Origin of the sequence: Paraprevotella clara YIT 11840 (assembly GCF_000233955.1) — a bacterium.
Lineage (GTDB): Bacteria > Bacteroidota > Bacteroidia > Bacteroidales > Bacteroidaceae > Paraprevotella > Paraprevotella clara.
This window is the reverse complement of sequence record NZ_JH376607.1, coordinates 1-46,069: the sequence shown is the minus strand read 5'-3', so window position 1 is coordinate 46,069 and position 46,069 is coordinate 1. Positions and strand designations below refer to the sequence as shown.

32 protein-coding genes are annotated in these 46,069 nt (G+C 50.4%); 5 read left to right on the top strand and 27 right to left on the bottom strand.

Going from position 1 to position 46,069, the window contains the following annotated elements; genetic code table 11:
• Positions 1-206 (top strand): fibronectin type III-like domain-contianing protein (locus HMPREF9441_RS11065; RefSeq protein WP_244949736.1); only part of this gene is annotated, 206 nt, incomplete at its 5' end.
• 110 nt (positions 207-316) lie between these two features.
• Here HMPREF9441_RS11065 and HMPREF9441_RS11060 read toward each other — a convergent pair.
• The 4 genes from HMPREF9441_RS11060 to HMPREF9441_RS11045 form a co-directional block, all read right to left on the bottom strand.
• Complete coding sequence (locus HMPREF9441_RS11060) at positions 317-1,291, bottom strand: DUF4595 domain-containing protein (protein ID WP_008621155.1); 975 nt, start codon at positions 1,289-1,291, stop codon at positions 317-319.
• Positions 1,292-1,592: 301 nt separating this feature from the next.
• Positions 1,593-3,881 (bottom strand): S9 family peptidase, encoded by a 2,289-nt coding sequence (locus HMPREF9441_RS11055; protein ID WP_008621152.1) that lies wholly within the window; start codon positions 3,879-3,881, stop codon positions 1,593-1,595.
• 27 nt (positions 3,882-3,908) lie between these two features.
• On the bottom strand, positions 3,909-5,414 hold the full coding sequence (locus HMPREF9441_RS11050) for a TolB family protein (RefSeq protein WP_008621150.1): 1,506 nt from the start codon (positions 5,412-5,414) through the stop codon (positions 3,909-3,911).
• A 2-nt stretch (positions 5,415-5,416) separates the two neighbouring features.
• Positions 5,417-7,315: a DUF6057 family protein gene (locus HMPREF9441_RS11045; RefSeq protein WP_008621149.1), complete on the bottom strand. Its 1,899-nt coding sequence runs from the start codon at positions 7,313-7,315 to the stop codon at positions 5,417-5,419.
• Positions 7,316-7,506: 191 nt separating this feature from the next.
• On the opposite strand from HMPREF9441_RS11045, the gene HMPREF9441_RS11040 reads away from it, so the two are divergent.
• The gene (locus tag HMPREF9441_RS11040) at positions 7,507-10,626 is read left to right on the top strand and encodes a glycoside hydrolase family 2 TIM barrel-domain containing protein (protein WP_008621147.1); all 3,120 of its coding nucleotides are present in this window, start codon (positions 7,507-7,509) and stop codon (positions 10,624-10,626) included.
• On the opposite strand, the gene HMPREF9441_RS17875 is transcribed toward HMPREF9441_RS11040, so the two are convergent.
• The 23 genes from HMPREF9441_RS17875 to HMPREF9441_RS10925 form a co-directional block, all read right to left on the bottom strand.
• Positions 10,605-10,886, bottom strand: coding sequence for a hypothetical protein (locus HMPREF9441_RS17875; RefSeq protein WP_008621140.1), 282 nt, complete (start codon positions 10,884-10,886; stop codon positions 10,605-10,607). The genes HMPREF9441_RS11040 and HMPREF9441_RS17875 overlap by 22 nt on opposite strands.
• A 162-nt stretch (positions 10,887-11,048) precedes the next feature.
• Positions 11,049-13,853: a glycosyl hydrolase gene (locus HMPREF9441_RS11035; protein ID WP_008621139.1), complete on the bottom strand. Its 2,805-nt coding sequence runs from the start codon at positions 13,851-13,853 to the stop codon at positions 11,049-11,051.
• A 68-nt stretch (positions 13,854-13,921) separates the two neighbouring features.
• The gene (locus HMPREF9441_RS11030) at positions 13,922-14,920 is read right to left on the bottom strand and encodes a glycoside hydrolase family 43 protein (RefSeq protein ID WP_008621138.1); all 999 of its coding nucleotides are present in this window, start codon (positions 14,918-14,920) and stop codon (positions 13,922-13,924) included.
• Positions 14,921-15,005: 85 nt separating this feature from the next.
• Positions 15,006-17,006: a tetratricopeptide repeat protein gene (locus tag HMPREF9441_RS11025; RefSeq protein ID WP_172634946.1), complete on the bottom strand. Its 2,001-nt coding sequence runs from the start codon at positions 17,004-17,006 to the stop codon at positions 15,006-15,008.
• Positions 17,007-17,036: 30 nt separating this feature from the next.
• A complete protein-coding gene (locus HMPREF9441_RS11020; protein WP_008621136.1) occupies positions 17,037-19,541 on the bottom strand; it encodes a transglycosylase domain-containing protein in 2,505 nt (834 codons plus the stop codon).
• A 56-nt stretch (positions 19,542-19,597) separates the two neighbouring features.
• Positions 19,598-20,503 (bottom strand): tRNA (adenosine(37)-N6)-dimethylallyltransferase MiaA, encoded by a 906-nt coding sequence (gene miaA, locus HMPREF9441_RS11015; protein WP_008621135.1) that lies wholly within the window; start codon positions 20,501-20,503, stop codon positions 19,598-19,600.
• A 3-nt stretch (positions 20,504-20,506) separates the two neighbouring features.
• Positions 20,507-21,055, bottom strand: coding sequence for an IS1096 element passenger TnpR family protein (locus tag HMPREF9441_RS11010; protein ID WP_008621134.1), 549 nt, complete (start codon positions 21,053-21,055; stop codon positions 20,507-20,509).
• 15 nt (positions 21,056-21,070) lie between these two features.
• The gene (gene lpxA, locus HMPREF9441_RS11005; protein ID WP_008621133.1) at positions 21,071-21,844 is read right to left on the bottom strand and encodes an acyl-ACP--UDP-N-acetylglucosamine O-acyltransferase; all 774 of its coding nucleotides are present in this window, start codon (positions 21,842-21,844) and stop codon (positions 21,071-21,073) included.
• A gap of 10 nt (positions 21,845-21,854) precedes the next feature.
• Positions 21,855-23,240 (bottom strand): bifunctional UDP-3-O-[3-hydroxymyristoyl] N-acetylglucosamine deacetylase/3-hydroxyacyl-ACP dehydratase, encoded by a 1,386-nt coding sequence (locus HMPREF9441_RS11000; protein ID WP_008621132.1) that lies wholly within the window; start codon positions 23,238-23,240, stop codon positions 21,855-21,857.
• 6 nt (positions 23,241-23,246) lie between these two features.
• Positions 23,247-24,296 carry a UDP-3-O-(3-hydroxymyristoyl)glucosamine N-acyltransferase gene (lpxD, locus tag HMPREF9441_RS10995; protein ID WP_008621131.1) on the bottom strand — a complete coding sequence of 350 codons (1,050 nt, stop codon included), beginning with the start codon at positions 24,294-24,296 and terminating at the stop codon, positions 23,247-23,249.
• A 228-nt stretch (positions 24,297-24,524) separates the two neighbouring features.
• Complete coding sequence (gene pyrF, locus HMPREF9441_RS10990) at positions 24,525-25,346, bottom strand: orotidine-5'-phosphate decarboxylase (protein WP_008621130.1); 822 nt, start codon at positions 25,344-25,346, stop codon at positions 24,525-24,527.
• Positions 25,347-25,360: 14 nt separating this feature from the next.
• Positions 25,361-27,130 (bottom strand): DUF4153 domain-containing protein, encoded by a 1,770-nt coding sequence (locus tag HMPREF9441_RS10985; protein WP_008621129.1) that lies wholly within the window; start codon positions 27,128-27,130, stop codon positions 25,361-25,363.
• Positions 27,131-27,142: 12 nt separating this feature from the next.
• The gene (gene prfA, locus HMPREF9441_RS10980) at positions 27,143-28,255 is read right to left on the bottom strand and encodes a peptide chain release factor 1 (RefSeq protein WP_008621128.1); all 1,113 of its coding nucleotides are present in this window, start codon (positions 28,253-28,255) and stop codon (positions 27,143-27,145) included.
• Positions 28,256-28,349: 94 nt separating this feature from the next.
• Positions 28,350-29,282 carry an Rpn family recombination-promoting nuclease/putative transposase gene (locus HMPREF9441_RS10975; RefSeq protein ID WP_008621127.1) on the bottom strand — a complete coding sequence of 311 codons (933 nt, stop codon included), beginning with the start codon at positions 29,280-29,282 and terminating at the stop codon, positions 28,350-28,352.
• A 731-nt stretch (positions 29,283-30,013) separates the two neighbouring features.
• Positions 30,014-34,837, bottom strand: a complete 4,824-nt coding sequence (locus tag HMPREF9441_RS10965; protein WP_008621122.1) for an FG-GAP-like repeat-containing protein — start codon at positions 34,835-34,837, stop codon at positions 30,014-30,016.
• A 225-nt stretch (positions 34,838-35,062) separates the two neighbouring features.
• Positions 35,063-36,229 carry an AIR synthase-related protein gene (locus HMPREF9441_RS10960; RefSeq protein ID WP_039865219.1) on the bottom strand — a complete coding sequence of 389 codons (1,167 nt, stop codon included), beginning with the start codon at positions 36,227-36,229 and terminating at the stop codon, positions 35,063-35,065.
• A gap of 32 nt (positions 36,230-36,261) precedes the next feature.
• A complete protein-coding gene (locus HMPREF9441_RS10955; RefSeq protein ID WP_232038518.1) occupies positions 36,262-36,828 on the bottom strand; it encodes a LemA family protein in 567 nt (188 codons plus the stop codon).
• 67 nt (positions 36,829-36,895) lie between these two features.
• Positions 36,896-37,822, bottom strand: a complete 927-nt coding sequence (locus tag HMPREF9441_RS10950) for a TPM domain-containing protein (RefSeq protein WP_008621116.1) — start codon at positions 37,820-37,822, stop codon at positions 36,896-36,898.
• A gap of 12 nt (positions 37,823-37,834) precedes the next feature.
• Positions 37,835-38,836, bottom strand: coding sequence for an alpha/beta hydrolase (locus HMPREF9441_RS10945; protein WP_008621115.1), 1,002 nt, complete (start codon positions 38,834-38,836; stop codon positions 37,835-37,837).
• Between the two features lie 4 nt (positions 38,837-38,840).
• Complete coding sequence (locus HMPREF9441_RS10940) at positions 38,841-39,587, bottom strand: shikimate dehydrogenase family protein (RefSeq protein ID WP_008621114.1); 747 nt, start codon at positions 39,585-39,587, stop codon at positions 38,841-38,843.
• An 11-nt stretch (positions 39,588-39,598) separates the two neighbouring features.
• Positions 39,599-40,333, bottom strand: coding sequence for a bifunctional demethylmenaquinone methyltransferase/2-methoxy-6-polyprenyl-1,4-benzoquinol methylase UbiE (gene ubiE, locus HMPREF9441_RS10935; RefSeq protein ID WP_008621113.1), 735 nt, complete (start codon positions 40,331-40,333; stop codon positions 39,599-39,601).
• 10 nt (positions 40,334-40,343) lie between these two features.
• Positions 40,344-41,291 (bottom strand): phosphoribosylaminoimidazolesuccinocarboxamide synthase, encoded by a 948-nt coding sequence (locus HMPREF9441_RS10930; protein ID WP_008621112.1) that lies wholly within the window; start codon positions 41,289-41,291, stop codon positions 40,344-40,346.
• A 37-nt stretch (positions 41,292-41,328) separates the two neighbouring features.
• Positions 41,329-42,354, bottom strand: a complete 1,026-nt coding sequence (locus HMPREF9441_RS10925; RefSeq protein WP_008621105.1) for a PhoH family protein — start codon at positions 42,352-42,354, stop codon at positions 41,329-41,331.
• 118 nt (positions 42,355-42,472) lie between these two features.
• On the opposite strand from HMPREF9441_RS10925, the gene HMPREF9441_RS10920 reads away from it, so the two are divergent.
• From HMPREF9441_RS10920 to HMPREF9441_RS10910, 3 genes are all read left to right on the top strand, one after another.
• Positions 42,473-43,261, top strand: coding sequence for a DUF5715 family protein (locus HMPREF9441_RS10920; protein ID WP_008621101.1), 789 nt, complete (start codon positions 42,473-42,475; stop codon positions 43,259-43,261).
• Between the two features lie 72 nt (positions 43,262-43,333).
• A complete protein-coding gene (locus HMPREF9441_RS10915; protein WP_008621100.1) occupies positions 43,334-43,882 on the top strand; it encodes a hypothetical protein in 549 nt (182 codons plus the stop codon).
• 232 nt (positions 43,883-44,114) lie between these two features.
• The gene (locus HMPREF9441_RS10910; RefSeq protein ID WP_008621099.1) at positions 44,115-45,962 is read left to right on the top strand and encodes a DUF6359 domain-containing protein; all 1,848 of its coding nucleotides are present in this window, start codon (positions 44,115-44,117) and stop codon (positions 45,960-45,962) included.
• Positions 45,963-46,069 lie beyond the last annotated feature (107 nt).

Sequence of the window (46,069 nt, the reverse complement as noted above, 5' to 3'; positions counted from 1 at the left end):
CGTTGAAGAGCCTTCGAGGTTTCCGTCGTGTGGAACTGAAGTCAGGCGAGAGCCGTACGGTTACCATCGAACTGTCTCCCGATGCTTTCGAGTTCTTCGACACGTCCACGAACACAATGCGCGTGGTTCCCGGTGAGTACGAAATCATGTATGGCAACAGTTCGGACACGCCGGAGGCAAACAAACTGACGGTGGTTTTGCGCTGAGTCCGTATATTTTTGTAGATATTAAAAAAGTTGCGCCTTCACGGGAAACTCCCGGGGCGCAACTTTTTGGATATAAAGTCGGGCGGAAAATCCGTCCGACGGTATGCGGGTTAATACCGGATAGGTTTTGCTTTCCGGTGGATACGGTGTGCCCGTCTTGTTTCCAGGCTCTTTTGGGCCGGGTCCACGTAGGCTTCCACGGCTTGTCCGTTATATCCGAATGTATAGGTCCGTTCTACATACCCGGCTGCATTCCAATACTCCAGAGAAGCCAATGAGCCGTTTTCATTGTAATGCGGGACAAGCGTTTTTTCATATTCATAGTAGACTTGCCCGTCTTCTATTTCAGTATATTTTACGGAGGTGGGGATGTCCTTGGTGGTCTTTCCGAACAGTCCGGCATACCACATGAAGTCGTAAGTCATGTACCACATTCCATCAAAATAAATACCGGGGTTCGGTTGTCCTTCTCCATACGTGTATTTGTAAATGGTCGTCAGAACTCCTGATTCTTCATTGTCTGAATAGCGGTCTTCAACTTGTACGCTGAGCAGGTTGCCGTTGTTCCAAGTGTAAGTGATTTTATAGTTCTCCGTGTATCCAGGGCCTGTTGAGTTCACTTGTTTTTCAGTGATATGCCCATCCGCGTCGTATGCCATGGTGGCCTGTCCGTTTGTCTTTTCGGTCTCGCCATCGTACACGTCCGTGGATTGGTAAGTGGCCGACGTGGCAAATCCCTTGTCGTTTACCTTGATATTGGTGTAGGTTTCCACGGAACTTTCATCGCCGCTGTCTCCGTATTGCATTTCAACCTTGATGGTGAGCGGATTGTGGCTGATGGTGAAAGTACCGTTCGGGTTGGATAACGTACCGCTTGTTAGTTTGCCGTCAGTGTAATTGAATACTTCCCAACTTCCGTTGATGGAGGTCACCGGGAATTGTATGCCCAGATCCTGACTTACGTCCGGAGTTGTCGTGGCTTGGTCTCCCGGAGGAGTGGGGTCAGTCTTTTTTTCGTCGTCATCGCTACAGGAAGCGAATCCTACTGCCAAGAGGCAGCATGTCCATAACAAATGTTTCTTCATAAAGTTTGAATTTAAATGGTTGGTAATTGGGTTTGTCTCTCCGTAAGAGAGCGATCGCTCACACAAAGTTAGGATTTACCAAGGAACTAAGCAAACAAAAGTGAACAAAAATCAAACACTGCATACAAAATCCAGAAAACAAATTCCATATACTCCTTTGGTTATCAAGCAGTAAATACCCACTGTACGCTCTCTTACGGAGAGATAGATTTCCAATAGCCATAAAATGAGGCTAAGTATGGCTTTCATACGCAGACAGCCCGCCGGATTCCGGCGGGCTGTCTGCGTATGAAAGTTCTTTCTATTTTCGTTTCAATTCTTCCCATTTCGGTGGTTCCACTCCCATGAGCTCTTTTACGAAGAAATCGAAACGCTTGTGTTCCCCGTAGCTTTCACCCATGCTGTGCCTTACGCCCGGCAGGACCACCAACTCGAAATCCTTGTTGGCTTTGATGAGAGCATCGACCACTTGCATGGTGGAGGCCGGATCCACGTTGTCGTCCATTTCTCCTACCACGAGCATCAGCGGGCGTGTCAGCCGGTGGGCGTTTTCCACGTTGGAGCAAGCGATGTAGCTGCTGTCCACCGGATAGCCCATCCATTGTTCGTTCCACCAGATTTTGTCCATCCGGTTGTCGTGGCAACCGCAACTGGAGTAGGATGCCTTGTAGAATTCCGGGTGGAAAAGTACGGCGGCCAAAGCTTCCTGTCCTCCGGCAGAGCAACCGTATATCCCCACACGGGTACTGTCCATATAGGGGTACTTTTCCGCTGCCGCCTTGATCCACTGGATACGGTCGGGGAAACCGGCATCTTTCAGGTTCTTATAGCACACCTCTTCAAACTTCTTTCCGCGATAGGATGTCCCCATGGCGTCGAGCTGCACAACGATGAATCCCAATTCGGCCAGTGCCGTCGTATATCCGTTGTAGGGAAGGAAGCTTTTGGGCGTGTAAGCATCTCCGGGGCCGGAATAGATGTATTCGATGACCGGATATTTCTTTTGCGGGTCGAAATTGGTCGGACGTTGGATGATGCCCCACATAGGTGTCACGCCGTCCCGTCCGGGAGCGGTGAAGATTTCAGGGGCAGTCCATCCGGCCGATTTGATTTTGCTTAAATCCGCTTGTGCCAATGTCCGTCCCTCCGCTTTCTCGCCTTGTGTCGTGCGCAGGACGGTGACGGGAGCCTGTTCTGCTGTGGAATATTTGTCAATCCACAGGGTGTAATCTTCATTGAAGACGGCCGAGTGGTTTCCTTCTTCTGGCGTGAGGCAGGTCATTTGCTTGCCGTCCATGTTTATTTTATAGTAATGTACATGGTAAGGGTCTTCTTTGGGATTTACACCACTGGCCGTAAAGTAAATCACTTGGTTGTCTTCGTCCACTTTGAGTACGCGGCGCACCACCCAGTCGCCCTTTGTGATTTGCCGGGACACCTTGCCTTTCTCCATGTCGATCATGTAGAGGTGGTTCCAGTTGTCCCGTTCGCTCATCCATATCATTTCTTTCCCGCCTTTCAGGACATGGCGGAACATACGGCTGTAGTTGACAAAGGTGGGGCTGCTTTCCTCCACGAGTGTGCGTACCTTTCCGGTTTCCGCATCGAGTTCCAGCACGCGGTAGGTCTTATGGCCGCGTTCGTTATATTCAAAAGTCACCGCTTTCCCGTCTTCTTTCCATTCCGGACCGTATAAGTCGTACTGGCGGTCGAAGACTTCGGTAGACGGAATGACGGCCTGCCCTGTTTCCACGTTGAATATGCAAGGCACCTTGAAGCGCAATTCATCGCCCGGCTTGGCGTATTCCTGTTGGTGAAGGATGGGCTGAAGCTGGCTTTTGGGCGAGCTTTCCACGTAATATACATACCGTTTCTGGGCCGGACGTATCTTGTTGGCACATACGTACTTGCCGTCCGGGCTCCATTTGAGCCAACTAGAATAGTAATTGCCGGCCGTCCCGTCGTTGCTCAACGCCCGTTCGTGGCGGCCGTCCCGATCGCTGACGTACACATTGTCGTTCTTGATATAAGCTTGCCGTTTCCCGTCGGGTGACGCTACGGGAGCCGCCCCTTTCTCATCGTCCACTTCCATCCAGTGACGCGGTTTTTTCCATGGTCTTTTGGAGGCAGGCAGGGTTTCTTTGCTGCCTAACCGTAGTCCGGCGGTGCAAGCTTCTTCGACTTTCCATTTGTAACCGTCGAATTCGAAGGATACGGACGTGGGTTGGTTCTCGTCCACACTCAAGCGTGACAGTCTTAGCGTGTTTCGTGGGATGTCCTTTCCGGTCTCGCGGGAAAGCAGTTCTGCCAAGGCCTTCATGTGAATTGCTTTTACGTCAGCCGTTTTCACGTCTCCCGTTACTTTGCCTACGTAATAGTCTGTCCCTTCCGGCGTATAGACAGAGTAGTGGAATGTAGTTTTTCCGTCCCATCGTATGTCTGTCGGGTCGTTATACACCTGTGTGGCATTGAACTTTTCGTAGAGGGAATATGCCCTCCGGTAGTCTTCCAATGTGCCTTGTGCCTGTCCGTTTGCCGCTATGAAGCATAGCGCCGGGAGCAGCAGGCTTTTAATCGTTTTGTTTCTCATTACTTTTTGATAGGTTTTTTATCGTGTTTAGTTCTTTTGTCGTGCCGGTCGGGCTTCGGTGTCCCTGATAAGCGAGGCGAACGCCTGCGGGGTTATCTCGACCGGTCCGTTCATGAATTCAGGGATGTTGTAGCTTCGCATGAAGCGCCGGTGCATGTCGGGCACCTCCTGCGGCAACTCGAAAGGTTTGCGCCCTTTGCCGTTTTTGTCGATGTAGGCAATGAAAGGCCGTGTGTAGTTTCCGTCGTAACGTCGGCTACTGAAGACCACCCACCGTCCGTTACTGCTCCACGAGTGGTAGCTTTCCACATCGTCAGAGTTGATTTCCGTCATGGGACGTACTTGGCGTGTACGTAAGTCCATCAGGTAGAGGTCCGCGTCTTTGTGCCAGATGTGGAACACGCCGAACTCCCCGAGCGTAAACATCAGGTAGTGTCCGTCGGGCGATATGCGCGGCAACGTGGCACTCTTTCCGCGTGCGGCCGCGTCGAATACCAATTCGGGCGGACCTATCCGGCGGCTGGCCGGGTCGAAGCTTCTCCGGAAAAGATTGTATTTGATTTCCTTATAGCGCAGGATGGTTTCGTTGTCTAAGTTCTCTATCGTGTCCTTGCGTACGAAACGGGCTGAGGCATAATAAAGGTATTTGCCGTCCGGGCTCCACCACGGGAATACTTCCAATTCGTCGGTATCGCCCGGGATGCGCGTCACTTCGTTTTTCTCCACGTCGTAAAGTATCAGGTCGCTGAGCATGTCTTGTACTTCCACTTTCTGTAAGTCACGTGTGTGGAACGTCTGCCCGGTCTGGTTGACCGAGTAAGCGATGAGCTTTTCCGTCGGGTGCCAGGCGGGATATACTCCGCCCGAGATGAGCGAATCCGTTTTCAGGTTGGCTTTGACCAATGTACCGTCGTATGCAATGACCGTTCCGGCACGGTCTTCCCTCACGTGGAACTGCATACGCCGGGGATTGTAGTTCTGGTAGGAATGGCAGTTGATACATTGTGCATGTTCCACATCGGTGTTCATCATATTACCGTAAATGACGCTTTCATCGAAGCTGGTCAAATCGCGTTGGTTGAGGGTCAAGTCCCGGTAGGTGACATACGAAGGACTGATGAGGCGGTAGGAGAGGTAAGGGTCTATGTCCTCTTCGGCTACATGGATTTTAAATGGCCGGCGGCGCATCCATTGTCCGTCGTGTTCCACAAAGACTTCCACGTCGAGCGCACCACCTTTGGCCGAGGCCAGCATGTCGCGCCACTGCGAGACGGAGGGAGTCACTTCCCGTTCGTCCGTGGTCCATTCTCCTCCGGGATATTTGATGCGGGCTGCATAAGCGTCAGCCTTCTCGTCCACGATGAAACGCAACGGGGCTATGTTCGGCGGTACCGTCACGTCTGTATAGTCGGGATAAATGTCCGGTGCGTCCTGACTTTCTGTATAGGCATCAGGCATTTGGGGGCTGCAAGCAAAACAAAGGGCGGCCAGCCATCCGCCGGTCAGGGTCTTCAGAACGTGAGCAATTTTCATGGTTAGTAGGTTTGTAATCCGTTGACTAAAAAATAGAAATAATAGAAGGTGTTGCCGAACTGCGGCCGGAAAGCCTCCGCCATTTGTGCCTCCGTCATACCGGCGCATTGTTGGGTGAACTCCATAAAACGCTGGTAACTGTCTTTCACTTCCTGGTCGAAAGGCATGTGGCTGATGTCTACCTTGTTTTCCAGATGGCCGTACAAGTAGGCAGCTTCCTGGTAGTGGCGCGGCATGGGCTTCCCGTTATGCAGGGTGGCATATTGGAAGAAGCGAGGCCAGAAAATGTCGATGTCCTTCATCTGTAAGGCCGCTATCAAGGTCTGTTCCTGATAGAGTGGGTCGTCGCTCTCGCCGTAAGCAAAGGTTCGCAGCAGGAACATTTCGATGACGTTCAGGTCCGAGTTCAGTTTGTCTTCCCTGGGCAGTAGCCGGATAATCGGCGCAAACTCTTTGCTTTTCCGTATTTGTTCCGGATGGTCGAGGTAAGTCTCGTATTTCTCGGCCCACTCTTTGTGGAAAAGAGTGCGTTTGAGCATGTCGATGTATTTGCGTGCCACTTTGTAGTCGCCGCCCGCGATAGAAGTTTTGGCCATGTATTTCAGGTATTCCGTCCGCCATCCGAAAGTCACACCGTCTTCCATGCACCAACGATAGCAATAGTTTTCCTGTCCGTAATGGTAATACAAGGCTTTACCGCCTACGTGGGCCAACCGTACGAGGAACGGCGCGTTGGGGCGTGCGCCTCCTTCCCTGTATTGGAACATTTCGTCACCGGCCCGTCCGAGGCGGAACAAAGCCAGGTTCTTGTTCATGACCATCAGGCGGGTTGGCTCTGCCGTCCCGCTCAGGAAAATGGCCGGAATCTGTTCCCAGTCTTCTTCCTCTATGGCACGTGCCATCAGCAGTTCCTTGCGGAAATTCTCATCCACATACCACGCCTTTTTCAATCCCCATGCAGTGGCCGCCCATACGAGCAAGTGAGCCAGAAGGATGAGGGGATATTTCTTGATGGCCGGCACGTAATCATAGAGGACGGCACCCGCCAGTGGCAGGAAAAACAATATATAATAAGGTGTACGATAGTCTGCGAATACTTCTCCGCCTGCATCGAAACTCGGCAGGGCAGCCGTGTAGATTTCGCTGATGGCTGTTTGGCTATAAAAATGCCATGCCGCAAGGGGGACTCCGACGAGCAGCAACAGTCCCCATACCGTAGGGGTGACGCGGTTCTTATATAGCGTACCCGGCATACGCCAACAGAGCACTACCATGTAGCCCGTGCCGGCCAATGCGTATGCTCCGAATAAAGGATAACCGGCGAGAAGCCATACGGTCATCCACGCGTAGCCCCAATATGGGTTCCGGTTGGCTGTACGGCTGAAAATCCATACGGCCGACAGGGCCGCCAATATGCCAAGGGAGCCCGTGAAGAAATAACCTTGTAATTTGATATAATAAATGAAATAGCCCATCTCCACTATGCCGGCCAACAGGGCGGCCGGAACCAAGGCGGGAAGAAAACTCCATGAAGGGGAAAGCCGGAAGGCCGAGCGCATGACGAAGCAAATGCAGACCCAAACGGCTATGAGAAGGGCTGTCCCGGCAGCCGGGTAATAAAAAAACTGCGTGAGGAAACAGGCTGCCCATTGCAATGTGCCGCCCGGATATGCCGAGAGCGTATGATAGAAAGTACTGTCCGGCAAGAAGAGGTTGAGCTCTTGTATCCGGAAAAGCGTTTCTTTCTCATAAGTGTACAGGCAAAAGCCGAGAATGACAGGAAAGACGATGCCATAGAACCATGGCATCCCTTTCTCCACGTAACGTCGGAACCGTATGTCCGCCTTGCCGGACGGGGCGTAGGCTTCGGGATTGAACGGTTGTGAAAAGTCGGTATTCATGATATTTAAGTTATTTTTTCCACAAAGGATTAGGTTTTCCCCTTCAAAGTTAATAAATCTTGTGCGAACACGTAATATTTTAGCAAAAAACTTTGCATTTTAGAGAGAAAAAAGAACAAAAAACGTATCTTTGTATGCAGTTTCTAAATGATTAACTAACCGCGTCTATGACGCAATAAAACAAATGTACCATGTTTAGACAATTGATGTTTTCTTGTGCTTGTCTGGCCGTTCTTTCGGCTGAGGCGCAAAAAGACAAACCTTGGTGGTTGGACCCCGAGGTGAACGAAGTAAACACCATGGCTCCGCGTGCGGCGTTTTTCGCATACGAGACAGAGAATCTGGCAAAGGCAGACCAGAAAGCCCGGTCGGAACGTTATCTGTCATTGGAAGGCAAGTGGAAATTCAATTTTTCCAAGGACCACGACAAGGCCCCTCGCGACTTCTATTCCCTGAAGTACGACGATTCGCAATGGACGGACTTTCCCGTGCCCGGCATCCTGGAGTTGAATGGTTACGGAGATGCCATTTACAGCAACAATGGTTATCCATGGAGAACACAATTCAGACCCGAACCGCCTTTCGTGGAAGAGCGTAACAATTATACGGGGTCGTACCGTAAGATGGTGACCGTGCCTGCCGATTGGAAAGGTGAGCGGATTTACCTGCACGTGGGTTCGGCTACGTCCAACCTGATGGTATGGGTGAACGGCAAATTCGTGGGATACAGCGAAGACAGCAAGGTGTCGGCGGAATTCGACCTGACGAAGTATCTCACGCCGGGCAAGGAGAACCTGATTGCCATGCAGGTGATGCGTTGGTGCGACGGTTCGTACCTTGAAGACCAGGATTTCTGGCGTTTTACGGGAATAGCCCGTGAAGTATATCTCTATGCACGTCCTCAGGCCCACATCGCCGACTTGTTCATTACGCCCGATTTGGTGAACAATTATCAGGACGGAACGTTGGAGGTGAAACTGAACGCCGTGGGAGCCAAGGGTGAGACCGTGATGTTCTCCCTGAAAGACAAGGAAGGAAAAGAAGTGGCTGCACAGACGGCTAAAGTCGGAGGAAACGGTGAAGTAAAAATAAACTTCGATATCAAAAATCCTTTGAAGTGGACTGCCGAGACGCCGAACCTCTATACTTTATATACTACCTTGATGGACGGCAAGCAGGTGGCCGAGGTTGTGCCGCAGCGCGTGGGATTCCGCAAGGTGGAAATCAAGAACGCCCAGGTGTTGGTAAACGGACAGCCGGTGTTGTTCAAGGGAGCCAACCGTCACGAACTCGACCCGGTGACGGGGTATGTGGTGTCGATGGACCGCATGCTGGAAGACATCCGCGTGATGAAAGAGCTGAACATCAATGCTGTGCGTACCTGTCATTATCCCAACGACCCGCGTTGGTATGAACTTTGCGACATATACGGCATCTACATGGTGGCTGAAGCCAATATCGAAAGCCACGGAATGGGCTACGGCGACAAGACGTTGGCCAAGGAGCCGACTTATGAGAAGGCACACTTGGAGCGCAACGAAAGCAATATCAAGATTTACAAGAACCATCCTTCCATCATCTTCTGGAGCGTGGGTAACGAAGCCGGTTACGGGCCTAACTTCGAGAAGGCGTATGACTTGGTGAAGGCGTACGACCCGAGCCGTCCGTGCCAGTATGAACAGGCCGGACAGAACGGCAAGACGGATATCTTCTGCCCGATGTATTACGATTACGGCGGCTGCGACAAGTACTCGCAGGGCGACAACCCGCGTCCGCTCATCCAGTGCGAGTATGCTCATGCCATGGGCAACTCCATGGGAGGATTCAAGGAATATTGGGACATGGTACGCAAGTATCCGAAGTACCAAGGCGGTTTCATCTGGGACTTTGTGGACCAGGGGCTGCGCGTGAAGAACAAACAGGGCAAGACGATATATGCTTACGGAGGCGACTTTGGCCGTTATCCCACCAGCGATCATAATTTCAACTGCAACGGTATCATCAATCCCGACCGCAAACCGAATCCTCATGCCAACGAAGTGCGTTACTACTATCAGAACATCTGGGCTACGGCCAAGGATTTGAAGGTCGGCGAGGTGGAAGTTTACAATGAGAACTTCTTCAAGTCGCTTGACGACGTGGAATTGCAGTGGACGTTGGAGTCGGAAGGAAAAATATTGGCCAACGGGCGGAATGCGCTCGACATTCCCGCACAGCAGAAACGTGTGGTGAAACTGGATGGTTACAGTTTGCCTGCGGACGTGAAAGGCGAAGTGGTGCTGAACCTCGACTTCGTGCTGAAGAAAGCCGAACCGATGCTCGATGCTGGCTATGCCGTGGCACGCGAACAGTTCGTGGTGAATCCTTATACTTTCCCCACGATGGAAAGCGTATTGGCTGTCACTTCCGGCAAATATGACACCCGGAAAGTGGAAAAAGAAGAAAAGGTGGCATGGGTCACATTGTCGGCAGGAAACACTTCTGTCACTTTCAACCATTGGAACGGTTGGATTGACTACCTTGGCGTGGACGGGAAACCGATGTTGGAAGAGGGCTATGCCATTACTCCCGATTTCTGGCGTGCGCCGACCGACAACGACTACGGGGCAGGCACACAACGCAAGTTGCATGCTTGGAAGAATCCTGAGATGAAGATGAAGTCGTTCAAGGTGGTGGAAAATGAAGGCAAGGCCGAGAAGGGCGTCGAAGTGGTATATGACATGCCGTCGGTAGAGGCTACGTTGACGATGACTTATACGTTGACTCCGGCAGGTGAACTGGTGGTCAATGAGGCTATGACGGTCAATAAGGATGCCAAGCACAAGCCGGAACTGATGCGCTACGGTATGCAGTTGGTTATGCCGAAAGCCTATAATATGCTGACCTATTACGGAAAGGGACCAGGCGAGAACTACATCGACCGTAACAACGGAGACCGTTTAGGGGTGTACGACGCGAAGGTGGCCGACCAGTATTGGGGCTATGTACGTCCGCAGGAAAGCGGAAACAAGACTGAGGTACGCTATTGGCAGGTGAAGGATGAGAACGGCAAGGGATTGGAGTTCTATTCTTTCGCCCCGATGGAATGCAGCACGTTGAACTATTTGGCTTCGGATTTGGATGACGGTTGGGACAAGAACGCCCACCAGAGCCATTCCGGCGACTTGACACCCCGTGATTTCAGCGTGGTCAAGTTGGCAGCGCGTCAGCGCGGATTGGCTTGCGTGAACAGTTGGGGAGCTATTCCGCTCGAACAGTACCGCATGCCTTATCAGGATTACAGCTTTACTTACGTAATCCGTCCGTTATGATGATACAATTTTCTATGTTTTAAATTTAGGTTAAATGTGAGGGGGTGTCTTCGTGAGAAGGTGCCCCTTTTTTTATGGGCAAGACGCAGAGGAGGGGGAAGGCTTCGTTCAAGATTTAAGGATTTTGGAAAGGCTTTTTCGTCGGGCTGAGATTTGAAAATCGTTTGCCGCAGAACGGAAAATCGTTCGCCTGAGATTGATTTTTTGTTTGGCGCAGAACGGAACGCCAATTTCTTCATACCTATAAATACTTGTTTCATAGCCTGTTGCGTTTTCTTTTGAAAGATATGGGTGTGTCGCTGTATGTCAATATAAATCTATGAAAACGATTCGCCCCCGAATGGCAGGATATGCCGTTCGGGGGCGAACTGTTGATACTGTGGCAAGGCCGTCTGATGCCTTGCGGAAGCCCTTGTGAGAGGTTATGGAACCATTACCTTGACGGAGTGGCTTCCGGCTTTTACCACATAAATACCTCTTGAAAGGCGTGCCGTACGGGGAACCTGTTGGCCGCTGATGGCGTAAATCCGGTAATTGTCCGTACCGTCTACGATAACATGGCCGTCACGTACGAAAACTTTGAACGGGGCGGATCCGATTGTACCTTTGATACCTGATTCACCTTCTTTGGGAGAACTTACGGCTATCCAGCCCATGATATCGCCATTGTTGGTGGCGTTGTCTATTTCCTTGATAGTTTCGTTGGTCTTGTCCTTTTGGCGGATGATTTTCACTCCTGTGGTGGCGGGCACGTCTTTGATGTCCGTATTGCTTTCGTCCGTCGTGTAGCTGCTGATTCTGTATACGGAGGCACAATCATAGTTGTTGGTCTGGGGACCAAACAGCATGATGGGGCTGAACAATCCTATGGCATTGCCCGTCTCGTCCACGAGATTGACTTCGCGGGCACGTCGGCCGTCCACCTTGTCTTCTGTATTGCGACCCACAGTCAGAATCTTGCCGTCTTCCATCTTGGCGGTTCCCGGAGTGGCTGCCACGTAGAAGATGTCTTGTCCGGCAAAAGTGCTGGTCGTTTCGTCCACAGCGGCTTGTCGGGCCAGTTTGACAGCGAAGCCTTTGTTCGTGATGTCCCAAACCTTGACTACGTAGGGATATGCCTTGTAGCGCGACAGCACGTTGGCAATGACTACCGGAGTTACACCTTCGGGGAACGGGGTGGCAAAACTGATCCACGTGGTGTCGTTCTTGATTTTGCTTGCACTTTCTCCCACTTCCATCGTGATGTCACCGATTTGGTGGGCACCCTTGCGCAGTACCATGAAGTCTGTGGTTTCCGGTTCCGTGATGGTTTGTTCGTAGTCCCCTTCGTTCCAAGGGAAGGCCCAGAAGGAGAATTTGTCGCTCAGCACGCTGACCACTGTATTGACTGGTACGACCTTTGAATCGTTATAGGAAAGCAAGCCTGCAAAAACGGCCGGTTTTTCATCTTCACCGATGGCATCGAATTCCGTATTGAACTCCTGTGTATCGCTGATTTCCAGGGTGCCGTACTGGAAGCCCGGTTCTCCCTTGGCTGCCACCAACGAGAGCTGTACTTCGTCCGTAGAACGCACGTTCCCGTCCATGTCGAAGTTGCGCACCCGGTACGTGTAAGTTCCCCGTTTGAAATCTTCGGGGAAGACTTCGTTGTACGCATAGGAATTCTTGTCCGGAGCTTCGTATTTCTGCAAGGTTTGCCATTCGCCATCGTCCAAGCGCATTTCCAACAATGTGGAATCGGTGAAGCCCATGTTGTTCTTATACTCCCAATTGAGAGCCAACTTACGTGTGCGTTCGGTATATTCCAAAGTCAGTCCTGAGGGCGTGCTGTACACCACCTTGGGCACGAACTCGTAGGATTTTCTGTAACCCATACCCGAGTTCATTTCGCCATACCATTTACCAAGAATGGAAATTTCGGAAGGGTTGCCGTCTTTTCCATACTTGTAAAGTTTGGAGCAATCGGCTTCGCTGTTCCAATAGGCATAACGTTCCACATAGTCGAAACTGTTCCAGTTGGTAAGCACCTTGCTCATTACGTCGTAGTTCTTCTGTTGGTTCTCGATGGAAAACGAACGGTCTGTGGCGAAGATACCATTGTTGTTCCATGAAGCTCCCCAAACGAATTCCGACACCCAAATGGGGCGTTTGTATTTGTCATAATAACCCTTCAGTTGGTTGTTCAAGTTCCATTCAGGCCAATAGCAGTGCATGTCGAGAATATCGCAACGCCAACCGCGTTTGTCGATTTCTGTCATGAACTGTTCTAACCATGAGAGGCTTCCGTCGTGGGATGAAGGGGAACACAGGCGCATGCCGGTAGCCATAAGGTTTTCCCAGTTGTTGAGCACGGTCTCCACGCTTTGCGGATGGTCGTCGGCACTGTTGCCCGGTTCGTTGTTGGTCTGCATGTGGCAGGATTGGGTCACCTTTCCGCAGGTTGAGACAGAAGGCCAGTCTTCATAGATGTGATGGGGAACCCATTCGCAGTCCGGCTCGCGGCTTGCATTGCCCTGTCCCCAGTCATAGCACCATGTTACTTTGAGGGCGTTGACGATTTCTTCACTTGCATCGCTGGCGATACCTTTTTTCTGGAAATTATGCCACTTGAACACGCGATAGGAAGAAATCCTGTGGTCGAGCTCCATAGGTAGCTCGGCAAACTCCAAGTCTTCCTTATCGGCGACGAAACAGCGGCTGTAACCTTTTCCGCCGGGATTGTTGGAAAAAGTCACCATGTAGCCTCTCTTCAGTTTGAAGCTCCTGATTCGATTGTTGAGCTTGGCGGTCGAAAGGGTATTCATGTAGCCGTTGGAATTTTCCAGTCCGAAATCATTGACGGATTCCCCTCCGAAGTTGGGCTCGGAATAGACCGTCAGCGGTTTGATGTCTTTGCTGTAAGGAAAGATGATGGCGCCATGGGCATACATTTTCACTTGACAGTTCTCATCGTTGACCGCCGGCTCCCCATTAATCTTAATGAAGGAAAGGTAACTGAGAGCCTCGCTTGGACGCAGGTTTTCCAGAATCACGACGGCATGTTCCGTATTGGTGATATTGATACTGCCCGGCGTGGCGAACGGGGTTGTACCCGTCACGATGTAATCCACATCTTCGCTAAGGGTGACGGAAGATGTTACTTGTTCTATTTTCTGGGTCGTGTTTTCGGCAATAGCTGTCTGTCCCAACGCGAGAGCCAATGCAAAGGTTAATAGTTGCGTTTTCATTATTTACTATAGGTTTTATAATTTATGGGTTAGTTTCAATGGGGCGGATGGTTTGGGCCGCCTTCCGGTTACTTCGTGTTGGGAAACGCCTTTTGCAGCCGTTTCAGCTCTTTTTGGGTGATGGCGATGACCGTGCCGTGGCGCGGAGTGAACGCTCCCTGAGTGGCTGTATCCTGCACGCGTTTGAACTTCATCAGGTCTTTGCTGGTGCAGAACTGGTAGTGCCCGTTCATGTAGCAGTCGTACATCAGAACCCAGTCTCCTTCTATCCGTTGGAACACGCCGGAACCTTCCACCGCTTTGTCGGTATCTTCAAACGTACCGGGCAACAGTTCCCATTCTGCCGGATTGTGCAAGTCTTTGGCCAGATATTGGCGTATGCCTTTTTTCTGTTCGCCTTCGGTTTTGAAAAAGATGTGATAAGTTCCATTGTCGTCTTGCACGATATCCGTGTCGATGGAAGGTTTCTTGTAGTCGAACAGGACTTTGGGCTCTCCTTCAAGGTCGCTGAAATCTTCATTGGCGTATGCCCAAAAGACCTTGTCGTAGGGGCACTGTCCGTCGTCGGTCAGGATAGAAAAGTACACCATGTATTTTTTTGCCTTCTTGTCGTAGATGGTTTGCGGCGCCCATACGCGGATGACGTTGGCGAACATCGTGTTGGCATATTTTTCAGGGAAGTTTACCGTGTGGTGCGTCCAGTTGACCATGTCTTTGCTGCGCATCAGTACGATGCCCCGGTTGGAGGTCCATCCTTGACTGGAACGCATGTCGGTGACTACCATGTAGAAGTAGCCGTCTTCGCCTCTTAAGATATGAGGATCGCGTACCCCCTTCTTTAAAGAAATCGTGTCGGAGGAAATGACGGGCTTGCCGTCATTCAACGGAGTATAGCTGAACCCGTCCGTGCTGATGGCATAACAGATTTGTTCCTGTTCGGGAGCGTTACCTGTGAAATAGGTAAAAAGGTAAGCTACTTTCTTTTTGGCTTGGAGGGTTGTGGTGCTTGCGAATGTACCGGCACACACAAGGCAAATGCCTAACACTGTCTTTAGGTTTTTTCTCATGTTGGATATGAATAGGTTAATAAACGGTCAAATGTACGAAAATAGCTTTATTTGTGTGCGCAAACCGATTGCTTATTAACTAAGATTAACGCCCCTTGTGCTTTTCCCGAAGCGTTTCCGCGATAGCCCAGTGGATAGCGGCCTCTTCTTCCTTGCCGCAGCGCGACAGGGCATCGCCAAACAGTTCGTGAGCTTTGGCGTGTTCGGGCTTAAGGGATACGGCTTTGTCGAAATCGGCGACGGCCAGTTCGGTACGTCCGCAAAGCAGGTGGTTCTTTCCCCGGTTGTAGTGCACTTTGAAGTTGGCCGTGCTGAGTTCGGCGGCGCGGTTGAAGCATTGGAGGGCATCTTCGTATTCTCCATGGTCTTGCAGCGTGACGCCTTTGCGTATCCATGCGTCTACGTATGAAGGGTCGAGCGACAAGGCCTTATCGTAATTGGCCAGGGCGGCACGCAGGTTATGGGCCTGAAGAATGGAAGCGTTGCCCAGTTCGTAATATTCATGGGCGTACTGCTGCATCTGTTTGCGTTGGGCTGCCATTTGTCGTTTCAACTCTTCGTTCTCGCGTTTAAGTCGGCTGATGATATTGAGTTTGCTGCAAATGAACCGTTTGATGACCGGTTTTTCGATGTCGTATCTGCTGTGTATGGCTATGAAGAAGTGGTCGAGGCTTTCACGGAAGTCATCGCGGTCGAATGCCTGTACGGCGGCTTGGTATTCGATGTCGGCTTTGGCTTTCTTCATGGCTTGCTCGATAGCCTTTTCGTCATTGAATTGTTGGGCGAACCGGATGATTTCTGGCTTGACGAAAATATCCGAACGGGATATTTCCTTCTTCAGACATATACCTTCCAATGAAGTGCAGCGGCTCAAGGCTACATATACCTGTCCTCCGGCGAAGACGCCACCGGTGAAGTCGATGGTCACTTTACGGAAAGTCAGCCCCTGGCTTTTATGGATGGTGATGGCCCAAGCCAATCGCAGGGGGAACTGCCGGAAGATGCCGAGTTCTTCCTCTTCTATCTTTTTTTCTTGCTCGTTGTAGGTGTAGCGCACGTTGCTCCACACTTCGCGGGTGACTTCCATTTCGGTTCCGTCTTCCGTGACGACGTAGATATGGCCGTTCTTTTCGTCTATGGCCGAAACGGTACCCAGAGTTCCGTTTACCCAACGTTTGTCTTGGTCGTTTTTGACGAAAATGACTTGTGCGCCGGGTTTAAGTTCCAGTTCCATCAGCGTGGGGAGCGAACTTTCCGGGAACTCGCCTTGTATTTCGCCTTTAAAGAGTGTGCTCTCGGTGTCTATTTCGGATAGTTTCCGGCGGTTGATGAAATCTACGTTGTCCCTTCGGGTGGCCAGGGTAATATTCAGTCCATGGCTCAACTTGTCATCGTTCGTCCGGTTCCAACGGCTGTTGAGCAGTTGCAGGTCGGCACTTCCGGCCTGGTTGGTACGGATATGGTCGAGCACGGCGATGAAGGCGGCATCTTGCTGGCGGTACACTTTCTTCAGTTCTATGGAGACGAGGCGCATCTCCTGGAATACTTTGGCCGAGAAGAAATAAGGCGTAGGGTAGTAACGGTTCAGGATTTCTCGTTCGTCCGCTTTGACAACCGGTTCCAGTTGGAATATATCTCCGACAAGCAATAACTGCTTTCCGCCGAACGGTTCGCGCAGGTTGCGGCTGTAGAGGCGCAGGATGCGGTCGATGAAGTCGATGATGTCCGCCCGTACCATTGAGATTTCATCGATAATGATCAGTTCTGTTTCACGCACCAGCTTTTGATGGGCGGAATTGTATTTCAGGAACTCTTTCAGTTTGCGGAAGCTGAACCGAGGGTCGTCGGGCAGGAGCGGGTGGAAAGGGAGCTTGAAAAAGCTGTGCAGGGTGCTGCCTCCGGCATTGATGGCTGCTATGCCGGTCGGTGCCAATACCACGTGCTTCTTCCGTGTGTGGCTGCAGATATACTTCAGTAAGGTGGATTTACCCGTACCGGCTTTGCCTGTGAGGAAAACCGAGTTACGGGTAAACTGTATGAGTTTCAGCGTGCTTTGGAACTCCGGGTTCTGAAGGTCTATTTCAATGTCTTCTTTCAAATCTTTGGGGCTATGGTGTCAAGGTGCCGTGTGTGAGGCTTGCGGATGGTTACCGCTTCCCTCGCTTGCCGTTGTTTCTGTTTTCGCCTCGGGCTGTTTTTCCGGTGAGGCGTTACCGCGTTGCAAAGAGTCTCCCGGAAGGGCTATACCCAATGAATCTGCGGATGCCGTAAGCGAATCCGGTTCTTGTGGCGCATAATAGCTTTCGCATGTGTATGTGGTGGGGTCGATGTCTTCGAGCGGTTTTTTCGGGAATTTGGCACGGTATTGGGCGAAGCGGTCGTCCAACAGGACTTTCTGGATGAAGTTGCCGAATATGGGTAAGGCCGTCCGGCTGCCTTGTCCTAAGGCTCCGGTGCGGAAGTGTATGCTCCGGTATTCTCCTCCGACCCATCCTCCGGCGACTAACTTGGGCGTTACGCCCACGAACCAGGCATCGGAATGGTTGTTGGATGTACCGGTTTTGCCTCCGAAGTCGGTGTATTTCAGTACAGGATGGATGTAGCTCCACAGGGCTGCCGTGGTTCCGCCCGGCTCAGTCAGGCCTCCTCGCAAAAGCCGCTGCATGAAGAATGCGGAACGGTATGGAATAGCCTGCTGCTCTTCCGGTTCTGCCGCATAGATGATATTGCCGTCGCGGTCGAGAATTTTAGTAATCAGGATGGGCGGATTCATCTTGCCGTCGTCAATGACCGTGCAGTAGCCGTTGACCAGTTCCAACAGATTGACATCGGAGGAACCTAAGCTCAGCGACGGAGTTTCGTGCAGCGGCGATTCGATCCCCATGGCATGTGCGGTCTGTGCCACGTTGTGGATGCCCAGTTCATAGCCTAACTTGACTGCCACACTATTGATACTCTGTGCGAAAGCTGATTTCAAAGGCATTTCGGCTCCCGAGAAGGTGCCGTTGGCATTATGGGGAGTCCATTTGGTAGGTTTGCCGTCTACGGTGTCCGGGTACTGTTGCCATTCGTCGATACGGGTGTCGCAGGGGGTCAGTCCTTGGTTCATCGCTTCTGCATAGACAAAGAGTTTGAAGGTTGAACCGGGTTGGCGCATGGCGGTGACTTTGTCGTATTTCCACGAGCCGAAGTCTATGTCGCCCACCCATGCCTTGACATGGCGGCTGTCCGGTTCTATGGCTACGAAACCGCAATGCAGGAATTTGACCATATAACGGATGGAGTCCATGGTGCTCATCTCTTCTTCTTTCAGACCGTCGTAACTGAACACCTTGACCTTGTGGGGCAGATTCAGATAGTAAGTGATGGAGTCCGGCTGGTCGGGGAAACGGGTTTCGAGATATTTGTATGCTGTCGTTTTTTTAGCTAAGTCCTCGATAAAGTTCGGAATTTCCTGGTGTCTTTCGTCTTGCCACGGGTTTGTGTTGCCCCAATGTTGCTTGAAACGTTGCTGGAGGATTTCCATTTGTTGGATGGCAGCCTCTTCCGCATATTTTTGCATACGGGTATCCAGCGTGGTGTATATCTTCAGCCCGTCGGCATAGAGGTCCGGTTTGTTTTCTTCGTCTACTCCGGCTATCGCTCCTTTCTCGCACAGCATGTCGATGTACTCCGGCAAGACAGCACGGAAGTAGGGGGCGATACCGTCGTAGCTGCTTTCTTCCTTTCGTGGATTTACAATCATGGGAAGTGCCATGAGAGAATCGAGTTGTGCACGAGTGGCCTTGTGACCGTGAATGACCAGATGACCGTGGTCGTATAGGTTCGTTAGCACCACGTTGCGCCGTTTGGTACTGTTCTTGGGATTGAGCTTCGGGTTGTAGCTGGATGTCGCTTTCAGCAAGCCTACCAATGTGGCAGCTTGTTCGTAGGTCAACTGGTCGGGAGTCGTGTTGAAGTAGGTGCGGCATGCTGTCTTGATGCCGAATGAATTACTGCCGAAGTCCACGGTGTTGAAATACATGGTGAGTATTTCTTCTTTACTGAATATCATTTCCAACTTAACGGCTACAATCCATTCTTTGGCTTTCATGACCAGGATTTTCACCCCAGGAATTTTGCCGAGCAGTCCGGTAGAGTATTGTGTACGCACTCGGAACAGGTTTTTGGCCAGTTGTTGGGTGATGGTACTGGCACCACGGGCACGTCCGCTTGCGATGTCTTTTATCGCTGCAAAAAGTCCTTGAAAATCTATGCCATGGTGGCGGTAAAAACGTTCGTCTTCAGTATCGATGAGGGTCTGGATGATAATGGGAGAGATATCCTCGTACTCGACCGGCGTACGGTTTTCGCTGAAAAAACGACCGATAAGTACACTGTCGGCACTGTATATCTCGGAAGCTTCGCTGGTGACCGGATGTTCAATGTCCTTGAATCCGGGTGATTTCCCGAACAGATAGAGAAAGTTGAGGTCAACGGCAATAAGAAGTAAAATAACCGATAGGACGCAAGTGATAATCCATACTACGGTTTTCTTGTACCAAGGGCCTCGATAGAGGTTGGTGAATCCCCTTCCGGCCTTTTTCAACCAATGGCTTGTCTTTTGAAGAATGCGACTCATGTGATTTGACTTATGTAGGTTGAATGATGTTTAATAGGAGCAAATTTAGAAAAAGTTTATGGCATAATCTCTTTTTCTATGAGTTTTTTTATAGCTTCCGTTTCATCCGGATGAAACCAATGAATGCTTTCGTCGCGGCGAAACCATGTCATTTGCTTACGTGAATAAATACGGGTGTTTTGTTTGATTTTCTCCACAGCCGTTTCCAAAGTCCAGGAACCGTCTATGTATTTGAATATTTCCTTATATCCTACGGTATTGAGGGCATTGGTATGCCTGTAGGCGATGACTTTTCGTGCCTCTTCCACCAGTCCGTCTGTTATCATTTGGTTCACGCGCTGGTTGATACGCTCGTATAGTTCTTCCCGTTCCCGTCTTAATCCGATTTTAAGGATGTCAAACGGACGTGCCTTGGGTTGGCTGGTGCGGAAGCTTGAATAAGGTTTTCCCGTCATGTAGCATATCTCCAATGCGTGGATGACGCGTTTGGGATTTTTGTGGTCTACGAGGTTGTAGTATTCCGGGTCGAGCAGTTTCAGTTCTTTGCAAAGCTGTTCCAGTCCCACTTCTTCGTATCTTTCCAACATAAGGCGGCGGGTTTCTTCGTCTACGGCAGGAATGTCGTCGATACCCTTGCAAACCGCGTCGATGTACATCATGCTTCCGCCCGTCAGTAAGGCGTATGGATGTTGGGAGTGGAGGTCGTCCAATAAACGAAGTACGTCTGTTTCGTATTGTGCTGCACTGTAATAGTCCGTTAGCCCAAGTGTGCCGACGAAATAATGTCTGACACGCTGTTGTTGAGCTTCGGTGGGTGCAGCGGTTCCGATAGGCAGGTCACGGAATAGTTGCCGTGAATCCGCGTTGATAATAGGAGTATGAAGAAACTCAGCCAACGAAAGGCTGAGCTCTGTTTTTCCCACTCCCGTAGGTCCTATCAATACGACAAGTCGGGGCTTCATGAATCAATGATAAGGGTTGCCTTCGCTGATTTCGAATCCTTCCGGGTCGAATTCTTCCGTGTCGAAGCTCTCGCTTCCGTAGAAATCTTCGTTTAAATCTTCCGAGGGTTTGGTGGTCTCCTTATTCAGAAACTCTTCCAAATCCATGGATTGTTGCGGAGCTTCGCCATGGCTTCGGCTGCATACCGGCTGTTCCTGCGTCTTTCCGAAACTGATTTCAGTCAGTTCAATGAAAAACATGCGGTTGTCCAATGGGTCGAAAACATAGACCATGCGTTGTTTTTCGTCTTCCAACAGTTCGTTGAGCCGTGTCTTTTTCATCAAATACAAGTCTTCGTCCGATCGGCTTGTGCCCATGTCTTCCAACAGAATCTCCTGTTCTTGTTCCCACTCTTGGTTACAGATGAAAAAAGAAGTAGGCACATTGTCTGCATAGTGGCACGAAGACAATATGGCCTGATGCAGGTCGTAAAAGGTGGCCTCGGCATCTATTTTGATTTCTCTGATAAAATCTTCTACTTCATTAGAGATAATGGTAAAACGGTATACCATGGCTTTTTATGATATTTAGTGGACAAATCCTCTTTTGGAGTTTTCAATGAACTCGATGATATAGTTTATTTCCGGACTGGCAGGCACTTCTTCCCGTACTTTCTGTAAGGCTTCGTTCAAAGGTACGCCTCCCTGGTAAATAATACGGTAAGCATTATGTATGTTTTCTATCAGTTCGTTGCTGAAGCCTCTCCGTCGTAATCCGACAAGATTCAGACCGCAATAGGCAACCGGCTCGCGTGCACATATAGTATAAGGTGGAATGTCTTGGCTGAAACGTGTCCCTCCGCCTACCATCGTATATCCCCCTACGCGACAGAATTGGTGCATCAGAACGTTGGCACTGATGATGGCGTGGTCGTCGATGATGATTTCACCGGCCAATTTGGTACCGTTGCCGATGATACAATCGTTTCCAACAAAAGCATCATGGGCTACATGTACGCTTTCCATCAGCAAATTACCACTGCCTACGCAGGTTTTGCCTTTTGCCGCCGTACCACGGTTGATTGTTACGTTCTCACGGATTTTGTTGTTATCGCCGACTTCGGCTGTGGTGTCTTCTCCCCGGAATTTCAAATCTTGAGGCACGGCACTGATAACAGCCCCCGGAAAAATGACATTGCCGTTGCCGATACGTGCTCCGTATAGTACGCTTACACTGTTCATCAACACGTTATTGTCGCCTATTTCCACGTTTTTGTCAATGAAACAAAACGGGCCGATTTCGCAGTTCTCACCGATTTTAGCTTCCGGATCTATGAAAGCCAAAGGACTTATTTTGCTCATAAATTCTATCTTACTTGTTTTTTACGATTTGTGCAGTAAATGTGGCTTCGGTCACGATGCTTTCTCCCACAAACACATAACCGCGCATGGACGAGATGCCATGACGTACCGGTGCTAACAGTTCTACTTTGAAAAGGAGGGTATCTCCCGGAACCACTTTTTGGCGGAATTTCACTTGGTCTATGCGTAAGAAGTAGGTGCTCCAACGTTCCGGTTCATCTACGGAATTCAACACTAAAAGACCGCCTGCTTGAGCCATGGCTTCGATTTGCAGCACACCGGGCATGACCGGTTCCTGTGGGAAATGTCCGGTAAAAAACGGTTCGTTACTTGTTACGTTTTTAACGGCTACGATGGTCGTAGGCCCGAGTTCTATGACCTTATCCACAAGTTGCATGGGATAACGGTGGGGGAGAAGCTCGCGGATACGATTGACATCCATTACCGGCGGTTCGTTACAGTCGTAGCCTGGAGCCTGTATTTCGTGTGCCCGAATTTCTTTGCGGATCAGGCGGGCAAACTTATTATTGATAGTATGTCCGGGACGGGTAGCGATGATACGCCCTTTGATGGGCTTGCCGATCAGTGCCATGTCGCCGATAATATCGAGCAGTTTGTGGCGTGCCGGTTCATTTTCCCATACCAGAGGTTTATGGTTCAAATATCCTTTTTCTGTGGCATCGTGATGGGGAACTCCGATACTGTCGGCCAATTTGTCCAACTTTTCTTGAGACATCTCATTCTCATAAATCACGATAGCGTTGTCCAAGTCTCCGCCTTTGATAAGACCGGCGGCCATCAGTTGTTCTACTTCACGAACAAAAACGAAAGTACGGCTCGGGGCGATTTCAGATTCGAAATTCTCCATGTTGTCCAAAGTGGCAAATTGGCTGGAAAGAACTTTGGAATTGAATGAAATCATCGCCGTGATGCTGAACTGCTCATCCGGTAGGATTGTAATGCAAGAACCGGTTTCCTCATCTTTGACTTCCAACTTTTTACGGATGATATAATAGTCTTTGACTGCGTTCTGTTCGGCTATGCCTACACGTTTGATGTTCTCCACGTAAATTTCCGCGCTTCCGTCCAGAATAGGAACTTCAGGGCCGTTGACTTGCAAAAGGCAGTTGTCCACTCCCATGGCGTATAAAGCAGCTAAGGCATGTTCTACTGTACTGCAACGGGCTTCTCCTCGTCCCAAGACGGTGCCGCGTGTGGTTTCTACCACATTTTCGGCTACGGCGTCAATAATGGGACGCCCGTCCAGGTCGATTCGTTGTATTTTATATCCGTGGTTTTCGGGAGCAGGATTGAATGTAACGGTCAGATTCAGACCTGTATGCAATCCTTTGCCGCACAAAGAAAAACTTCCTTGCAATGTTTTCTGTTTCAGCATAGCTCTTTATTTCTTCTTATTCAGTATTTCTTTTAAATCTTCTATTTCTTTTTTCAAATGGTTCACATCCGCATATATCTCAGGTAGTTTTTTGTACACTACACTTGAACGTGCAAAATTTTTAGCTTCGATGGCAGGAGAACCTTGTACGGTAATGTGCCCCTTGCGTATGCTTCCGGCAATACCGGCTTGAGCACCGGACCTGACTTCATCACCGATGACCGCATGTCCTGCAATACCCACTTGCCCGCCGAACATACACCATTTCCCGATTTTAGTAGAACCGGCTACGCCTACCTGAGCGGACATCACCGTGTTTTCCCCGACTTCTACGTTATGGGCAATTTGGACCAGATTATCCAACTTGACTCCTCGGCGTACGAACGTAGATCCCATCGTAGAACGATCCACACAAGTATTGGCACCGATTTCCACGTCGTCTTCTATGGTTACGATACCGATTTGCGGAATTTTGTCATAGCCGTTCTCGGTCGGTGCAAAACCGAAGCCGTCCGCACCGATTACGCAGCCTGCATGCAAAATGACCCGATTGCCGATTTTACAATCGTGATATACCGAAACATTGGAATACAGTACACAGTCTTCGCCAACCGAAGCATTATCGTACACGGTGGTATGGGGATATATTTGTGTACCTTTACCGATATGCACGTTTTCACCGATATAAGCAAAAGGGGCGATGTAACAGTCTTCGTCGATTTGAGCCGTAGGTGCGATATATGCCAATGAATCAATGCCTTTTTTCTTGGGCTTGCTCATCTCATACAAAGCCAATAATTTGGCTACGGCCTCGTAGGCATTGTCCACACGAATCAGCGTGGCTTGGGTTTCTTTTTCTAATTCAAGATTCCGGTCCACTAATACAATACTGGACTGTGTGTCATAGAGATAATGAGTGTATTTAGGATTGGACAGAAACGATATAGCTCCTGGTACACCTTCCTCTATTTTGGCAAAAGTATGTACCGATGCGTTTTCATTTCCCTCAACTGAACCCTGTATGAATTCTGCTATCTGCTTAGCGGTAAATTCCATGGTCTTTAGTTATTGTCATTACTAATTTTGCAAATTTCGCAAAAAAAATCGAATTACACTATATTTTGAGATAATAAAATAAACGGCAAGCCTGATTTAAGCTACCTTTTCCCGTAGCCAAGACGTGTAGGAAAGGGTGTGTAAATATGGATGGAGACTTATAAAAGTCAGCCGTCCGGATTTGGATTCCCAGACGGCTGTCAAATATAAAACATGGTTGCTCAGTGCTTATAGCTTTTTTAATTGCACTGCCATTTGTTGTTGCACTTCACGTGCCTTTTCACCGGCTACGACAGCGAAGCTTTCTGTGGAATCGGCATAAATGATGGCCCGGCTGCTGTTGACTATCAAGCCGCAAGTGCTGTTCATGCCATATTGGCAGACTTCTTCCAATGAGCCTCCTTGTGCACCGATGCCCGGTACGAGCAGGAAGTGGTTGGGGACGATTTTGCGGATGTCTTCAAACATGTGTCCTTGGGTGGCACCCACTACATACATCATGTTCTGGTCGTTGCCCCATTCCTGACTTTTCCGCAGGACCTTTTCAAACAGACGTTCGCCCTCTGTGTCGGTGGTCAACTGGAAGTCATGCGAGCCTTTGTTACTGGTCAGAGCCAGAAGGATGACCCATTTGTTTTCATAACCTAAGAACGGGGTTACGCTGTCTTCGCCCATATAGGGAGCTACTGTCAGGGCATCGAGTTGCATTTCCTCGAAGAAAGTACGGGCGTACATCGCCGAGGTATTACCGATATCTCCCCGTTTGGCATCCGCGATGATGAACTGGTCGGGGTAGTTCTTGTTCAGGTATTGGATCGTCTTTTCAAATGCGAGCCAGCCTTTTACGCCCATGCTTTCATAAAATGCCAGATTCGGCTTGTAAGCGATACAATAAGGTGCGGTAGCGTCGATGATGGCTTTGTTGAAGGCGAAAACGGGGTCTTCTTCCTTTAGCAGGTGCGAGGGGATTTTCTGAATGTCAGTGTCCAATCCCACACACAGGAAAGATTCTTTCCGTTTGATGTTCTCAAAAAGCTCTTGTTTGTTCATGTCGTATATGTTTTTTAGTTCGTTTTCTTTTGAATAAAATAATAACCGGAATAAGTAAAGTTCAGGTTCTTGTCTCCTGCATATCCGGATAGGGAGAAGTCGGTGAGGATAAAAAGATTGTCTTTTTGCCTGCCGATGAACTTTTGTGGAGGAATCGTATCCATGGCACTCCATTTCCGGATGTCGGACGGCTGGACGTATATCGTGTCTATCACTTGATGCCCGTTGGTAAGTTCTATGGGCATGACTTCTTCTTTCCAATATTTGCAAGGGATGGAGTCTTCGCTCTTATGATATGCGACCAGTTCCGAATATCCGGTGTTTAATTCCATTTTGACAGAAGATGGCGATGACGCCTCAAAATGGAGGTATGTCCCTTTTGCAATGATTTCCGTACCATTTTTCTTTTGACTGAAATGCACTTCGGAGTTTTCTTTAATACATTTCTCCGCTCCCCAATAATTGATGTCGGGAGCGACAAGACGATGAATTTCTTTGTCTTTGAAAGTATAATCCAGTATTTTGAGACGGCTGTTAGTAAGCCGCGCTGTTTCCCGCGGAAGCGATGCCAGCCAGTCCAGATATTGCTCTTCGTCCATGGGGAGTCCCCCTTTATATGATGTTTGGATTTGGATTGATAAGGCTTGGAACATGTAACGGTGGGTGAGTCGGGCATAATTTACCGGAAGTACGGATGTGAGCAGAAAGATGCCGGCAAACGACACGGCAATCCATTGAATGCGCCGTGCCCGTAGAACGAATAAGCCGATACAGACTATGTAAAACCAGATGTTCAGAGTCAGAAGGTACAGGCGGTTGAGCGTGATGCCGTAATCGTTGAATCGTCTGGCAATGCCGATAGTCATCAGTACTAACAGGGGCAGGATGGCGATGGGCAACCCACGCGCCACACGTTGCTCGAAACGTGAAAGTCCTTGGCGGAGAGAAGGGTACATACAGAATTCTACTCCGATGCAACCCGCAGTCAGTGCGATGACTAACCAGGAAACCCATCCGTCCGGCAATTGCCATTGGACGAGAATCTTCAATGCGTAGACATAAAGTACCAATAAGTAACATCCCAATAACGGAAGGAACAGATAGCGGATCACTTTGCTGAGGAATGCAGAAGTATGACCGGTACGGTCGTGTTTGGCTTCTCCGGCCGGGATTTGCCCTAAAAACAGCAATGAGGGTAAGGTCAGGCAAAACACAATGAGCCATGTGGTATAGAAGTTACCATTTACTTCCAGGCCGAATAAACCGGAGAAGGATGCTGTCAGCAGGCAGAGGCCGCCGCACATGATACCGCCGATTATCCATGAGGTAACGGCATGAGATACCAGTTGCAGGGTGAAATTCCATGAGGCGATATCGTCTTTTTCACGGAAAAAAGGAAGTGTGAAGATACTTAACCCCAAAGCCGTCAGGGCGGAACCGTGGGCAAGCCCTGTTTCCAAGAAAGGAAAGTCTTCCGGCAATAGGTACAAGTATCCGGCGTCCGCTAATAGGAGCAAATGGAGTAGCGCGTTGGCGATGTATACGATACGTTTACGTTTCACTTCCTCTCCCCATAAGCGAAGGGAGAGAGAGAGCAAACTTCCTACAGTCAGATAATAATTAATGGTGAAAGTCTGACGTTCCGTGAACAATTCGTCTTTCCCCCAGCATACTACTAATAAGAAAACAGCGAGCGATACTGTAAAGCCAACCGTGACCGGAAAACGTTTCAAGCATTGCTCGACGCTTTTTATGATAATCTGCCGGGTGAAAAACTTTTTCATGTTCTTTACCGTTTAGAGTTCGCTTTCTTTCATCCGTTCGGCATTTTCCGCCACGGTCAGTTGGTCGATGCAGTCTTGTATGTTGCCGTCCATGAACGAAGGCAGGTTCTGCATGTTATAGCCGATGCGGTGGTCGGTGATACGGCTTTGCGGATAGTTGTACGTACGGATTTTGGCCGAACGGTCACCGGTGGACACCATTGTCTTCCTGCGGTTGGCAATGTCGTCGATATATTTCTGGTGTTCTTTGTCGTAGATGAACGTGCGCAGGCGTGCCAAAGCTCTTTCCTTGTTCTTGGGTTGGTCACGCGTTTCAGTACATTCTATCAGGATTTCCTCGGTCTCTCCCGTATTGGGGTTTTTCCACAGATAACGTGCACGTACGCCGGATTCCACCTTGTTCACGTTCTGTCCGCCTGCGCCGCTGGAGCGGAAAGTGTCCCATTTGATTTCGCCTTCGTTGATTTCCACGTCGAATTCTTGGGCTTCGGGCAGTACGGCCACCGTTGCGGCCGAGGTATGTACGCGGCCTTGTGTTTCCGTAGCCGGTACGCGTTGTACGCGATGTACGCCCGATTCGTATTTCAGCGTGCCGTATACCTTTTCTCCCGTTACGCTGAAGATGATTTCTTTAAAGCCGCCCGCAGCTCCTTCCGTAAAACTGGAGATAGCTATCTTCCAGCCTTTCATTTCGCAATATTTGGTGTACATGCGGAACAAGTCGCCTGCGAACAGTGCGGCTTCGTCTCCTCCCGTTCCTCCCCGTATTTCCATAATGACGTTTTTGTCGTCTTCCGGGTCGGCTGGGACGAGGAGCAACTTGATGCGTTCCTCCATTTCGGGGATATGTTTTTCAGTGGCCGCCATTTCTTCGCGCGCCATCTCCTTCATTTCCGGGTCGTCTTCGGTGGCCAACATCTCCTTGGCGTCTTGCAACGTTTGCAGGCTGTCCATATATTCTTTGCGGGCTTTCATGATATCACCCAAGTCCTTATATTCTTTAGTCAGCTTTACGTAGCGTTTTTGGTCGCTGATTACATTCGGGTCGGTAATCAAAGTGCCCACCTCCTCGTAGCGGCTTACCAGCCCCTCCAATTTGTCTAATATAGAATTGTTTTCTGCCATAATATCAAGTTTCCGGCTGCAAAGATACGGAGAAAAAATGAAAGGACGTAAAAGGCCGCGACAATATAATAGGAGAACGAAGCCGAAAAGGATTTTATAACGAATTGATTTCTTCCGTGCTCAAGCCGGTGATGTCGGCAATATCGTCGATGGGATATCCTTTGGTTTTCATGCGTCGTGCATTCTTAAGGCGTTCATTCATTTCCCCTTCGTTTTTACCTTGTTCGATGCCTTTGGCCATTCCTTGTTCAATTCCTTCTGCTATTCCTTTAGCCATTCCTTCTGCTCTTCCTTGCCGCATCCCCAGTTCCAATCCTTCTTGCTTGGCGAAGTCGAGCACGGCAAGGTGGTCGCGGTACACCTTGATGCTTTCGTCATATTTCATGCGATCCTCTTTGCTGAGCGAAGCGATGTCTACGATTTGTTCCAGTTTTTCAAACACCGATTTACGGGCTTTGAATGGGAGTCTTTGAAATGTTTCCATATTTTTCAGTACATAAATCCAACGTTCAAAATCAGTTTGGCATTCATCTTCTTCCTTGGTGAAGCAGGGGAGCTGCAGGAAAATGAAACGGAGCTTGTCGGAGAACACTTCGTTCGTATCCCGGTCGGACAAGACGATGTCCGTGCGGAATTTGCCGGGCGAGTGGGACAGGTGGAAATTCATGAAGAAGATGCCATACACGGCTTTCAGGTTGAATTTCCATTCGGCACCCCGTTCCCCTTGCCGGGCGATGGCCTGCGAGAGGTAGTACAAAGCCCGTTCGCGGAAAAAGGTCTGTTCACGGTTTTGCATTTCCACGATGAACTGTTCACCGTCTTCATTCGTACAATATATGTCATAAATGACGCCCCGGTCGCCGGAAAAGTCCGGCAACAGCTCTTTGTCCAAGAATGTGATGTCCGTTATCCGCTTTTCTCCTACTAACAAGTCGTTCAGGAAGTCTATCAACAATTCTTTGTGGATGGCTTGCCCGAAGATGCGCTTAAAACCGACATCGGTAAAGGGATTGATGAATCTTGCCATATTTCTCGCTTTTGACAGTAATCAAGGCAAAGTTACAAAAAAGAATTGAAAACCAAGGGGATGTTTCTCTTTTTGTGAAGGTGTGGAAGGGAATGTGCCACTTTGTCAATTTGACAATTCCGGATGTGCATGGCTGCGTTTTTTGTCCGTGTCGTGGCGGTAGGGGAGAAATGCGGGATTCTCGCGAAGTCCACGTCGGACAAAATGTAATGTGGAGAAGCTTTCCGGCTTTCTTCCTGTCGGACAAACGGCGTTTTCCGCGCATGGCTTTTGGGACGGAGTAAGCGTGAGGAGGGTGGAAGTGTACGGAATGACAGCCGGATTTTGTCCGTCGGGAGTGTCCAAATAGATTTTCCGGTGCGGTTTTCAGGTGTTCGGATGGAGGATTTCAGTTCGTTTCCGGGACGTTTTGCGGAGAAAGTCGGCACGACATGCGGAGAAAAAAAGTGTTTCTTCTTGAGATTGAAAAATTATTCTCTTGAAGGTGAAGCCCCGATAAGGGTATTTTGTCGTTAAAATCCCTATAAAACTTTAATTTGTATTAACGAAAACGGCTCCCGTTTGTGCTTTTCTTCAAAAATAGCCTTGCGAAAAACAAGAAAAAACTGACTTTATGGTAGCTTTTGGACATGGAATGAGGCTTTTTGTCAACGCCTTGGGTCGGAGGATAAAAAACGAGAGGGGGCAAACGCCCGCAGACCGGACTGCCCCCTCTCTTCCGAAACATGGGTTTATCGTAACATCAGTTTTTGTGTCTTGCGTCCGGCTTGCAGGATGTAGACGCCCCGGAGGCCGGAAGTGGAAATTTGCGTGTCGCCCGAGGCTTCGCTCTGGTGGAGCAACGTGCCTTGCAGGTTGTAAAGGCGCAAGGTCGTGGCGGAGCGTATGCCTTCGATGCGGATGATGCCGCCAGTCGCGTAGATGCGTACCTCTTCTGCCTCCACCGGAGTGATGTCGGTGTAGGGGGCTACGGTGAGGGTTACGGTCTCGCGGATGCCGGAACCGTCTGTGGCTGCGGCTTCCACCGTCACTTGGCCGCCCGTGGCATTGTCTTTCAGGCTTACGGTGCCGTCTTGTGCGACGGTGGCCAACGTTTCACCCTCCACGATGTTCCATTGTACGCGTTTGAGCGTGGTGCTCATCGGCAATACGACCGCTTGCAGGTGCAGTTGCGGTTGTTCTTGGTCTAATTTCAATTCAGCCTCTTGCGAAGTGATGACCACGCTCTGGCCCATGGTGACGTCAAAGGCGTCGGCAGAGCAAACCACGTTGGACCGGTTGCGGGCATCATCCGCCGAAGCCCGTTTCTGTGGCACGTCGAAGCGTACGGCCAAGGCGTAATATGTGGCTTCGTCCGAAGTCCGCGCGTGGGTGTAGCTCAGGGTATGGCCGGACACGGCGGCCAGTTCGGTGAGTCGGTCGGGCGACGGGCCGCTCAATATCACGTATTGCATCACGTCGCGTCCTTCGTATGGGGTCCAGCTCAGGTTGATGTCGTGCCCCATGGAGCGGTTCACCATCAGGTGGGCGTTGGCATGCACCGCGCTGCTCCGGCTCTCGCTGCCGTAGTTCGTGGCCATCGTGATAAAGTAACGCTGCGAGAGCAAGGCCGGAGTAGAGGTCTCGTCCACATAGCTTCCCTCCGTCAGCGGGACTTCGCCCAACAGTTCGTAACGGTCGCTCACGGCCGTCTCGCGGTAGATGCGTACCGTCCCCGGTTGCAGGGGCGCAGGCAGTTCCGTGGGGATGCTCCAACTGATACGGTTGCATCCGGTAGCCTCGTCGGTGCCTATTTGTCCGATGGCGGGCACAAAGCCGCTGCCTGTCACTTCCACCCGGGTGTTCTGGTATATTTCGCCGAACACGTCATCGGCCGCTTTCACGTTCAGGTCGTAGGAACCGTCCCTTTCCGGGAAGATGAACGTGGCTTCGGCCTGTCCCTCTTCGTGGATGAATGCTACGCCTTCGTCGCGCAGGATTTCAAAGGCGACCTCGGACGAGAGCAGGTGTTCCGGCAGGGTGGCCTGTACGGGAGTGCCGGCCAGGACTTGCTGTGGCAGGTCGATGGCCATGCCCGGCAGGTCGAGGATTTCGATTTGCGCGCGGCTCACGATGTCGTCCACGGTCAGGGTGACGGTCTTCAGTCCGGATGTGCTCCATTTGATGGTGTTCCCGTCTATCACGCCTCCGTCGGTGTCGATTTGCGGACTGCCCAAGATGGTGGTCTCGAACGGGACGGGCCAGCTCACGCGTCCTTTGCCCGGTAGGCTCAGGAGCGATACGGCCTGCGCCGTGTACTCGTAGACGGGCGAGAAGTCCGAGTGGGCGTTCCACGCGTCCACCGCCTGCACTTGTATTTCATACGTCTGTCCGGCTTCCAGGGCCGTGGTGGGGATGGTGAAGCGCGTGGCCGTGCGGTAATGCACATAGCCCGGTTCGCCCGTCTGTGCCTTGTTGTCGGTCAGGTTCAGGGGTGAGATAACATAAGCCCCTTCGCCCGATGCGCCTTTCTTCTTCACGCTCAGGTTGTAGCGCAGGCTGTGCGAGGGTGTTTCCTTGTCCGTAGCCCCGTCCCAATATATCGTCAGTCCGTCCGTCGTTTGGCTGGCGTAGACGTTTTGCGGCACGGTGGGCGCGGTGTTCTTGAACGAGGAACGGATGCGGAGGTTGGCATCGTAGTCGGGCGTGCCGTCGCCGTCCACGTCAAGATAAGAGGCGGCAGGCGATGCCGAACTGATATTGCCGGGGATGAGTTTGAGTAACAAATCAGAGTTTTCGATATTCTCCATGTAGGCCAGCTTCCCGTCTTTGTCTTGGAAGATGAGGCTGTCACGGGTTGCAACCGACACATATTCGGGCAGGCCGTCGTGGTTCAGGTCCACGGATGGTTCCCCCGGCAGGGTGATGCGTTCCGTAAAATTAAGTTCCGCATCACAGAGGTAGGCATAATATATGTTTTTGCGATAATCAGTATAAATCAGGTCGGGACGCCCGTCCCCGTTCACGTCGGCGATGCCGACAAGTGTTAACGAACTGTTTTGTGCGGGCAGCTCGCGTGCCTCGAACTTCCATCCGCCTTGGTTCAGGTAGAGCCGTTGGCGATAGATGGGTGTGCCCCGGTCCCAACGGTATGCAGCCACGATGTCCAGATAACCGTCGCGGTTGAAGTCGGCCACGGCGACAGGCTCGATATATTCCTCTCCTTCGAACAACCGTTTCTCTTCCCACGTGCCGTTTGCGGTGTTCTTGTACATCAGGGTTCCGCTCGCAAAATCCACCCGTCCGTCGTTGTCCATATCGCCGATGGGCGTAAGGTAATCGTGTTCTCCTATCGGATTGCTGGGCGTGTTGAGGCAAATCTCCCCTTCGTATGCGTGGAAATCCATGTTGCCGTCGTTCAGCAGGAATCTTTTTTGTTGGTTGTTCACTTTCAGGTAGTTGCCGTAGATGTCGGGCAGGCCGTCCCGGTTGAAGTCGACCACGTAGCCGCCGTGGCTGATGTTCAAGTCGGTGTTAAACGACTTCATCAGTTCCTTAAATGTGCCTTGCGTGTTGGTGTAGAACCTTTGGGTGAATCCTTCCGCCCATCCGTCTTGGTTGAGGTCGAACACGCTGCCGCTGTAGCCGTCTTCGCCGGTTTCCGTATGGAACGGGAGTACCCGTACACCCTGCGTGAACGTGTGCCCGTCGAGCGAGAGGGTGACGGTTTTCTGTCCGTAACTTTCGAACACGATGTCGGCCGACCCGTCTGTGTTTTGGCAGACGATGCGTCCATCGGGTTGCAGGTTATATTGGTAGTTCGCGCCTTCACGGGCGTAAATCGGCACGATATGCAAGGTGTCCGCCGTACTCAGTTCGTTGACCGAAGCCGTGAAGGCCGGGCTGACCAGATGATTCTTGAACGAGGTCTCTTCGCTCCACGCGCTGCCGATGCCGTTCGGGGCGATGGCCTGCACGGCGATGTGGTAAGTCCCTTCCGGCCATGTCCCGGCATTGAGCATCATGTAGGTGGCAGTGCCGGCGTTGCCGTCCGAGAAAGAGCGGCGGCTGCCGTCGGCATTGGATTGCGCTTGCAGGATGTCGCCGCGTCCCGGTGCTGTGCCCACCCGCACTTCATACGTAAGGCCCGGTTCTTGCGAAGGGGCTTTCCATTCCACCCGAAGTAAGCCTGTGGCCGCATCCACGGCGTAAGTCGGGGCTTCCGGGGTGCCCGCCGTGGCGGGTTTTGCGTTTTCCGGCGTGCAGAGGTAATGCTCTATCGTGTTAGGGGTAACGAGGAAATCGAGTTTCCCATCGCCGTTCAAGTCGGCGACGAACGGATTCTCCGGATTGGATAGCATGTAGCCTTCCGGAAGGAGCATGGTCTCGTTCAGGTTGAAGTTCGCGTCCCATTGGAATAAGTAGAAGTCATATTGTTGGTACCCTTGGGAGTTTATGAACGTTTTCACCGCCGTCAGTCCCGGTTTTCCGTCGAGATATACCACCTCGTGAAAGGTGTATTCTCCCTCCATTCCTTGTTCCGACTTTTTGAATGTGCCGTCGCCTTGGTTGCGCAGGAAGATGATGAAGGCGTAGGTGGTCTGTTTGGTCTTGTCGATGGTGAGTAGAAGGTCTTGGTGGCCGTCGCCGTCCAAGTCGCAAACCTGCACATCCGTGAGGTTGGAGTTGTTGGTGAGGCGTTCCGTTTCATACCCTGTGGGTGTACTGCGCATCAGGTTCACGTCGCCCGTGTTTGCATCGAAGAGCACGTAATCCGTCAGGCCATCGCCGTTCACTTCGCAGGCCGTGACCGACGTGCCCATGGAAGCTGTGTAGTAACGTCCGTCCGGCAGTGAGATGAATCCCGTGCCGTTGGGTGAGAAGAGGTCGGGGTAGCCGTCGGAGTTCAAATCCAAAGCTTGCATGTGGTCGCTTTCTTGGGCGTATGACGTGCCGCGTTCGGGAATCCACGCGCCGCTGAATATGGTGTTGTCCACGCGGAACATGCCGCTTCCTCCGCTACTGTAGTCCATGCCTTCCAACTCGGCGGCGTCCGTGACGAGGGGGAGAGGTTTTTCTTGGAGTCCGTCCACCGTCTGCAACAAGACATACGGGGCGTAAAGGGTAGGCCAACTTTGTATCAGTTTAAAGAATACCAAGTCCGTGCGTCCGTCCCGGTTGAGGTCTGCTTGGGTGGGTTGGTCGCCTAAGAATGGGCTGCTTGTGGCTTTGTAGCTTCCGTCGGGTTGGCTCAGGTACATCTTCGTGTCGTTGCCGTTGGAAGCGATGAAGTCCGGTTTGCCATCTCCGTTCAGTTCGAGGATATTCTTGATGGTGAGCACATCATTTGCCACGCGCTCTACCACCGTGCCGTCCAAGGCAAACCATGCAGTGAAGCGTTCCTTGTTGTTTTCTGTGCCGAGATATTCCATCTTTCCGTCCCCGTTCACATCATAATACATGCTCTTCAGGGTAGGCGGGGTTCTATCCAGAGGCGTAAGTTCTTGTCCCGCGATGGGGCGTATGCCTGTAAATGCCAGGCATGTGGCAAGGGTGAATAAAGTAGTTGTTCTCATAATGGTTGGTTTTTATGTTTTATCGAACTGTTCCTTTCAGGTGTGCGTTTTTCCTCTGTTCTCGCAATGGTTCAAAATTAAGGGATAAAAACATGTCGTTCAATGCGTAAACGGTATTTCGTACGGAATGAATCTTATTTTTTACGCATTGAACAAAAAAATCCGGGCAAGCGGGGGACTTGTCCGGATAAGGCAGGAGGGAAAAGGAAATGAAGCTCCCTTTCCTTAGTAGTTGAATTCGCCGAATTCACTCTTGATGGTCAGCGAACGCGGTCCTTCTTCGATGTGTCCGACGATTTGCGCGTCGATGTTGAAACTCTTGGCGATGGCGATGACTTGTTCGGCGTGCTCGGGAGCAAGGTAGACTTCGAGGCGATGCCCCATATTGAACACCTTGTACATTTCACTCCAGTCCGTACCGCTTTCCTTGGCAATCGCCTTGAACAAAGGAGGCACGGGGAACATGTTGTCTTTGACCACCCTGTAACTCTCACCTACGAAGTGGAGCACCTTAGTCTGCGCACCGCCTGTGCAGTGTACCATGCCGTGGATGTCCGCACGCATCTCGTCCAGCATCTTCTTCACCACCGGGGCGTATGTACGGGTGGGGGACAAGACGAGCTTGCCGGCATTGACCGGGGCACCCTCCACCGGGTCGGTCAGCCGGTAACTGCCGCTGTAGACCAACTCTTCCGGAACGGACTTGTCGTAGGTTTCGGGATATTTTTCGGCCAAATACTTGGCAAACACGTCGTGGCGTGCACTGGTCAGCCCGTTGCTGCCCATACCGCCGTTGTATTCCTTCTCGTAGGTGGCCTGTCCGCAACTGCTCAGTCCCACGATGACATCTCCCGGACGGATATTGGCGTTGTCGATGACATCGCTACGTTTCATGCGGCATGTCACGGTGGAGTCCACGATGATGGTGCGCACCAAGTCGCCCACGTCGGCTGTCTCGCCGCCCGTGGCATAGATGCCGATGCCCATCTTGCGCATCTCGGACAGCAGTTCGTCCGTACCGTTGATGATGGCACTGATGACTTCGCCCGGGATGAGCATTTTGTTGCGTCCGATGGTGGACGACACCAAAATGTTGTCTACGGCACCCACACAAAGCAAATCGTCCGTGTTCATGATGAGCGCGTCTTGCGCAATGCCTTTCCATACGGACAAGTCGCCCGTTTCTTTCCAGTACGCGTAGGCCAACGAAGATTTCGTGCCGGCTCCGTCGGCGTGCATGATGTTGCAGTATTCCGGGTCGCCGCCCAGAATGTCGGGGATAATCTTGCAGAATGCCTGCGGGAAGATACCCTTATCGATGTTCTTGATGGCGTTGTGTACGTCCTCTTTGGCTGCCGACACGCCGCGCATCATGTAACGTTGGTTACTCATATCACTATATGTTTTTGAATGATTGTCTGTCATTAAAACTCTACTTTCGGGGCTTCCGATGCACCGGAGGATGCCTCGAACTTTTCTTTTTTGCTAAATCCGAACATCCCGGCGAATAAGTTGTTGGGAAACTTGCGTATCAGGACGTTGTAGTCTTGTACGGCCTCGTTGTAACGTTTACGGGCTTCGGTGATGCGGTTTTCCGTACCTTCCAACTGGGCTTGCAGTTCCGAGAAATTCTCGTTGGCACGGAGTTGCGGATAGTTTTCCGTCACGGCCAACAGCTTTCCGAGGGCGGAACTTACGGCACCTTGGGCTTTCTGATATTCGGCCAACTTTTCTGCGGTCAGGTTCGCCGGGTCCACGGTGATTTGCGTGGCTTTGCTACGGGCGGCTACCACGGCTTCCAACGTACTGCTTTCGTGCGTGGCATAGCCTTTTACGGTACTCACCAGGTTCGGAATCAGGTCGGCCCGGCGTTGGTATTGCGTTTCCACGTTACTCCAGGCTGTAGACACAGCTTCGTCTTTCTCTACCATCTTGTTGTATGAACAACTGTTCAAAAGAACCATGCACACCATGGCTATGGCGGCGGTCATCCATTTCTTTGTTTTCATTGTCTTCCTTATATATAAATAGGTGTTTGATTCGAAATCTGTGTGTCGGTCAGAACTTGCCACCGGCTCCTCCGCCTCCGAAACTGCCTCCCCCGAAGCTTCCGCCGCTGAAACCGCCTCCGAAACCTCCGCCTCCGAACCCGCGATGGAACGGTCCTGCCACGGGAGGGAAACCGCCAAAGCCGGTGCCGTTGTCGAACGGTTCGTCATGGGAACGGGATACGGTTTGCCCGCATTTCGGGCAGCGGTAATAGACTGTGTGATGTTCTATGCCTTGGAACCGGTCAACCCGGACTTGGGAATTCGTGCGGTGCATGGGGCTATGTCCGCATCGGGGACATGTGTTCCGTTTGCGGTTGGAATAAATGGAAATCAGGAACCCGCCCGTGACAATGGCCAAGGCGAGCCACATCAAGCCATATCCCTTTGTGCCGGTCGGTTGTCCCGACCCGTCGTGGAGCAGACTGTCGTCGCCATGGATTACACTACAGACGGCAGACACTGTTTGCAGCATGGCGGTATCCCAGTCTCCTGTTTTCAGGTAAGGCACCATTCGCCGGTTTTCTATCCGGCGGCAGATGGCATCGGGCAGCGTGCCCTCCAACCCTTCTCCGGTCAATATCTGGTAACAGCGGTCTTGTGTGGAAAGCAAGATGATGAGACCCGTGTTTTGCCGGTTGCCCACCCCGAGTTTGTTACCCAGTGTAATGGCGAAATCATAGCATTCTCCTCCTTCGATACGTTCCACTACGGCTACCACGGACTGTACGCCCTTCTCCGTTTCCAACCGATATAGCAGGCTGTCCATTTGCTGTACGGTCTGTGCGGAAAGGATTCCATCGGGATTGACCACGTGCTTGGTCTTGTCCTGCAAATAAACCATAGGCAGGTTGTCCACCGTATACGTGTCGGCATACAGGAGTCGTGCGCTCCGGCATACAAAGAATAAGAGGAACAGACAAAAAGCTTTCTTCATGACACACTTTGTTTACTGGCTTGGCAAGTTATTCATATCTTTTGGAATATTATATCGTTCGACGAAACTTTTGACGATTTCTGTATATTCTTTAGCATATTTTAGATAAGAATCGGCATGTGTTGCGCCTTCTACGTGCCATATCTCTTTGATGCCCGTTTTGGCGGCATACAGGCTGTCGCCCATCCAAGTCGGTACGAACGTGTCTTCCGTACCGTGAATGAACAACATGGGAAGCCGGCATTTTTTTACTTGTTCCAGTGGCGAGGCTTCCCGGAAATCCCAACCGTAACGCAGGCGTGTAGCCCAACTGGCCAGATGGAGCAAGGGAAAAGCGGGCAGGCCGAACTGGTTTTTCAGTTCTCCTGCGTATTCATCCCACACGCTAGTATAACCGCAGTCTTCCACAAAGCAGTTCACGAAAGGCGGTTGGGGTTCGCCGCTCACGCATACGGTCGTAGCCGCTCCCATGGAGATGCCGTGTACCACCATGCGAGTCTGGGAACCTTTCGGAGCAAACAGTTCGTTGGCCACTTCCATCCAGCGTAACACGTCGAGACGGTCTTTCCATCCCATTTGAATGTGGTCGCCTTCGCTCTGTCCGGCAAAGCGGAGGTCGGGGAGCAATACGTTGTAATGCAGGTCGTGATTGTATAAGTAAGCGATGTGCAGCATGCGCACGGCATTGTCGGTATAACCGTGCACGGCTACGGCTGTATGAGCCGTCAGGGTGTCTGCATAAAGGTAAAGGGCGTGCAGCCTTGCCCCGTCCTCGGAAAGGATAAACGTGTCCCGCAAGGCGTTTGCCCGTTGCAGGCTGTCTACCCAGTGCGAAAGGAAAGGGTAGTGCTCATACATGAAAGCGTATGACGTTTCGAGATTCTTTCCCCGTTCGTTGCCACCGGCCTCCAACGCATACCATTGCAGGTATAACGTGCTCCCCGTCAGTGTGAGTACTAATAAGGTGAGCACGATCCAGAGAATCCGTTTGAACTTGTTCTTTTCCTTGTGCATATCGTCAGTCTTCGCTATGCCAGAATTCCCATCCGGCGTATGCTTGGAGAATCAGCATCTCCAAACCGTTTTTGGTGATAGTCCCTTGTTTCCGTCCTTTTCTGAGAAAGAGGGTTTCTTCCGGATTGTAAACCAAATCGTACAACAGGTGATTGCGTCCGATAGCCGTATAAGGGAGTGCCGGACACTCTTCCGTATGAGGATACATCCCCACTGGAGTACAGTTTACAATCACTTTATATTCGTCCATGATTTCCGGTGTGAGTTGTGGGTATGTCAGCGAATCCTCTTTCGGGTTACGGCTGACAAAGCGGGTTTCGATGCCCAAGCGGTGAAGTCCGTAGCGGACAGCTTTAGAAGCCCCTCCAGTACCTAATATTAAGGCTTTCCGGTGTATCGGTTCCAATAACGGTTCTATCGAGCGGGTGAATCCGATGACATCCGAGTTGAAACCCTTCAGATACGGTTTTCCTTTCCGCATCCCGATTCGTACGACGTTGACGGCGCCGATATGGCGGGCTTCCTCGCTCAACTCGTCCATGTATGGAATGATTTTTTCTTTGTAAGGGATGGTTACGTTGAGTCCGCACAGATTTGTGTTTTCCGTAATGATTTCCGGAAAGCGTTCGATAGAGGGAATCTCAAAATTGACATATTCGGCGTCAATCCCTTCGTTCTTGAATTTTTCATTGAAAAAGTCACGCGAGAACGAATGTCCTAAAGGATAGCCGACTAAACCGTATTTATCCATGATGTGAATGCTTATTTGGTGGCAAGATACATCGTGCTGATGCCGAAAGTAAAACGTTTGAAACGCACGTCGCCGAAACCGGCTTTCCGGAGTATGCCCTGCATGACCTCTCCCTGCGGGAAAGCGGCCATCGTGGCCGGTAGGTAAGAGTAGGCACTATGATCCTTGGAAATCAGCCGGCCAATCAGCGGCATGACGATTTTAGCGTAAACAGAGAAAAGTTGTTTCATGGGGAAACGGTGGGGAGAACTCAGCTCAATGATTAACAGATGTCCGCTCGGTTTCAGCACCCTGCACATTTCCCGTAGTCCTTGGTCCAGATGTTCGAAATTGCGTACGCCATAGGCTACGGTCACGGCATCGAACGTGTCGTCGGCAAAAGACAACGCTTCACAGTCCTCATGCTGGAAGCGGATGATTCCATCCAAATGCAACGCTTTCACTTTTTGCCGTCCTATCTGCATCATGCCTTCGGAAATGTCTACTCCCGTAATGGATTGCGGAGAAAGCCTCCGGGCAGACAAAATGGCAAAATCGCCTGTCCCCGTAGCGACATCTAAGATTCGGCAGGGGTGAAAGGGCGACAAAGAGTCGACGGCCGTGCGCCGCCAACTCTTGTCGATACCCCATGAAAGGAAATGGTTCAGCCGGTCGTAGGAATGGGCGATGCGGTCGAACATGCGTTCCACTTGTTCACGCTTATGGCCTTCGTCCTTGTAGGGCTTTATCTTTTCTTGTTCGTACACGCCCCGGTTCTTATTTCTGGTTCAAGTATTCGGTGACGTTCTTTTCGATACGTGCGGCCAAATCGTCATGGTTGTCGGCCTTGTTGAACTTCTGTCCCACGATATGCTCGTACAGCTCGATATAGCGGTCGGACACGCTGTTTACGTATTCGTCCGTCATCTCCGGCACTTGCTGGCCTTCCTTGCCCATGAAGTTGTGGTCGATGAGCCATTGGCGTACGAATTCCTTGGAAAGTTGCTTCTGGGGTTCGCCTTTTTCAAACTTCTCCTGATACCCGTCTGCGTAGAAGTAACGGCTGGAGTCGGGCGTATGGATTTCGTCGATGAGATAGACTTTACCGTCTTTCTTGCCGAACTCATACTTGGTATCCACCAATATCAGTCCCTTTTCCGCAGCCATTTCCGTGCCACGGGCGAAGAGGGCGTAAGTATATTTTTCCATCAGTTCGTAGTCTTCCTTGCTCACGAGTCCTTGGGCGATGATTTCTTCCTTGGATATGTTTTCATCGTGTCCGGCATCGGCTTTCGTGGTAGGAGTGATGATCGGGGTGGGGAACTTCTGGTTTTCTTTCATGCCTTCGGGCAACTTCACGCCGCAGAGTTCGCGGCAACCGTTTTGATACTCACGCCATGCGGAGCCGGTCAAATACCCTCGGATAATCATTTCCACGCGGAAGCCTTCGCATTTCAGTCCCACGGTCACCATCGGGTCCGGAGTGGCCAGCTTCCAGTTGGGTACGATGTCGCTCGTGGCATCGAGGAAAGTGGCTGCAATCTGGTTCAGCACTTGCCCTTTGAAGGGGATTCCTTTGGGCAGGATCACGTCGAATGCCGAAATACGGTCGGTGGCCACCATGACCATCAGTTCGTCGTTGATGTTGTACACGTCGCGTACTTTTCCGTGATATACGCTTTTTTGTCCCGGGAAGTTAAAATCAGTGTGAGTTAAAGCTTTCATATCTGTTTTCTTTTTGAAGTTGAAATTCTGTTTGTGGTCAGTTGTCGCCTAAGCTTGTCAAGTCTGTGATGACGAATGATTCCTCGGATACCGGTTTGGCTGTATTGCGCTTACGTGCGGCGGCAGCCTTCTTGTCATGCTTTTCGTAAGCTTCCACGATACGGGTCACCAGTTTGTGGCGCACGATGTCTTTTTTGTTCATCTCTATAAAAGCGATACCTTCCACGCCTTTCAGTATGGAAGTGGCTTCGACCAGTCCTGAACGTTGGGATGACGGAAGGTCTATTTGCGTCATGTCTCCGGTAACAATCATCTTGGTGTTCATTCCCATACGCGTCAGGAACATTTTGATTTGTGCCGTGGTCGTGTTCTGTGCTTCGTCCAATATGACCACCGCGTCATTGAGGGTGCGGCCACGCATGAAAGCCAAGGGAGCAATCTGGATGACGTTTTGTTCCATCATTTCCTGTAACTTCATGGTAGGAATCATGTCCTGCAAGGCATCATAAAGCGGTTGCAGGTAAGGGTCTATCTTGTCCTTCATGTCACCCGGCAGGAAACCCAGTTTTTCACCGGCTTCCACGGCGGGACGGCTTAAGATGATTTTGCGTATTTCCTTGTTCTTTAAAGCCCTTACCGCTAATGCGATACTGGTGTAGGTCTTGCCCGAACCGGCAGGTCCGATGGCAAAAATCATATCGTTGTTTTCGTATGCTTTGACCAATTTTTGCTGGTTCTCGCTACGGGCGGTGATAGGTTTGCCGTTGACGCTGTATACAATGACACCTTCTGCACTTTCTTTCGGGGTCTTTTTGCCTTTGATGATGGCCAATATGTCTTCCTCTTTCAGGCTGTTGTATTTGACACAGTGCTGTTCGATGGCCATGATGTTTTCTTCAAAAGCACACATCTCCTCTTCGTCGCCCATTACTTTGATGATATTGCCGCGAGCCACGATGCGCAATTTGGGATAGAGCGCCTTGATCATTTGTATGTTGGTGTTGTTTACCCCGTAGAAAACAACAGGATCCACGTCTTCCAGTACGATATGCTTTTCTATCATTCGCTTAATTTTGCCGCAAATTTAAGCATTAAGTTTTGAATTCGCCACGTTTTCCGTATCTTTGTGCTGCAAAATAAAGAAAACGTTGAGAAAACTCAAGAGAGAAATATTTTTGGGAATGGCGGGCTTGACCGTCTGTGTGTTGGGCGTAGTGCGCTGTGCCAATCCGGCAGTGGTGGGTGAAACGGCTGGTGTTTCGTCTGTTCCGCTTGATTCTTCAGTGCTGACTGTCGTTTCTGCTTCGAAAACGGAGTCTATGGAGGTCGTCAGGAAAACGGGGTTGCATACTCCTTATTCCATGCCGGTTTTCAAGGAGGCGGACGGTCGGCCGTTGAAGAGTAAAATCTATAGTGTACCCGGGTTCGGACGTACGTTTCCTGACTTGCAGGATGTACATATTGTAGCGGCTCGAAAATGGGGCGTTTCTCCGGTGGAGGATCGGGAAGAAGCGGAACTGAGAAAGGATGAACTGGTTTATGTAGGCAGCAATCCTTATTATACGATGGACAAGCAGATGTCTTATTCCATTCCTTATTTGGTGCCTCGGGCCAGTGACCTTCTGCAAAAAATCAGCCGGAACTTTTTGGACTCTTTAGCTATCAAAGATATTCCGTTGCATACGTTAATTGTAACTTCCGTTCTGCGTACGGAGAACGATGTGCGGAGATTGAGACGTTTTAATTGCAACGCTTCCGAAGAGAGTTGTCATCGTTTCGGGACAACGTTTGACATTTGTTATAATCGCTATAATACGGTTAGCCATCCCGAAGGGCCGGAACGTCGTTCCGTAAGAAACGATTCGCTGAAATGGGTTTTGTCGGAAGTGTTGCGTGATTTGCGGGAGCAAGAGCTTTGTTATGTGAAATATGAAGTGAAACAGGGCTGTTTTCACATTACGGTGAGATAATGTATTAAACCTTTCTGATTTGAAAGTGTCTTTATAAATAGGAAGAGTAATCAACTATTATATAAAGGTACAATGAAAAAGATTATTTTATGGGGATTTTGTGTGATCTGTCTGCTTTGTTCGGAGATAGCAATGGCGCAGGACGGGAAAGACCGTAAGGGTGACATGCGACGGGAACAGATGATGGAAAAACGTGCAGAAAGATTAGCTGATGAATTGGAGCTGAAAGGAGATGCACGTTCGGAGTTTCTGGTTACTTATAAAAATTACCAGCAGGATTTGATGTCACATCGTAAGACGCCTCCATTTCCGGCAGACTTGGGAGGGAAAAAAGAATCCGAGTTGACGGAGGAGGAAGCAGCAGAGCGCATAAAAGCGGAGTTTGACCGCAAGGCACAGCAAATTGTAGATGCGTACAACACGCTTGAAGTGGATAAAAAGTACTATGAAGTCTTTTCTAAAACGATGTCTGCCAAACAGTTGATGAAAATCTTTGTTCCGGTGAGAAAAATGAATGCTCGTAACGGGGGCAGGCAGAGTGTGGGGAAGGGCGGAGGCCGTTTGTTTGGGGAACCAAACGGTTTTCCGCAAAATGGATTTGAGAGAGAGGCCGACTGGTAATTCCAGTTAGGTATAGTTGGTTTTTAAGGTAAAAAGGGAGGGAGATTTGCTGATGTGAATCTCCCTTTTTCTTGTTTTTTGCTCGTGATACGTCATTTGTGTTACACTTTGTGTTTTTCCTTGTTTTTTTATTCCCTTTTTCACTCTTTTTAGCGGAAGGATTTATCCGTTACGGAATATATTGCATATATTTGTTCATACTTATTTATTAACTTATTAAAAACATAAGCGTATGACTAGTTTTACTTCATTAAAAAGTTTGCTGTTGGCTGCCCTGTTGATGATGGCGGGCGGAGCGATGGCGCAGGACATCTTGTTGAGCGAGGATTTCAGCAAGTGTACGGGAGTTAAAGACCCGGATAATCCGGACATCAAAATGGATGGTAAGATGGATGACTATACGAATGTTCCGGGATGGACGTGCGTGAATGGTTATGCAGGCGAAGGGAATGCCAAGTTCGGTACCAGTAGCAAAGCAGGCAGTATAACTACCCCGTCTGTGGATTTGTCCGATGCTACGGCCACTTATACTTTGAAATTTAAGGCTTGCGCTTGGAGCGGGGCTGCCACTACATTGAAGGTTACAGTGGATGACCAAGAGCCGGTGGAGGTTGAAGGTTTGACGAATTCGGCCAAACCTTATGCGCCCAACTTGAAAGAGTTTTCCGTGCAAATCAAGGGGACGAGCACATCGAAGATAACGATTGCTTCTTCCGTGGCTTCCAAAGGGCGTTTCTTCTTGGATGATATTGAAGTGACCAAATTGGCTGCAGGCCAGACGCAAGACCCGCACGTGGCGGCTCCTTCTGTAGTTGCCTTTGGCGTAGTGGGCGTTGACCTTACCGCTACCGAAGTCGTGGAAATCAAGGGTACGGATTTGACGGATGATTTAACCGTATCTGTATCTGGTGATGGTTTTACATGTCCGGTGACAAGCATAGCCAAAGACGAAGCGACTAATGCCAGTTTCAATGTGGTGTTTGCTCCCACGGCGGTAGGTGATTATGAGGGTAAGTTGACCATTTCGGGTGGTGGCTTGAAAGAGAACGTGGAGATAGCTTTGTCCGGAAGTTCATTGGTGGTGTCGGGCGAAGGTACGAAGGAAGTTCCTTTCACTGTCGGCGATGTGTTCATTTTAAATAATTCTGGTGCTAAAGCATGGGTTGAAGGTTATATCGTAGGTTCTGCGGATGGTAGTTTGGATAAAGCTGTGATTGGTTCCGTTGAAGGTGCTGTGGCTTCCAATATGTTGATTGCGGCAAGTGCCGATGAAACGGATGTTGCCAACTGCGTGCCTGTGCAATTGTCGGGGGATGTGCGTTCGGCCTTGAATCTGGTGGACAATCCGGGTAACTTGTTCAAATCTGTGAAGCTTTATGGTGCTTTGGAGGCTTATTTCTCTGTGTGTGGTTTGAAGTCGGTGACGGAATACGAATTGGAAGGTCAAGAACCCGAGCCTGAACCTGAGGCTGTATCTTTCATCAAGGCTACAAAGATTGAAAGCGGTAAGCGTTATGCTTGGGTGTACAATGGCGGGGATGCCATGAAGTTGGCCACAGCAATAGAAGCATCACAAACTTATGGCTATATTTACACTTCGGAGGGAAGAGAGGCTGATGCTGTTTTGACGGGGAATGAAACAAATGCTTTCACATTTACGGCGACGGATGGCGGTTATACCATTATGGATAACAACGGGCGTTACTTGTATTCTACTGAGAAGTATGCAACTTTCAACGTAAGTGCAGATGTTCCCGAAAGTGGTCATGTGTGGGCTGTAGATTTGGCAGAAAACGGTGAGGCTACCATTACTTGTGTGGCTACGGGTAAATGGGTTCAGTATGATACGGAATACAATAATTTTGCAGCTTATGCTGAAGCGAGTGCAAATGGCGTGTTACCCATGTTGTATGTAGAATCTGACGGTTCTTCTGTTACAGGTGTGGGTGCAGATGCTTCCAACGCTCCGGTTGAAGTATATACTTTGGGAGGTGTAAAGGTAGGAAGCAGTCTGAATGGTTTGCAAAAAGGTATCTATATAATCAAGCAAGGCGGCACAGTGAAAAAAGTGATGAAATAAGTCTTGATTGTATTGAATAAAAAGGGCACTGTCTACAATTTTGTGTAAATGTAAAATACGGGATTCAGTATGAGTTCCGTATTTTACATTTACACAAAATATTTTAT

Bases quoted from the DNA above. Each gene is read 5' to 3' on its own strand.
- HMPREF9441_RS11060 (WP_008621155.1), bottom strand. From the start codon at position 1,291: ATGAAGAAACATTTGTTATGGACATGCTGCCTCTTGGCAGTAGGATTC.
- HMPREF9441_RS11055 (WP_008621152.1), bottom strand. From the start codon at position 3,881: ATGAGAAACAAAACGATTAAAAGCCTGCTGCTCCCGGCGCTATGCTTC.
- HMPREF9441_RS11050 (WP_008621150.1), bottom strand. From the start codon at position 5,414: ATGAAAATTGCTCACGTTCTGAAGACCCTGACCGGCGGATGGCTGGCC.
- HMPREF9441_RS11045 (WP_008621149.1), bottom strand. From the start codon at position 7,315: ATGAATACCGACTTTTCACAACCGTTCAATCCCGAAGCCTACGCCCCG.
- HMPREF9441_RS11040 (WP_008621147.1), top strand. From the start codon at position 7,507: ATGTTTAGACAATTGATGTTTTCTTGTGCTTGTCTGGCCGTTCTTTCG.
- HMPREF9441_RS17875 (WP_008621140.1), bottom strand. From the start codon at position 10,886: ATGAAACAAGTATTTATAGGTATGAAGAAATTGGCGTTCCGTTCTGCG.
- HMPREF9441_RS11035 (WP_008621139.1), bottom strand. From the start codon at position 13,853: ATGAAAACGCAACTATTAACCTTTGCATTGGCTCTCGCGTTGGGACAG.
- HMPREF9441_RS11030 (WP_008621138.1), bottom strand. From the start codon at position 14,920: ATGAGAAAAAACCTAAAGACAGTGTTAGGCATTTGCCTTGTGTGTGCC.
- HMPREF9441_RS11020 (WP_008621136.1), bottom strand. From the start codon at position 19,541: ATGAGTCGCATTCTTCAAAAGACAAGCCATTGGTTGAAAAAGGCCGGA.
- miaA (WP_008621135.1), bottom strand. From the start codon at position 20,503: ATGAAGCCCCGACTTGTCGTATTGATAGGACCTACGGGAGTGGGAAAA.
- HMPREF9441_RS11010 (WP_008621134.1), bottom strand. From the start codon at position 21,055: ATGGTATACCGTTTTACCATTATCTCTAATGAAGTAGAAGATTTTATC.
- lpxA (WP_008621133.1), bottom strand. From the start codon at position 21,844: ATGAGCAAAATAAGTCCTTTGGCTTTCATAGATCCGGAAGCTAAAATC.
- HMPREF9441_RS11000 (WP_008621132.1), bottom strand. From the start codon at position 23,240: ATGCTGAAACAGAAAACATTGCAAGGAAGTTTTTCTTTGTGCGGCAAA.
- lpxD (WP_008621131.1), bottom strand. From the start codon at position 24,296: ATGGAATTTACCGCTAAGCAGATAGCAGAATTCATACAGGGTTCAGTT.
- pyrF (WP_008621130.1), bottom strand. From the start codon at position 25,346: ATGAACAAACAAGAGCTTTTTGAGAACATCAAACGGAAAGAATCTTTC.
- HMPREF9441_RS10985 (WP_008621129.1), bottom strand. From the start codon at position 27,130: ATGAAAAAGTTTTTCACCCGGCAGATTATCATAAAAAGCGTCGAGCAA.
- prfA (WP_008621128.1), bottom strand. From the start codon at position 28,255: ATGGCAGAAAACAATTCTATATTAGACAAATTGGAGGGGCTGGTAAGC.
- HMPREF9441_RS10975 (WP_008621127.1), bottom strand. From the start codon at position 29,282: ATGGCAAGATTCATCAATCCCTTTACCGATGTCGGTTTTAAGCGCATC.
- HMPREF9441_RS10965 (WP_008621122.1), bottom strand. From the start codon at position 34,837: ATGAGAACAACTACTTTATTCACCCTTGCCACATGCCTGGCATTTACA.
- HMPREF9441_RS10960 (WP_039865219.1), bottom strand. From the start codon at position 36,229: ATGAGTAACCAACGTTACATGATGCGCGGCGTGTCGGCAGCCAAAGAG.
- HMPREF9441_RS10955 (WP_232038518.1), bottom strand. From the start codon at position 36,828: ATGACCGCCGCCATAGCCATGGTGTGCATGGTTCTTTTGAACAGTTGT.
- HMPREF9441_RS10950 (WP_008621116.1), bottom strand. From the start codon at position 37,822: ATGAAGAAAGCTTTTTGTCTGTTCCTCTTATTCTTTGTATGCCGGAGC.
- HMPREF9441_RS10945 (WP_008621115.1), bottom strand. From the start codon at position 38,836: ATGCACAAGGAAAAGAACAAGTTCAAACGGATTCTCTGGATCGTGCTC.
- HMPREF9441_RS10940 (WP_008621114.1), bottom strand. From the start codon at position 39,587: ATGGATAAATACGGTTTAGTCGGCTATCCTTTAGGACATTCGTTCTCG.
- HMPREF9441_RS10930 (WP_008621112.1), bottom strand. From the start codon at position 41,291: ATGAAAGCTTTAACTCACACTGATTTTAACTTCCCGGGACAAAAAAGC.
- HMPREF9441_RS10925 (WP_008621105.1), bottom strand. From the start codon at position 42,354: ATGATAGAAAAGCATATCGTACTGGAAGACGTGGATCCTGTTGTTTTC.
- HMPREF9441_RS10920 (WP_008621101.1), top strand. From the start codon at position 42,473: ATGGCGGGCTTGACCGTCTGTGTGTTGGGCGTAGTGCGCTGTGCCAAT.
- HMPREF9441_RS10915 (WP_008621100.1), top strand. From the start codon at position 43,334: ATGAAAAAGATTATTTTATGGGGATTTTGTGTGATCTGTCTGCTTTGT.
- HMPREF9441_RS10910 (WP_008621099.1), top strand. From the start codon at position 44,115: ATGACTAGTTTTACTTCATTAAAAAGTTTGCTGTTGGCTGCCCTGTTG.